Source organism: Reinekea marinisedimentorum (genome assembly GCF_004341165.1).
Taxonomy (GTDB): Bacteria; Pseudomonadota; Gammaproteobacteria; order Pseudomonadales; family Natronospirillaceae; genus Reinekea; species Reinekea marinisedimentorum.
On record NZ_SLZR01000009.1, the window covers coordinates 115,344 to 171,576 of the forward strand.

A 56,233-nucleotide genomic window follows, 5' to 3' on the forward strand; every position below is an offset into this window, starting at 1 on the left:
ACATCAAACTGGGTCAGCAGCATGTCGGCGGTGTGATCGCGGAAGAACTCAAACGAGCGCTCGCCGCTGTCATCCAGAAATACAAACGCCAGTGCTGTTTTGGCGCTGTCGTGTTGTTTTACCAGTGAGGTATCGACGTTATAGGTATCCAGAGCGGATATTAAAAAGTCACCAAAGCGATCTTTGCCAACCTGACCGGCAAAGCGTGCCGCGCCGCCAAGCTTGGCAATGGCGACCGCCACATTGGCCGGTGCGCCACCGGGAAACTGACGGAAATTCTGTATTGCAATGGGGCCTTCCATACGGTGGTTGTCGTTGAGGAAGTCGATGAGCGCTTCGCCGAAGCAAGTGATGTAAGCCATGTTTAACCTGCGTTTTAGTTGTGATTCTGATAGGTGCACAGTGTACCGGCAGACCCGCAAGCTGTACAAAAAATGAATGTGTCGACATAGCCGCTTGTTATGTGCAGGGCGGGCGTCTAAATTTTAGTGACTAATTGATCCGAATCAGTGCTGAGTGCATACAGAGAACAAGGTGGTATGTTCGTCGCGCCGTCTATTGGGCTACATTCGGGAGGTTGCTTCCCGCACCGTGAATATAATCTGGAGAATAACAATGAAGAAAATTGCTCTTACCCTTGCCTGCAGCCTGTTAACGGTTGCGGCCTATGCCGGTGATGCTGCCGCAGGTAAAGCGAGGTCGGCCGTCTGTGTTGCCTGCCATACGGAATCGGGCATTTCCGTGGTACCTATCTACCCGAATCTGGCTGGCCAGAAAGAGGCCTATCTGGTGTCGTCTATGAAGGCTTATAAGTCGCAGGAGCGAAAAGGCGGTAACGCGGCCATTATGTGGGCCATTGCCGGAGCGCTTTCTGATGAGGATATCAACAACCTGGCGGCCTATTACGCCAGCCTGCCAGCGGGCGGAAACTGATCCCCTACTAAATTGAATAGAAAAGCGCGTTACAGCGCTTTTTTATTGCCGTTTTTTCTTCAATTATCCCCATCGCTGTTGATCCACAGAATCTGTGGATAACTTTGGGTGTAACCTTTGAGTACTCTCCGCCAAAGCCCGTAGTTACTCGCTTCCCGGTAGTTGTCTGTTTTCTGATCTCTGTGAGAAAGGCTATATAAATCAATAGTTTAAGAGATGTCTTCGGAACGACCGCCATTTCAGATTGCAAGCGTTTTGTGAACGTGATCATAAAAAAATCAGTGTGTATAACTGATGCCGCTGAAGGCTCGATTCTGGCTGGGCTGGTGGAAAGTCAATAGCTTAATAATTCAATTTTTAAAATAATGTCCGTGTTCAGGCTATAGGAACTGCAACGCTCAGCTATTACACTGCACTCAAGCTATTTTTACCTCTGGAGACCCCTATGCATTGTCCTTTCTGCAACGCTCAGGATACAAAAGTGATCGACTCGCGCCTTGTCGCAGAAGGTGAGCAGGTTCGCCGCAGACGGGAGTGCATCAGTTGTGGTGAGCGCTATACCACTTACGAAACCGCAGAGCTGGTGATGCCGAGAATTATCAAGCAGAACGGTAACCGCGAGCCCTTTAACGAAGATAAGCTGCGTGCAGGTCTGTTACGCGCGCTGGAAAAACGCCCGGTTTCCGTAGAAGCCATCGAAACCGCCATTACCCGTATTAAGCAGTCACTGCGCGCCACCGGTGAGCGCGAGCTGCCTTCGCGTCATTTGGGCGAATGTGTGATGAGCGAATTGAAAGACCTCGATCAGGTTGCCTACGTGCGCTTTGCCTCGGTATACCGCAGCTTCCAGGACATCAGCGAATTTATTAACGAGATTGGTCGTCTGGAAAAAGCCGATGATTAACCCTCAGACCGATGCTGTTTGGATGTCTCGCGCCATTGCCCTGGCCGAAAAAGGCCGGCTGACAACCACGCCCAACCCGAACGTGGGCTGCGTTCTGGTGAAAGATAATCAGCTGATCGGTGAGGGTTACCATATAAAGGCGGGGACCGCGCATGCTGAAGTTCATGCCCTGGCCAACGCCGGTGCCGAAGCCCGGGGGGCCACGGCCTATGTCACGCTGGAGCCCTGCAGTCATTTCGGCCGCACCCCGCCCTGTGCGGAAGCCTTAATAAAGGCCGGCGTTGCCCGCGTGGTTTGCGCCGGGCTCGACCCGAACCCGCAGGTGGCAGGCAAGGGTGTCGAAATGCTCAGGCAAGCGGGCATTGATGTCACCGTGGGTGTGCTGGCAGAGCAGGCCAAACTGCTGAACCTGGGTTTTTTAAAGCGTATGCGCACCGGCCGGCCTTATGTCACGGTGAAAATGGCCGCCAGCCTGGATGGCGCGACCGCGATGAAAAGCGGCGAAAGCCAGTGGATAACCGGGCCGCAGGCACGGGAAGATGTGCAGCAGGGGCGAGCCATCAGCTGTGCAGTCGTCACCGGTGTGGGCACGGTGCTGGCCGATGACCCTTCGCTGAATGTGCGCCTGCCGGAATGCAGCCGGCAGCCGGTGCGCATTATTCTGGATACCCACGCCAGCACCCCCGCGAGCGCCACCATTGTGCAAAACCCCGGCGAAACCTTTGTTATACACAGCGATCAGGCTGCGCCGGAAAGGCTTGCCGCGCTTAAGCAGGCGGGCTTTCGGTGTGTGTCCCTGCCGGTGAGCGGTGGGCAGATTGATTTGTCTGCGTTTCTGGCATGGGCCGGTGAGCAGCAGTTTAACCAGCTTTGGGTTGAGGCCGGTGCCACTCTGGCCGGTGCCTTGCTGACGCAGGGGCTGGCGGATGAGGTCATTCTGTATCAGGCGTTGATGATGATGGGCAGCCAAACACGGCCGCTGCTGAGCACAACGTTCACAGAACTGAAAGATTCCATTGCCTTCGATTGTCTCGATTTCGGTATGATTGGCGCAGACACCCGATGGCGCCTGAAGCCGCGTAACTATGGCGAAACAGAATAAAGCGCCTTTTTCTTTGCACAAAGACTACTAAACTTCATAATTCGGCCCAATAATAGGCCCCGAAACTGACAAGCGAAAAGAGAAGAGAGAATACAGTGGCCCTGAACAGCACTGAGGAAATAATTGCGGATATCCGTGCCGGTAAAATGGTGATTTTGCTGGATGATGAAGATCGTGAAAACGAAGGCGATCTGATTGTTGCAGCAGAAAAGGTCACGCCGGAGATTATCAATTTCATGGCCTCTAAGGCGCGGGGCTTAATTTGTTTAACTCTGACCGGCGAGCGCTGTGATTTTCTTGGCTTGCCGCCGATGGTGCAGAGCAATCAGGCAGCGCATGGTACGCCCTTTACCGTCTCTATTGAGGCCAGTGAAGGCGTAACCACCGGTATTTCAGCGGCAGACCGTGCCCGTACCATCCGGGTTGCGGTAGATCCTGAATCCAAGGCAGAAGATATTTGCCAGCCCGGCCATATCTTCCCGCTGCGCGCACAGCCCGGTGGTGTACTGAGCCGTGCCGGCCACACCGAAGCCGGTTGTGACCTGGCGCGTATGGCAGGCCTGCTGCCGGCCGCGGCGATCGTTGAGATTATGAACGAAGACGGCACCATGGCGCGTCTGCCCGATCTGCAGAAGTTTGCCAAAGAGCATGACCTGAAGATTGGCACCATTGCCGATCTGATCCATTACCGCATCCTTAACGAGCGCACGGTCAAAGAAGTGGATACCCAACTGCTGCCGACCAAAGCCGGTGAGTTTGAGGTAAAGGTCTACCACGACCGGATTACCAACGGCACACACCTGGCCCTGATTAAGGGTGGCGAGTTCAGTGAAGACGACCCGGTGATGGTGCGTGTGCACGTTACCTCAACCCTGAAAGATCTGCTCGGCGTGCAGCCGGAGCGCCCAAGCTGGACGCTGGAAAACGCCATGCAAGCGGTTGCCGATGAAGGCGCCGGCGTGGTGGTACTGCTCGATGTTCAGCAATCGCTGGAGGTTGAAACCGAACTGGCGATGCTCAGCGGTAAAGGTAAGCGCGCGCAAAACCCGAATCTCGATAAGCACGGCAGCTACAACACCATCGGCACCGGCTCGCAAATACTGCGGGCGCTGGGCGTGCGTAAAATGCGCCTGCTGAGTTCGCCTATCCGCTTTGGCGGCATTTCCGGCTTCGACCTGGAAGTGGTTGAGTTTGTAGAGCCTTAAAACCTAACCGAAAACCCGAATAACTCAGCCGCCGGTGCGCCGGCGGCACAGAATTTAAACAGGAAATAACATGACGATTAGAACGATAGAAGGCGATTTCTCCGCCAATGACGCCCAATACGCGATTGTAGTAACCCGCTGGAACAGCTTTGTAGTTGATCACCTGCAGGAAGGTGCCATTGATGCGCTGAAGCGCCACGGAATTAAAGACGAACAGATCACGGTGATTAAAGCACCGGGTGCTTACGAGTTGCCGTTGGTATGTCAGCGTCTGGCAGAATCGGGCGCTTATGATGCTGTGGTTGCGCTGGGTGCGGTCATTCGTGGTGGCACGCCACACTTTGATTACGTGGCCGGTGAAGCTGCCGGTGGCCTGAATGGCGTTGCCTTAAACACCGATACCCCAGTGGTTTTCGGTGTACTCACGGTGGATTCCATTGAGCAGGCTATTGAGCGCAGTGGCACCAAGGCCGGTAACAAAGGCAGCGAAGCCGCACTGGTTGCACTGGAAATGGTAAACTTACTGGCGCAGATCCCGTCCGGAGTAGAAGACCTATGAGCAGTATGAAAAAACCCAACCCGGCTCAGCGCAAAAAGGCGCGTAAGCTGGCATTGCAGGCACTGTACCAGTGGCATGTCGCTGAACAGCCTGTCACTCAGATTGAAGCTGAGTTTCTGGCGGATAACAACATGGAGAAGGTCGATCAGGAGTACTTCTCTGAGGTGCTGCGTGGCGTGCCGCGTTCCAAGTCTGAGCTGGACGGCTACATCGGCAAGCATACCGACCGCAAGGTTGAAGAGATGACGCCAATTGAACTGGCCATTCTGCGTATGGGGACTTATGAGTTTATCCACCGCATTGATGTGCCTTATAAGGTGATCATCAACGAAGGTGTGGAGCTTTCTAAAACCTTCGGTGCCAACGAAGCTCACCGCTTTGTGAATGGCGTGCTTGATAAGCTGGCGCAGGAGCTGCGCATTACTGAGGTGAAGAGTTAGTAGTTTGTCGGGCTAAAGCCCGACCTACGAAGCCTCGCATTACTGTAGGTTGGTCTTCAGGCCAACAAAGATGGGTGCTGATGACCAGTGCCTTGTCGGGCTAAAGCCCGACCTACAAACCCTCGTATTACTGTAGGTTGGCCTTCAGGCCAACAAAGATGGGTGCTGATGACCAGTGTCTTGTCGGGCTAAAGCCCGACCTACAAACCCTCGCTTTACTGTAGTTTGGCCTTCAGGCCAACACCGCCTGCAGATAATCCAGCCGGTCTTCCTCAACCCCATAACAGCGTGCCAGCGTGCCGTTTGGCGTTTCCAGCAGTTGCGGCCGTTCGCCTTTGCAGCGCTCATTGGCATAAGGGCAGCGCCCGTGGAATGCGCAGCCGGAGGGCGGGTTCAGCGGCGATGGCAGCTCACCTTCCAGGCGAATCTTTTCGATGCGGTGCTCCGGGTCGATACGCGGCGTGGAAGAAAGCAGCGCCCGGGTATAGGGATGCTGTGGGTTGGCAAAGATTTTCTCCGCCGGGCCCTGTTCCACCACCAGCCCCAGGTACATCACCATAACCTCGTCGGCAATGTGTTCCACCACACTTAAATCGTGCGAGATAAACACGTAGGCGAGGTCGAGCTCCTGCTGTAAATCCATCATCAGGTTCAGTACCTGCGCCTGAACCGATACATCCAATGCCGACACTGGCTCATCGGCCACCACCACTTTCGGGTTCATCATCAAACCACGGGCAATGGCAATACGCTGGCGCTGACCGCCAGAGAACATGTGCGGGTAGCGGTCGTAGTGCTCGGTTTTCAGGCCAACCTTTTCCAGCAGATACAGCGCGCGTTCCTTGCGTTCGGCGGCGCTCATATCGGAATTGATCTTCAGCGGCTCTTCCAGAATATGGCCGATCTTTTTACGCGGGTTCAGCGAGCCATAAGGGTTCTGGAAAATAATCTGAATGCGCTGGCGGGCCTTGCGTTTTTCTTCCGCGCTCAATGTCAGCAGGTTGCTGCCTTCAAAGCTGAGTTCGCCCTCGGTCGGGGTTTCAATCATGGTCAGCTGGCGCGCCAGTGTTGATTTGCCGCAGCCGGATTCGCCGACAATGGCCAGCGTTTTACCGGCCTGCACCGTGAAGCTGACACCATCGACAGCCTTCACCAGGCCCTTGGGTTTAAAGAAACCCTGGCTCACCTCATAGTGCTGCTTTAGGTGGGTGCCCTGCATGATGGTCTTGGATTCTTGTACGCTCATCAGGCAGCGTCCTCACGGTTAGTCAGCGGAAAAAAGCAGCGCACAGAGCGATTGCCCTGTTCGGTTAGCTCTGGCTCCTGCGCGCGACACTGGTCGGTCGCGTAGGGGCAGCGCGGGTTGAGCAGGCAGCCGTTGGGGCGGTCGTTGGCGCCGGGTACCACACCGGGCAGGGCATCGAGCCGGTCTTTGCCTTCAGAGGATTCCGGCAGCGATTTCATCAGCGCCTCGGTATAGGGGTGGCTCGGGTTGTGGAACACTTCTTCGGCCGGGCCGGATTCGACCACCTGACCGGCATACATGACCACAACGCGGTCAGCGGCTTCGGCGACCAGGGCGAGATCGTGAGTAATCAGGATCAGCCCCATGTTTTTCTTGCGCTGCAGCTCCAGTAGCAGGTCGATAATTTGCGCCTGAATGGTGACATCCAGCGCGGTCGTCGGCTCGTCGGCAATCAGCAGTTTTGGATCACAGGCAATGGCCATCGCGATCATCACGCGCTGGCTCATACCGCCGGAAAGCTGATGCGGGTAAGCGCTGATGCGGGTTTCCGGCGCCGGGATGCCCACCTGACGCAGCAGCTCAATGGCCTTGGCTTTGCGCTCTTTTTTGCTGCCGCCCTGATGCACGGCGATGGCTTCCATAATCTGGTTGCCTACCGTGAAGCAGGGGTTCAGTGCGGTCATCGGGTCCTGAAAGATCATGGCGATTTCATCACCGGTGATCTTGCGGCGTTCTTTTTCTTTCATCGCCAGCAGTTTTTTGCCTTCAAAGGCCAGCTCGTCGGCGCTGACCTTGCCGGGAAAATCAATCAGGCCCATCAGGGCCAGCGAACTGACCGATTTACCGGAACCGGATTCGCCGACAATACCCAGTACTTCACCGGCGTTGACGTCGTAGCTTAAACGGTCGACGGCGCGAAACGGGTTTTCCCCGGTGCCGAAGGTGACCGACAGATTTTTAATGGATAACAAGCTCATTAGCGGCCTCCTATTGCTTCAGTTTCGGGTCAAGAGCATCGCGCAAGCCATCACCCATCAGGTTAAAGGCCAGTACGGTGGTCAGAATGGCCAGGCCGGGGAAGGTCACCACCCACCAGGCGCTCTGAATAAATTCACGCGCGGTGGCCAGCATGGTGCCCCATTCCGGCGACGGTGGCTGTGCGCCCAAGCCTAAGAAGCCCAGTGCCGCCATATCCAGAATGGCGTTAGAAAAGCCCAGAGTGGCCTGCACGATCAGCGGTGCCAGGCAGTTCGGCAGAATGGTGATGAACATTAAGCGGAATGAATTAGCCCCGGCGACGCGTGAAGACACCACGTAATCGCGGTTCTTTTCCGCCAGTACCGAGGCCCGGGTTAAGCGAATGTAGTGCGGCAGATACACCAGCGACAGCGCAAAACAGGCATTCATCAGGCTGGGGCCCAAAACCGCCACCAGGGCAATGGCCAGCAGCAGAGCCGGCAGCGATTGCAAAATATCGCTGATGCGCATGATGGAGGTATCGATCAGGCCGCCAAAGTAACCGGCGAACAGGCCCAGGCAAATGCCCATAGCCAGCGAGATCAACACGATGATCAGGCCGATCAGCAGCGACAGCCGCGCGCCATACATCAACCGGGACAGAATATCGCGGCCGACACCGTCGGTTCCCAACAGAAAGCCCTCGGTACCCGGTGGTACCAGAATAAACTCGCGGAACTGCTCGGTGGGCGAATAGGGTGCCAGCACGTTGGCCAGCAGCGCCAGCACGACAATGAAGGTGACATAACAAAGGCCGATGACCGCACCCTTGTTCTGCTTAAAATAAAACCAGAATTCGGCCAGTGGTGACGGGCTGGCAGACGTTACTTTTGCTTCAGTCATAAAGCCTCCTTACCGGTGACGAACGCGTGGATTAATCACACCGTAGGTGAGATCAACCAGCAGGTTAGTAATGATAATGATCACCGCGATCATCAGCAGACCGCCCTGAACCACCGGGTAGTCGCGGCGGCCAATGGCTTCGATCAGCCACTTGCCAATGCCCGGCCAGGCAAAGATGGTCTCGGTAAGAATGGCACCGGAAAGCAAGGTGCCAATTTGCAGGCCGATCACGGTAATCACCGGGATCAGCGCATTGCGCAACGCGTGCTTCATAACCACACGGATGGGCGAAAGCCCCTTGGCGCGCGCGGTACGAATGTAATCTTCGCCCAGCACTTCCAGCATGGAGGAACGGGTCATGCGGGCAATCACCGCCATAGGAATGGTGCCGAGCACCACAGATGGCAGAATTAAATGATGCAGCGCTGAGGCCACTGCGCCTTCTTCGCCGGAAAGCCAGGCGTCGATAATCATAAAGCCGGTCACTTCATCAACCCAGAACATCACGTCGATACGCCCGGAAACCGGGGTGAGATCGAGCTGGATCGACATAAACAGAATGAGCAGTAAGCCCCACCAGAAGATGGGCATCGAATAGCCGGTGAGTGAAATCGTCATCACCGTGTGGTCGAGCACGCTGCCGCGTTTTACGGCCGCCAGAATGCCCAGTGGCAGACCTACCAGAGCCGCAAAAACAGCGGCAAAAAACGCCAGCTCAATGGTCGCCGGGAATAGGGTTAAAAATTCGTCCATGACCGGTTCGCGGGTGACGAACGAGGTACCTAAGTCGCCTTTCAGTACGTTGCCGGTATAGACCAGATATTGCTGGATGATGGGTTTATCCAACCCCAGTGTCTTTTCCATCTCGGCGCGTTGTTCTGCCGATACGCCACGTTCGCCGCCCATAATGGTGACCGGGTCGCCGGGGATCAGGTGAATCAGGGAAAAGGTCAGAATTGAGACGCCAATGAAGGTCGGTATCACCATACCCAGGCGTTTTAGAATGTATTGGATCATGTCAGGGCCTAATAAAAATTCGGCGCAACCATTAAGGTTGCGCCGCTTATTACATCGTTTTATTTCGCCTGGTTAGTCGGCAAGGGTTACTTCGTAGAAGTCGTGCTTACCGAACGGGCTCATCTTGTAGCCAGACACTTCTTTACGCATCGGTTCAAACACAACGGAGTGGGCCACAGTAATCCACGGCGCCTGATCTTTGAAGATCACCTGAGCTTCTTCATAGAGCTTGGTGCGCTCGCTGATATCCGCAGTCACCTTCGCCGTTTCGAGCAGGCTGTTAAACTCGTTGTCACACCAGAACGCACGGTTACCGCCCGATTCAGCCGCAGGGCAACCCAGCAATACGTACAGGAAGTTATCCGGATCGCCATTGTCGCCGGTCCAGCCTAACAGTACGGTATCGTGTTCGCCTTCTTTTGAACGCTGCAGGTATTCACCCCACTCGTAGGAAACGATTTCCGCTTCAACGCCCACTTTCGCCCAGTCTGCCTGCATCAGCTCAGCCATGCGCTTTGCATTCGGGTTGTACGGGCGCTGTACCGGCATGGCCCAGATGTTGGTTTTAAAACCATCCGGATAGCCTGCGTCGGCCAGCATTTTCTTGGCGATTTCAGGGTTGTAGTCGTAGTCGATTACATTCTCGTTGTAAGACCACATTGTGGGTGGGATCGGGTTCTTAGCCACTTCACCGGCACCCTGGAAGACGGCATCCAAGATGGCATTTTTATCGGTTGCCATGTTCAGCGCCTGACGCACCAGCTGGTTATCGAACGGAGCTTTCTGAGTGTTGAATGCCAGGTAACCGACGTTCAAACCGTTAGACTGCATGACGTTGATGTCGTCATCGGCTTTCATCTGTTCAATATCGGCCGGGTTCGGGTAAGGCATGTGGTGACACTCGCCCTTCTTCAGCTTGGCATAACGTACGGAGGCGTCCGGAGTGATGGAGAATACCAGACGGTCGATGTCTGCCCTGCCTTCCCAGTAAGCGTTGTGCGCCTCATAGCGAACAACCGAGTCTTTCTGATAGTAAGCCAGAATGAACGGACCGGTACCGATAGGGGTTTTATCAACCTGTTCCGGCGTACCGGCATCCATCATGGCATCGCCGTATTCGGCCGACATGATGGACGCGAAATCCATCGCCATATTGGCCAGGAAGGTAGCATCGGCCTTGGTCAGGTTAAAGCGAACGGTCATGTCATCCACTTTTTCGATGCTGTCGATGATGTTGGCCATATCCATGTAACCGAAGTATTTGTACTCCTGATTACTGACGCTATGGTACGGGTGGTCTTCCAGTAGCTGACGGTTAATGCTGAATAGTACGTCATCGGCATTGAAGTTACGGCTCGGGCGGAAGTCTGTGCGCTGGTGGAACTTAACGCCTTCACGCAAGTGGAACGTGTAGGTTTTGCCGTCTTCAGAAACATCCCAGCTTTCAGCCAGACCCGGAACAATATTGGTTCCGCCGCGTTCAAACTCGACTAACCGGTTGAACATGGTAACGGAGGACGCATCGAAACTGGTCCCAGAGGTGTAAAACGACGGGTTAAAACCTTCCGGGCTTGCTTCAGAGCAATACACGAAAGTTTTGGTTGCCGCAGCTGCGCCCGTTGCCAGGCCAAAGGCCATGGTCGCGGCCGCTAATAAATTAAGACGTTTTTTCATTCTAGATGGCTCCTGTTGTTCGCTCTTTTTGCAGGGCGATACACTTGAGTTTAAGACTTGCGATTACAGCGAGTTAACCGTTCTTTTTATGCGGTCAGGCGCCGTTTTTTTGGTTAGAAAAACAGACAGCCTGTCAAAATTGCGAACTTACCTTAATGCAGCCTTGTGAATAGAGCAACAAAATTGGAAAGACTGTATTGCACAAAACTTGAAAGCTGACTTTGCGCCCGCCGTGAAAATGCATCCTCATGGTACAACTGTGAATTTTTTAGGTTTTTTGTTGCACCTATGTAGTGCGATAATTTCAAGTTCCTCTGTAGCTCTTGAATCCTCTGAGGTCTTGCGCTAGACTCCATGCCTGCTTAAGCACCATTTTGGTAGCGCCGAGTGCGGTTCCCGGAAATAATTAGCGGTGTTTACGAGTTTTTGACGTTGCAGTCAGAATATTGGATCATTTCTTGTTCAGAAAAAAGCCCTGAACCAATCGGCTGGCGACAAAAAAGAAAAAGCCGCCACTCAATAATCAGTAATTAAAGGTAGTCTCATGTCTGAAAACGCGGCTCTGGTCGTTAGCGACATCCACAAGAAATTTGGCGATCACGAGGTGCTTAAAGGCATTTCTCTCACAGCCTCGAAAGGCGATGTTATTTCCCTGATTGGTTCCTCCGGCTCCGGTAAGTCGACCTTTCTGCGTTGCATTAATCTGTTGGAAGTTCCGACTTCAGGTGAGATTCAGGTTCATGGTGAGAATATTGCCTTCAAAACCGATAAGCGTGGTGAACGCATTCCGGCTAATTCGCGTCAGGTAGAGCAAATGCGCTCCCGGCTTTCCATGGTGTTCCAGGGCTTTAACCTGTGGTCGCACATGACGGTGATGGAAAACATTATTGAAGCGCCTATTCATGTACTGGGTGTTTCTAAAGCCGAAGCCATTGAGCGTGCCGAAGAGCACCTGAACCGTGTGGGCCTGTATGAACGCAAAGATTATTACCCGGCGCATATGTCTGGTGGTCAGCAGCAGCGAGCCGCCATTGCCCGTGCGCTGGCGATGAACCCGGATGTGATGCTGTTCGACGAACCCACCTCCGCACTCGACCCAGAACTGGTCGGCGAGGTTTTAAAGGTGATGCGTGGTTTGGCTGAAGAGGGCCGCACCATGATTGTGGTCACGCATGAAATGAGCTTCGCGCGGGATGTATCCAATCATGTGGTGTATTTGCATCAGGGCGTCATTGAAGAGCAGGGTGACCCGCAGGAAGTATTCACCAACCCGAAATCGGAGCGGATGAAGCAGTTTTTATCACCGAAATACTAGTTTTGACACCTAAGTACGAGCCTGAACAAACAGGGGAAAGCGGTTACTTTTGTGAAGAAAGCAGCCACTGCCACAACCGGCAGCGGCGCGAATAAGTAAAAAATTGGGCAAAAGACCCACAATAAATGCACTAGGAGCAAACAAATGAAAAAAGTACTTTTAGCGTTGGCAGGTGCCTTAGCGGTTGCAAGTGCCGTTGAAGCAAAAGATTACGACCTGATCCGTGTGGGTGTTGATGCACCTTACCCGCCGTTTGAATACAAAGCACCGGATGGCACACTGACCGGCTTTGAAATTGAGCTGGGTAACGAAGTTTGTAAAGAAGTGACCGGTAAAGAATGTGAGTGGGTTATCCAGGCGTGGGACGGCATTATCCCTTCTCTGCTGGCGCGTAAGTACGACATGATCTTCTCTTCTATGTCGATCAACGCAGAGCGCATGGAAACGGTTCTGTTCTCTGACCCTTACTACACCACACCATCGGCTTTCTTCTCGGCAACCGGCTTTGACCCTGCTATGTCTAAAGGCAAGCGTGTTGGCGCACAGCGCGGCACCACTCAGGACACTTACATCACTGAGTTCCTGACGGACGCTGAAATTGTACGTTACACCACGGCAGACGACATGGTTGTTGACCTGAAAGGCGGCCGTTTAGACGCGATGTTCGTCGACGCTCCGGTTGGTCTGGAACTGCTGGGTGACGATACTGAAGTGAAGCAGGTTGGCGATTTCGTGAAAGAGCCGGCTCGTATCTTCGGTGAAGGTGTGGGTGCGGCGTTCCGTAAGCGCGATACCGACCTGGAAGATCAGGTTTCTGCAGCACTGAAAAAGCTGAAAGAAAACGGCACCTACGATGCCATCATGAAGAAATACTTCGATTTCGATATCAAAATCTAATCGGGTTTGAATTGAAGCAGCGGTGGCAGGCCTGTGCCTGCTGCCGCTTTGTTTTTTCGGCTTATCTATGCGTTCTGGCGGTACTTGCTTAGCAGAACCCATTGATCAGCCGAGTGCTAACCTTAACTGAACCCTGTACGTTAAAGAGCAATTGAATGTTTGATTTTCAAGGTTACGGCCCGTCTATTTTTGGTGGCGGAATCCTCACGCTGGAGCTGGCACTGTTGTCATTGTTGCTGGCCTTTACCCTGGGTTTGCTGGGCGCGCTGGGTAAGATGTCTCCCAGCCCGGTGCTGCGCGGTATTTCGTCCTTTTACACCACGCTGATTCGTGGCGTGCCGGATCTGGTCTGGATGATGCTGCTGTTCTTTGGCGGTCAGATTCTGGTGAATACCTTCTTTGACTTTTTATACGACGTTTCCGACGGTGAAATTGATATTTTTGTACCATTCAACGAGTTTACCGCCGGTGTGCTGACCATTGGTTTTATCTTTGGAGCCTACATGGCCGAAACCTTCCGCGGCGCCATCATGGCGGTGGACCAGGGCCAGATAGAAGCCGGTAAGGCATACGGCATGAAGCCGATGCAGGTCTTTAAACGCATTTTGTTCCCGCAGATGATGCGCCATGCTATCCCCGGTATTGCCAACAACTGGCAGGTACTGCTGAAAACCACCGCGCTGGTTTCTGTGATTGGCCTGACCGATATGGTGCGGCTGGCCACCGAGGCGGCAAAATCGACCGGCGACCCGTTTAAGTTTTTCATACCGGTGGCCATTGTTTACCTGGGCATTTCTGCCATTTCTGATGTGATATTTAAGCGCTTGACCACGGTATACAGCGTTGGTGTAGAAAAGGGATAAGTTATGTTTGATGCGGCAATTAAGATCTTTTCTAACAGCTACACCTGGGCGCACTACTGGGAAGGCCTGGTAACGACGGTACAGTTGACTCTGCTTTCGTTGCTGGTGGGTGGCTTGCTGGCGGTACCGCTGGCTATTATGCGTACCTCTAAAAATAAACTGATCAACTGGCCGGTGTGGGTCTTTACTTACGTCTTTCGTGGCACACCGCTGCTGATTCAGTTGTACATGATCTACTACGGCGTAACGCTGATTGAGGGGATTCAGGAATCGTTCTGGTGGGAGATTTTCAAACACGCCCTGTACCCAACGCTGATCGCCTTTTCGCTGAATACCGCGGCGTACACCACCGAGATTTTCCGTGGCGCTATTGAAGCCACCCCGCGTGGCGAAATAGAAGCGGCCAAGGCTTACGGCATGGGCTGGGGCTTGCGTATGCGCCGCATCATTTTACCGAGCGCCTTCCGCCGTGCTATTCCGGCCTACAGCAACGAAGTGATCTTTATGATGCATGCCACCTCGATTGCCTCGCTGGTCACCATCATTGATCTGCTCGGTGCCGCGCGGGATATTTACGCCAAATACTACGCACCCTTTGAAGCCTTTATCTTCGTTGGGCTTATCTACCTCTGCCTAACCTTTGGCATTCTGGCCATCTTTAAGCGCATTGAGAAGAAAATGCTGGCGCACCTGGCGCCGCGTTAACCTTACGCGGCGGCTGAATCTGCCGCACCTGCCGGCCGTTGGGCTTTCTCTGCAGTACCCTTCGGTCGTTCTTTAGTGAGCATCAGGCTTGCTATCCACGCGGTCGTTGGAGCGACGATGATCAGCGCGATACTGCCGATCAGCGTTCTGGTGATTTCCGATGCAATGAGCTTCATATTCAGAATTTGCATCAGGCTATTGCCGCGGCTGGCAAACAGCATAAGTAGCGTTAAAAAGCCGCCTGCATAGGCCAGTAGCAGCGTTGTGGTCATGGTGCCTATTACCGCATTGCCGACGCGTAACCCGGATTTCATCAGGTTGCTGCGGCTGATATCCGGGCTGTTGAATTTAATTTCTTCCATGGTTGCCGCCATTTCCATGGCAACATCCATCGCTGCGCCGCTGGCGCCAATCAGAATGGCTGCATAGAGAATGCCCACCATATTCAGGCGCATACCGTTTTCGAACAGCAGTGCCTGGGCAACCGGCTGGGTCATGCCATCCAGGTGCAGCAGCTTACCAACAGCGACACACAGCAGCAGGGTAAAGATAAGGCCAATAACCGTACCAGAGAGTGCGGCCTTGCCTTTGTATGTCCAGCCGGCAACGGAAAGAATAATCATGCTGCTGAGCACAACCACGGTAAGGCCAGTGATCAGCAGCGGTGCAAAGCCGGCCAGCAGACCGGGGATCAACAGCCCAAAAATAATGCCGATAGAGCCAATAAACGAAAGCAGTGCGTACAGACCAACCTTGCGGGCATAGGCGAGCAAGCCAATGGCAAACGCCAGTGTCAGTGCAATAAGCATGGGCAGACGGTAGCGGGCAACCAGTGTGTAGCGGCCATTCATCTGCGCTACCACAACGTGATCGCCCGGTTGATAAAACTCATCAAATTCCAGCGCGCCGGTGAGCAGGTTCTGTAACTGCACCTGTGTGCCGTTTTTCAGCGCTACGGTTAATTGCTGATCGCCCAGGCGACCGGTGCCGATTATTGTAACTCGCTCGTTATTGACCGAGATTACGGTGGCTATGTTGTGGGAAGGCGTTTGCCCTGAGCTTGGTTGCCCAATAAAGGCGTAAAACCCAGCGGCAATAAGGACCAGCAAAAAGAGTGACATTCCGCGCATGTGGTGACCTGCTAATGTGGGTGAACGGCGATGTTTAAAGAGGAAAAGGCAGCGCATAACATGCCGCTGCCTCCGGGCTTTCTGATTTGCTTACCAGCCGGCGCTTACAGGCCGATTTTTACGTCCATGGCCTTCGCCATCTTCATAGCAACTTCTGTGTTATCGGCGAAGCCACCAAAGCTTTCTGCGCCAACACCCATTGCAGAAACGGGTAGCTGTGTGGCGGTGTGCGCGTAGGACGTCCAGTAAACCCCAGCGCGCTTAGACGTAATGTGCGCAACAGACATGGCCACCGGGTCGTAACCACCCCAGATGTGGGCTTCGTCTTTTTGACCGGCATCGGCAAAATCCATCGCCTGTTCAATGCTGGCTTTCTCTTCGGCGCTCAGGTCGTTCAGGGCGTAGGTTTCTGCGATGTGCGCGAAGAACGCTGCACGGTCACCCTGATAAACCTTTTGCAGCTTGTCTTCGATAGATTCTTTGAAGTTGGCAACACGATCCAGGTTCATAAAATACTGCTTGCCCAGGCCAAGGCCCATGCCGCCGGTTTCGTGATCGCCTACAACGACAATCAGCGTGTCTTTCGGGTGCTGGTGGTAGAATTCTATGGCTGCTTTCACGGCGTTATCAAACGCGATGGTATCGCCAATTACGCCGGCCACGTCATTTGCGTGAGCGGCGTGGTCAATACGGCCACCTTCAACCATCAGGAAGAAGCCATCTTTATCTTTTGCCAGCAGTTCGATGCCTTTTTCAGTCATTTGTGCCAGCGACGGCGTTTCGCCTTCAATACGGTCAATGGCATAGGGCAGGTGAGATTGACTGAACAGCGCCAAAACCTGTTCGCCATTTTTGGCCTTATGGCTCAGGAATGACCCGGTCGCATCAGCGCCGATGAAGGTTTGGTAGCCGTTGTTGGCAAATTCATCCACAAGGTTACGGTCATCGGTGCGTTTAGAGCCTTCACCATTAATGAAGTTGCGGTAGCCGCCGCCTGCCAGGAAATCGACTCCGGAATCCAGGTAATCGACTGCGATTTCATTTTCCGCATTGCGGTTGCTGTTTTTGGTGGCAAATACGGCCGGCGTTGCGTGTGTCAGCCGGGTGGTTGTAATCAGACCGGTGGCCTTGCCCTGCTTTTCAGCGCCTTCCAGCAGTGTGCTCAGCTCTTTACCGTCAGGCGTGAGTGAAATGACGCCGTTGTCTGTTTTCATACCGGTCGCCAGTGCTGTGCCGGCGGCGGCAGAATCTGTCACCAGTGAGTTGGACGATTGCGTGGTGATGATGCCGGTGACCGGCAGGGTATTGATCGCCAGGTGATAGTCTGGGTTGTTCTGCTGCCCCTGAGCGTAGTATTCGGCAACCTGACGCTGAGCAGAACTCAGGCCGTCACCGATCATATAGAAAACGTATTTAGGTGCGTCTGCTTGTGCAATCGCGCTGAGCGCAATTGAGGAAGCCAGCAATACTTTATTAAGTTTTAACATAGGTAGCCCTGCAAAATTTAGTGTGAGGTAAATGGCCTGGCGACGATGAGCGCGGCAGCCTTGCCGAGAGTCGTTATATATAGGTGGCTATTATGTCGGTATTATTTCAGCTACGACTAAATGAGGGTTTCTTTACATTTGTACCTGTGGAAGTTCAGTTTTGGCCGTTGAATTACGTATCGGCGGCGGCCGCAATTTATTATAAAGTGCGCATTCGCAAACCTATGCCAGCCCGACGGGCCTAGCGACTACATTATGACGAACACTCTTAAGGTCAATTTCATGTTCTCTCCGCACAAAGATTTTCTCGCGCACACGCTCGCCAACGCCGGTGCTGAGCACAGCGCCAGCCACTCTATTTTATCGGCCGGCACCGAAGTCACCTTTCTCGATACCGGCATCATCCGCTTTGAGCCCAACACCGCTGCCACCACGTCGCTGGTTATTTCCTGCGGTGTGCACGGTAATGAAACCGCACCCATCGAGATTGTGAATAAAATCATTTCCGATCTGCTGGATGAAGAGCAAAAGTGTACCCAGCGGGTGCTGTTCATTTTTGGCAACCCTCTGGCGATGGTCGCAGGCGAACGCTTTGTGGATATCAACATGAACCGTCTGTTTTGCGGTGACTGGCAACACAACGATTTAACCCTGCCGGAAGTCAAGCGTGCCGCCAAACTGGAAGCCTATGTGGCGAACTTTTTTGCTGAAGAGCCGGTTACCGTTACCCAACGCCTGCACTGCGATTGCCATACCGCCATTCGTGAAAGTGCCCGCCAGAAGTTTGCTGTGTACCCCTTTGTAGAGGGCCGTGAGCTACCGCAAAGCCAGCAGGATTTTCTCGCCCAGGCGCAGGTGAATACCGTGCTGCTGCAGCGCAAGCCAGCCAATACCTTCAGCTCGTTTACATCGCTGAAGCAGCAGGCTGAAAGCTTCACACTGGAACTGGGCAAGGCCCGGCCGTTTGGTGAAAACAATCTGCGCGAATTTACCGGCATTGATAATACCCTGCGTAAGTTGATTGCCGGCGAGCCCTTGCCCACCTGCATGGAAGGCGCTGTCGAGGCGTTTGAGGTGTGCCATGAAGTGAACCGCAGCAGTGAAGCCTGGCAGTTTTTTATCGCCGATGATGTGGCGAACTTCACCGAGTTTAAAACCGGCGCGCTCATCGAGCAGGATGGCGAACGTGAATACCGCGTCGGTGATGCGCCGGAATACATCGTCTTCCCCAACCCGAAAGTGCCGGTTGGGCATCGGGCGGGGTTGATGCTGAAAAAGGTTGGGCTCTGAGCCGTTCTGCGCTCAGCGCGTCAGCTGAACCACCCAATCGGCCAGCGGCATAACCGGCAATAAGAAAGCACTGATAATGCCGGTTAAGCTCATGGCCAGCCCGGCAAAGGCACCGGCCTGCACGCTGCGCTCAAATGCCTGTGCAGTGCCGAAGCCATGCGCGGTAACGCCAACGGCAAAGCCGTGAATGGCATCGTTTTTAACCCCTAACCGCTTGGTAGCATAAGGCACAAACAGGCTGCCGAGCATGCCGGCAAACATAATGATGCCCGCCGCAAGCGAAGGGCTGCCACCCACTACCCGGCTGATGTCCATACCAATGGGTGTGGTGACGGATTTGGAAATCATACTCAGACTGATAATCTCATCGCCGGTCCAGACAGCACTCAACAAGGCGGCACTGCCCGCAGCCACCACCGCCCCTACCAGGCACGCCACCATCAGCGGCAGGGCCATCTGTTTGATCAGGCTCATTTGCTCGTACAGCGGAATGGCCAGCGCCACCGTAGCCGGGCCCAGAAGAAAAGAGATTAGGTAGGTATCTTGCTGGTATCTGGCGTAATCCCAATCGAACAGCGCCAGTATGCCCATCAGCGAAAAGATGCTGATCACCACCGGGTGTACCAGCGCACTGCGCTTCAGGCGCACGTAGAGTTTTTCAGCCGCCAGATAGATGCCCATGGTCAGGCTGATGGCCAGCAGCATTTCAACACTGGTATTCATAGCTTCACCCGGAACAGTTTAAAAATCAGAATCATCAGTACCACGGTCAGCAATGTACTGGCGGTGATGATGACAACCATGGCAAGGCCGTGTTCGGTAAGCCTGTCCCAGTGGTTGATCAGACCCACACCGGCGGGCACAAACAGCAGCGTCATATTGCGGATGAGCAGGCTGGATGGCTTTTTCAGCCACTCTGGCACGCCACCGTTAATGACCAGCGCCACCCACAGACCCATCAGCCCCATAACCGAGCCGGGAATTGGCCAGTTTAAAAATTCGACCAGCGCCGAGCCGCCCAGCCAAAACAGAATTAAAACGAAGATGCCCGCCACAGAAACCACCCAAGAAAAACCAGCGCAGAGCATAGGCGAAGCGGGCAGGTAAAATGAACCCCCGCGGCCAAATGAATGGGCAAAAGCACTATCAATTTAAAGTTACAGGTGCGCTGCAAGCAAAAAGGCTTATAATCGCGGCCATGAATAAACCAAAGAAAAAGAGCCTGCCTGGCGGCGGCTCGATCGCCCAAAATAAAAAAGCCCGTCACGACTACAGCATTGTCGATAAGTACGAGGCTGGCTTGGCCCTGCAAGGCTGGGAAGTAAAAAGCATGCGTGCCGGCAAAATTCAGCTGGTCGATAGCTATGTGATCTTCCAGAACAGTGAAGCCTACCTGATTGGCGCGCACATCACCCCGCTAAAAACGGCTTCAACGCACGTGATTGCCGAGCCTGCCCGCGCCCGCAAACTGCTGATGCACCGCAAGCAGCTCGACGAAATTGAACGCGGCACCAATCAATCCGGCTATACCGCCGTGTGCCTGGGTATTTACTGGAAGGGCAACAAAATTAAAGCCGATGTTGCGCTGGTAAAAGGTAAGCAGCAGCACGATAAGCGCGCCGCCGAGAAAGAAAAAGACTGGGGCCGCGAGAAGCAGCGCGTACTGAAGGCCTACAACCGCTGACAGAACCCGGTTAAGCCGCTTAACCGGCCTGCGCCTGCACGCCGGTTATTTGGGGTAGTTGGCTTCTATGTGCCACAAATTGCCGTAGTACTTATCCATAATCCGATCAAACACGCCTTCCTGCCGCAGCTGGTCGGTGGCCTGCTTCAGCGCCGGCACCGCATCCAGTTGATCTGAGTTTCGGGACATCAGCAACCACTGGTCACGCAAGCCCAGGTTTAAACTACCGGCCAGGTTTACGCTTTCGATTGCACCCGCCGTTTCCAGCTCTACGGTTAAGGAATTCAGCGTACCGGCGATGGCATCCACATGCCCGGCGGCCATCATCTTCGCCAGTTGGCTGTAACTGTTAACCTCTACCCGATTCAGCGACTCATCGGCATCGAAACGATTGCTGAGCTGTGTGCCGCGGGTAACACCAATGTTCAGGCCGCTGAGATCTTCATAGCTGTGCAGGCTAAGGCCAGCCCTGGGGATGGCAACAATTTGGATTTCCAGCGTTTGCGCAACCGGCAGGGTGATTTGTTCACGCTGCGGCGAACGAAACACAATGCCGCCATCCACCGTACCCAGTTCAAGCGCAGACCAAAGCCGCGGAATGGGGAGCAGAACCTTCTCCATACAAATACCCGAGCGTTGCTCAATGGCAGACAAAAACTCCCAGTGAGCGCCGGTTGGCACCCCCTGTTCATCGACGTAGCCCATCAGGCTGTTTTCAATCACATGCATGCGCAGGCAATCGCTGGCCAGAGCCGGTGCCGCGGCAAGCGACACAGAAAACAGCAGGCTCAGCAGGAAGGAGCGCGCGTGGAGCGGTGTGATTTGCATGTATATCCTCTAACTGCAGCATGCATTGTTATTTTTAGGGCGCCTTTATAATAGACGAATGTCTAATTGATGGCCCGTACCGGTTGCTCACTGTAGTAACGTTGAGTTGGAGTTTTGTTACCCGTACGTTTACCTCGAAAAATCAGCAACCATCTGCCTTTGCTGGCGTTCGCCTTGGGTGCCATCCCCAAATTGACTACCAAAAAGGAATTAAAACGAGAAACTTAATAACTGAAGTGTAGGTTAGTCTGGCAGATGGGTAAAATCCGCCCGGCGATAGAATGACTCAGCTAATAATGGAAAGCTGTATTAAACCGTTTTAAGCCCTGATATACTGCGCAGCCCTTGAAAATCAGTCATTTAGACCGATAATCAAGGTATGGTGATTTGTATTCACCGAACCGGATTCCTTTAGTGTTTTATTAGTTTTCTTAAACAGATAAGGCATTACTTGAGCGTCATCGAGGAAATATCAGCGAGGCGCAACAAGTTAAAGGGGGCGACTTGGTTTCGACGCGGATTACAAAGCTCCAGGTGCATGTCGTGTTGGTAGCCAAACACGTAAAACCAAAGCTGCAAAACTATAGTTGCAAATGATGACAACTACGAAGGTTACGCACTAGCTGCATAATCCTTCTAAACTGGGCCAATAGTTGCCCGGCGGTCACTGAACTGAGCCTGATCGGTTCTACTGACTGTTACTAATTCAGGATAAGCGAAAAGGTTGCCAAGGCCGGATCGCCGACAACTTATATCCCTGGCTCCCCGAGTCGCACCTGTCCTTCGGTAACGGCAAGGGTAAACCAAAGAAGAGACTAAACATGTAGGACCGCGAGTGGCGGATTTGCGGACGGGGGTTCGATTCCCCCCGCCTCCACCATTACGAGGGCTGGTGAAAACCAGCCCTCACCCCTTCAAACCTCGCTTTCAGCGGGATTCTCAACGTATCGACAATTCTTAGAATCGGTCTCGAATAGTCTGATTTGGTCTCCAAATTGGCGCAATTTAGGCACAATGGTTCTGCGGGTTGAGAATACTAAGAAGCTGGCAGAGCTTTTTGCTACTCATGCCCGTCTTCGTATCAAGTCGCATCGAGACTCTGAAAAATCACTTCAATACCTCAAAGAGCTAGCCGAAACCTTGGCAATTGAGCCGTTAGAGCCCAAAGCGGGAAAAACGGTCTCTGGCTGCCTGCAGCGCTATTCATTGGCCAACTGGTGGCGCAGGCGACTCGAAAGCCTATCCAGTCAGGGGTTGGAGCAATATTTAAGGTCAAAGGGACAGGTTTCTGCTCAGACGGGCAAGCATGTTTCAAACAGCACCTTTGAGCGCTTCTTATGGGCGCAATCCGAAAGCCAAAAATATCTTCAGCGTACAAAATTAGAGAGCCAGGACGGGGAAGAGCTGTTCCTTTCTGAAGTCTTTGAGCATTCTGTGGCAAACCCAGCTGTGCGCCGCAGTGAAATGATGGCTCGCATCCGTGGTATGGAAGAGTATGCGAATGTTCATGACTATGAATCAGTTTTCCTGACTTTAACGCTCCCCTCAAGATTTCATGCAAGCCTGAAAGCCGGCTATCGAAACTCTAAATATGACGGCTCTACCCCAAAAGACGGCAACAACCACCTTCAAAAGCTATGGTCGCTGATTCGGTCTAAATATGGCCGAGACGGTATGCGGCCATTTGGCATAAGAGTGGTTGAGCCTCATCACGATGGCACCCCACATTGGCATTTATTGCTGTTCGTTAAGCCCGCGCATAAAGAACAAATTGTGAATGTGTTTAAAGGTTATGTCCGCAATGACAGCGCCAGTCAGGGGGAGTTGAAGCGAAGGCTGGACGTTACCTATATCGATTCCAGCAAAGGCTCTGCGGCCGGGTATGTTGCTAAATACGTTGCTAAGAACATCGATGGGGCACATTTAGAAACGGATAAAGAGGGCGCTCCCTGCTCGAATGCCTCCGCTCGTATCAGAGCTTGGGCAAGTACTTGGAAGGTTCGTCAGTTTCAATTCTTAGGTTCTCCCCCTGTCAGCGTTTGGCGCGAATTGCGTCGTTTGACCAATGGCTCAGGGCTAATCGAGGAAGCTCGCCAAGCAGCGGACAGCGGTAATTGGTCGGCCTTCATGGAAGCAATGGCTAAGCCCCAGTTAGTCGGTACGGGCGTGGGTGTTGAGCTGATGTTTGCCCATGCCGAGACAGTTAACAAGATAACCGGTGAGGTTGTAAGCACTGAGACTAATTCGTTCGGTGAGCCCGGGCAGCCCAAAGTCATTGGGGTTATGTCTGGAATCCTTCGGAACAGAACTCGAATCAAACATTGGCTGGGTAAACATTATGAGCCGTTGACGCTGTTAGGGCTTGTGCGCGGAGCGCACATCGCTAACTGCGGCAATGGTTCGATAGCTGCCGAAGGCAGCGCACTTGGACTTGTGTAAATAACTGTACGGGAGGGCAGAGAAATGATTCAGGCATTCGGATTGGTAGGCGCAGGATTTAACTTAGAAGAAGCGAGCAGTTATTTATTGAAGGAGGTAGTTAGAAAAGGTGAGGACAGGACGGGAAAATCAATCGTGGATACAAACGGGATCGTTATTGGCCTTTTAGTGCTGAACGATGAGATTGAACTGGTTGTGAAATGGTCTGAAGGCTTGAAGCAGTACGTTAAGGGCGAATTTCAAGAAAGTATTGAGGTGTTAGATGACTGATCGCAGGCCTGATTTCGACTCAGAAACTTTCACTCCGTATGAGCTCTACGAGCGTAACAGCTTCGAATTCGGCTTCTTAATGAAATCTTGGTCTCAGCCTTTTTATGGTGGGTCAATTGTTAAGGTGTACGGGTGGTCAAAGTATGAGGCTGTAAATTCTAAGCAAGGCCAAGTGCTTTATTTGCCTTTTCCATCGCTGACGCGTGAAGAGTACAAGCACCCAGAAACTGGCAACCTCACAATTCCGAATCAGTTCGTTTGCAGCAGAAACTTTGATGAAAATAGAAGTTTTATGATCATTGAAAATGTGGCGGGTAAGGGGTGGCTGCCACATGACGAGGCTTAGAGGCTCCTATTTGGGTAAATACATAGGGGTGTGAGCGGGCACCCCTCGTTCTTTAACGTGGTCAAATGTGTATAGATGTTCGCTGGTTGCGAGGCATTGGCCGACTAGGCGCCCTTTCATGTTGTTCTTGCCTTCTTTGATTCGAACGCTACTCCCGCAGATGGGGCAGGTTGCCTGATAGGACTTCAAAGTCAGCTTAAAGCATCCTTGTTTTTGGTCTTTGTCGACTAGTAGCAATGAGTCTGTAAGTGAAGGCCTTAGCCAGAATGGAGCTAGCGTAGCCCCATCTAAGGCTTTAAATATGGGGCTAATGACGGAATACCAGAAATAAGGAATGCCGGCGGTCGCTACGGTTTTAAAGAACCAAGAAGCATCACTCAGCCATACCCATAGCCAGGAAAAATACGAGCATACGAAGAAAGCAACAAAGGCGGTTAGAAGAATAAGGCCTGATCGTTTCGTGATATTAAAATTCAGCTCACCGAAGGGCGTTTTTTCTATCGTGGGTTCATATTGAATTAGGTCAACAGTGCTTTCACTAGCTACAGAGGACTGCTGCGCTTTAAGCGGTATCTTCTTGAGGATCAGCTTACTTGCACCATCTACTTTCACCAATTCAATGAACTCTCGGTGGTTGGCTTTGTGAAGGCGGTTTTCAAGGGCAGGGCGGTAATTGATCAGCTTGCCCGAGATGTATTTATGTAAGCGCCGAACCTCTCGTGTCAGCTCTTCCTTGTCGCCTTTCAGGTTTAGATGGTCAGCAAGGTCTATGAAGTTGATGGTTAGCTCGCTGTGCTCCGGCTCTTTCTCTTTACAAATTCTGACCATAGCTTCTAGCAACCGGAAACCTTTAGTGTCAGTTGGAAATGTGGGGGTGCCTTTGGCTGCAGATACAATTGATTCAATTACTTGCGTTAAGTTTGGTTCTTTTTCTACATTCATCGAAGTTTCGTAACCTATTGATAAATAAAGACTTTACCGGGAATTTTTCGGTAATTTCCGTTCCTAAAACACATAGACCAATCAAGACTAGCCATATCCAACGAATGGAGAGTCTAAATGAATCAATTAGTCACAATCAAAAAGTATTCGGAGCTTTCTGGGTACTCAGAAGAGGCTATACGCCAAAAGATTAAAAAGGGCGTGTGGCAGTTAAGTAAGCATGTTTTTAAAGGCCCTGATGGCCGGTTGATGATTAAGGTTAAGGAGGTTGAAGCATGGATTACCAGCTCCCCCGCGGCATAAGCCAGCGTAACGGTATTTTGTATCTGAGTTTCTCAGTTCAAGGTGAGCGTTATAGAGAGTCATTAGGGCTTCCAGCAACAAAGCCGAATATCAAACATGCTGAACTGAGACTTCAATCAATTAAATACGAGATTTCTGTTGGGACTTTCGATTATTTGAAGCATTTCCCTAATAGCCGTAAGGCTGAAAAGTTTCGCCGGAATTCAGGTTGTTCATTGTTGGTTGCCGACTTGCTGAACGATTGGCTTAAAAGAGCTAAAGACCATTGTGCATATAGCACTTTGAAAGGTTACGCCTCAGTTATAAACTTTCATTTGATACCAAGGTTCGGTGCGTTAACCATAGATGAGTTAACTTCTTTAATGGTGTCTGATTGGCTTTCAGATCTCAAAGTAAGTGGTAAGCGTAAAAGAAATATTCTGATACCTCTGAGACAGGCACTCTCAGAAGCAATGCATGATGGGCTAATAGACCGAAATCCGCTGCTCACAATTAAGTCGCCGAAACATAAAACTCGCGAACCTAAGCCTTTTAATAAGCAGGAAGTAAGGGCTTTACTGAGTGCGATGGAAGGTGTTGGACGAAATTTTTATTGGTTTGCATTTGAAACAGGTTTAAGAACATCAGAGTTGATTGGTTTACGGTGGGAAGACGTATTTATAGAGTCTAAGTATATTTATGTTTCTAGAGCCTGTGTGTCGGGTAGAATCAAGGAGACAAAGACAAGTTCTGGCACGCGAAATGTTCCGCTTTCCGAATCTGCACTGGAGTGTCTCGCTGATCAGAAAGAGCACGCAACTAATGAAGATGGATTTGTTTTCTTTGACCCGAAATCAAATAAGCGGTGGAAGACTGATCAGTTTCCAAGGAAAAGGATCTGGAAGCCTGCTGTTGAAAAGGCTGGTGTTGAATATAGGAACCCATATCAGACAAGGCATACATACGCCTCAAAATTGTTGTCGAAAGGGGAAAACCCTCTTAAAGTAGCTCACTATATGGGGCATTCTGATTGGGGAATGATTCGAAAAGTTTATGGAAGATGGATTGTTGATAGATGATTATTAGTTCATTGCAAGGTCTACAGAATCATAGATCAGATGAAGGATTGGTTTTTCATTACACCTCACTAGATTCGTTTATAAAAATTTTGGATTCAAATGAAATTCGAATGTCCCACCTCGGATATTTAAACGACTCAAGAGAGATCTCTCAAGGTCTAAGTATATTTCAAAGAGAAATAAGCAATTGTTTGGAGAATGAAGAACTGAGGATAACTAAACTGATGGAAGAGCTACTCGGATATTTTATTTCTGATCATAAGCCTGACATCTATGCCGCATCATTTTCTAGGCGAGGAGATTTACTAAGTCAGTGGCGCGGTTATGCTCCAAACGGTGGTCTATCATTTGGGATCGAGCTTGATAGATTAAAATCTATAGATGATGATAGGTTTTATCATGTTGAAGAGTGTATATATGATGATGTTAAAAGCCATCTAAAATCGAAAATCAAAGCAAGAGAGTTAGTTCAAGTTATTTTAGATAAGGCTACTTACCTAAAGACTGGGCAGATTCCAGATCATTCTGAAGGTGTTGAAATTAGTAATAACAAGATGGCTCGTTTAAGAGAGCTTGATAGTGAAATAGCTAAAAACATTTTTAAACTCTATGCATTATCTGCATCTATTAAAGACAATAGTTTTAGTGAAGAGCAGGAAGTTAGGATAATCTCTCATTTACTTGGAGAGAGAGAGGTTTGCTTTAGAGCTACTGACAAATTACTAATACCTTATACTTCATTTGGTATTGAAGACATAGAGATAAAGAAAATTTATGTTAGCCCAGGAATTGATTTCGAACTCAATTATAACTCTATAGTTAAATACTTTATGATTAATGGAAGACCTGTACCTGATATCTGCCCATCATCTTCAAGTTATAGGGGTTAATAAGGGTATGTGTTTTATAACTAATTGAAAGGTAAGGAAAAATGCAAGGTTCGATTCCCCCCGCCTCCACCAATAAATAACCCCAGGCAGAAATGCCTGGGGTTTTTTATTGGGCGAACGAAAGGGATCGTTCGCTTTTAACCCGTTCGGGTTCGACTGCACGTATGGAACGTGCAGCGCTAACCTCGCCTGCGAGGTTACCCGCAGGGGCCGGGCTATGGATGGCCCGGAGCATTCCCCCGCCGTGTATAGCCGCAGGTCTTAAGCCAAAAGTGTACCCCCCCCAATAACCTCTATTCTCATAAATCGAATCGACCATGCGCCAGCCCTTGCCAGCTTGAGTGCCTATAAATTCTACGCAAGCCATAAACTGGGCGCTGATTGAATTAAAAGGATCGCGATTACCCTTCTTTACTGACCAGAGAGAATAGATGGCACAGCGTTTAAAGGGCGGAGACTCAGGTGCAGAAATACAAACATTGACAATCTTTGTATCCGTACCTAGCATGATCTGTATAAATGTCTACTCTTGGAGGCCACCATGCATGTTTCCCTGACTGCCGAGCTAGAGTCTCGAGTTAAAGCCAAAGTTGAAAGTGGCCTGTACAACAATGCCAGCGAAGTGATCCGCGAAGCACTGCGCTTTATGGATACACACGAAGATTGGATCCACGAAGTGAAATTGGCTCACCTGCGCGAACAACTGAAAGTGGGTACTGATCAGTTAGATAAAGGCGAAGGTATTTCCATCGAATCAAAATCTGCCCTGGATTCGCTGTTCGACGACATTAAAGCTTAAGCCTCATGCCTGCACATCAACTTGTTATAGCGCCGGCCGCCAAAGCCGACTTGAAAGACATATACCAGTATGGGCTTCGGCAACGGGGGCAAGTCCAATCCGACAGTTACCTGGAAAACCTAAAAGACCATTTTTGGTCCCTTACTGAACAACCACTTATGGGCCCTGAGCGCCCCGAGCTGCTGCCCAGCGCCAGAAGCCTACCCATCGAAAGCCATACGCTGTTTTACAGAGTTACTGCAGATGCGGTAGAAATTATCCGTGTACTACATGGCCGCCAAGACCCGCAGCGACACTTAAAATAGCTCAAGAGGCTTTTCTTCTTGGCACCGACTGAGCAACCCTCGGACAATTTTTCATATTGATAATTGCCACCCGTTCGGGTTAGCACTGCACGTACGGAAAGTGCAGTGCTAACCTCGCTTGCGAGGTTACCCGCAGGGGGCGGGCCATGGATGGCCCGGAGCATTCCCCCCGCCGTGTATAGCTAAAGACCCCCTAGCCAAAAGGAGATGGGCTTTTTTATTGGTCAGCGAAACGCAGGAAACGTTTGCTTTCAACCTGTTCGGGCTCGGTGGCGCGTAGTGAGCGATCGGCCCCAATCAAGCATGTGCCGGTTGCCTAGCAGCGCTAGCGCTACCTTCACTCCACCTTTTAATGTCGCAGCGGTGCCGCAGAAAAGAAAACGGCTTTTTGTATTGCTCGAGTGTTAGAGGTCACATAGCCCGAAACTTGACTGTTTTTCGCTCACTTTTCAGGTAATACCCCAAGTCGTATACTGTTGCAGACGAGTAATACTCGGCCATTTTTAGCTAGGCCGCAGCAATGCTGTTGGGGTTAAAGTGAAAAATCATAAATCGAGACTGTGCATGATCGTAAAAGATAAAAAGGATATCGAAGCGTCAAACCAATTTGAAGCTGCCGGAAATAGGCAAGAAAAGTCTATCGCATTTTATTTGCGCAGAGCTTTTAAAATGCACGAGGAAGTATTCGTATTTCACGATCTTAATATCACCTATGGCGGCGAGTTTGCCCAGATCGACCACCTAATTCTTTATAGGTATGGGTTTATCATTATTGAATCCAAAAGCATTTCAGGTGAGGTTAAGGTTAATGCAGAAGGCGAGTGGAGCAGAAGCTACCAAGGCAAGTGGAAAGGAATTTCATCTCCTCTCAAGCAAGTAGAGCTTCAAGCAGATCTTCTCAAAAAATTATTAGATGCAAACGCAAAAAATATATTGGGAAAAATTCTGTTTAACACGCTTCAGTGTCGATTTGGTGGGCGCCGCTGGGATTTTCTATGTGCGATTTCAAGTAGTTCAATAATTAGCCGAGAAAATGCACCTAAAGACATAGCAGACAAAATGGTTAAGTCTGAGTTCGTTTCGGAAAAAGTTATCGAAATTATGAACTTGCCGAAGAACATTATCGAGAAAGCTAAGAGCGTAATGGATGAGCGCGCAGCCTTTCCGGCGGGTGAGTTGAGCAATATCTGTAAGTTTCTCTTGGCGGTTGACAAAAAAACATTAGAACTCAAAGCTGTAAAAGAACAAAACAACCAATCTATTCGAGAAGTGGCGCAAGTTGTGGACGTGCCGCTACAGCCAGAGCCAGTGGGTAGCGCAACTAGTCCTACTGCCAGTATTCGTTGTAAACAATGCGTTACCAAATCTCAGCTAGAGGGTAAGTGGGGTAAGTATGGCTACTATGTCCACTGTGAACAGTGTGGAACCAATACATCCATGAAAACTCATTGCTCATCTTGTGAATCTGGCAATGTTCGCATCAGGAAGTCGGGTGCAGAGTTCTTTGCCCGTTGTGAGGATTGTGGCGTAGAAGTACTGGTGCACAGAAATGTGTAGTCAGGAATCTATGTGTTATTTATTTTCGAATTTGACTTCTGAGTGCTATTTAGGAATGGGCTGAATCTATGTCCGAGATTAAACAAAGATTCACCGATTATCTGACGGTACGAAATAAGCCAGGAAGTAAAAAGGCTGCTTCATATATCAAGGCCTTGGAATGGCAAGAAGATATGATTAAGTCTTCGCCACAAGGCTTTAATGAGTTTAAATCAATCTGGCAATTGCATGACTTGGATCGTTTAGCTGAGCTGTATCAGTTTGTAATACAGGAGTCAAAAAGTTGCTCAACACCTTGGGATATTGATGGCATTCCTCGAAGCTATTTGAGAAATGGTTTTTGCTCGGCTGCGCTGGCCAAGTTTCATCAGTTTTTGATGGAATATTTAGTTGAACTTAACGCATTAAAACATTTAGATTTGAAAGGAGCGCGAGACCTAAAAATTAAAGCTAAGCCAGACTATAAGGTTTTGTCTGAAAATTTGGATGGCCTACATTTAGCTGAAGGGTTGGAAAATAAAGCACAAGTAAAGGTGCGGGTTAACCAAAGTGCTTTCCGAACCATGGTATTGAACAACTTTAATCAAGCATGCTGTATAACAGGGCTACGTATTCCTCAGTTGAATAGGGCAAGCCATATAGTTGGTTGGGCGGAACGGGCAGAGTCACGTTTAGACCCCAGAAATGGTCTGTGTTTATCGGCTACTTACGATGCTGCATTTGATCGGCATCTGATAGGGTTAGATGATGATTATCGTCTGATTTTGTCGAAAGACTTAAAAGACTATAGGGACGACAATTCGTTTAAAGAATGTTTTCTTTCAATTGAGGGTAAGCGTATTCAGCTTCCAACGCAATATATGCCGAGACTGGATTACATTGAGCATCATAGAGGTAAGGGGAGCTTTTAACTAAAAGCTCACCCTACAACCCCAACCAACCGTGCAAAAGTCGCCATCCCCTCATTTGCAATCAAATCCCCATACTCGGGGTTATTGGCAACAAGCCGATAGCTGCCATCAGAGTTCTTCTTTACAACCCGTAAAAGATATTGGTTGTCTCCACCCTCATCCTGGCGCTCAATCGCCATAGTCAGATTTGAAATGGAGCCTGCATTATTGCTGGTGATGCGTTCCAGTAGCAGTAGGTCACCATCCTGGATCGGATTTTTACCGCCATTCATTGAGTTGCCGCTGGCGCGTGCCAGAAACAGCCGGCTGTTGTCTTTACGATTATAGTCAGTGGGGATCTCCATGAGTTCTGCCTCATCGGCAGTACCGTTTTTAAAATGCCCGCACGCAATTTTCAGGTTTGGGAAGTAAGGCAGCTGAACAACATTGCTTTCTGGCTGCTTTGCTTCGACCTGAGGTTTGTCTTTCTCTTTTTTGCGTGAAATTCTGTCGCTGTACAGTGCGAGCAGAAGTTCAACCAGTTCCTGCATCATTCTTTCAAGCACATTAATGTGCGCAGCATCGATGTTGATGTTTGCTTTGAAAACACCATGTTCGACGGTAAACCATGCTTGCGAATGATTTTGGTCTTTCTTGCTCAGGAAATTGATCGGGTTACTCAACCAGTATTTATGCCAGCGGCTGTCGGTGCTGCTGCAGTTTTGCAGATCAGCCCTTATATCCGGTAGTAGCTCCGGGTGGCGGTCAAAAATTTCGCGGCTGCGCTGTGCCAGGGCTTCTGTTGTTGGTGGCGTACGCAGCCCATCCAGCTCAAGAAAGGCTTCGAGCAGAATCGGTTTAAAGCTCTTTGCCATTGAAGTAGTTTCAATGCCCTGCAGCAAAAAGTTCCGATAGACAGGGTTTCGGGTTATTTTCTGAATTTTTGCGTCATCTTCCTGGTTAGCGACCAGTTCAAACCAGCTGCCTTGTTGCTCTCGCATTTTGGTGAGCTTGAAACCATCGTAGAAAAATTCACTCGCGCTTGGCCGGCGGCCAAGGTATTCGCTTAAGCTTTGGTAGGCTTGTATTGCGGTTTTGCCCATTCGAACTAAGTCGGCCCAGAAGTCGATCAGCTCTGGTGCAATATTTACGAAGCAGCCGTCGGTTAATTCTGGTGTCTTTTTAAGTTTGTTAATTTCTGTCGCACTTGGGTGGTTTTTGCCAAGCAGCGCCATTGCCCGGTTTAAATAGCTTTTGTGGTTGCCAATAAAATCCAGAACGACCAGATGCGTTTTATCGGTTTCTGGCGACTGACGCAGGCCGCGTCCCAGTTGTTGCAGGAATAAAATTTTCGATTCTGTTGGGCGTAAAATCAGTACTGTGTCTATAGCAGGTAAGTCTGTACCTTCATTGAACAGATCGACAGAGAACAGAACGGAGAGCTTGCCTCTATTGAGTTGTTCCAGCGCTTCATTGCGATGAAGCGTTGAACCTGAATATACCGCAGCAGACGGAATTCCTTCCTTATTAAACCAGCTGGCCATAAAGTCTGCGTGCCGTTTGCTTATGCAAAAAGCGAGTGTTCTTTGCTGGTGGTGCTTATGCCAGTGCTCGGTAATATGAGTGGCGCGTTTGTTGGTGGCAAAAGCATTGGTGGCTTCGTTAGGGTCAAAGCGCCCATTGCGCCATGGCAGTGCCTGGTAATCGACCGTTTCATCATTGATGCCGTAATAGTGAAAGGGCACCAGGATTTTGTCTTCAATACCATTAATAAGGGTGCGTTCAAAAACCCGGTTGTTATCACACAGCTGAATAATGTCAGCCTGGTCTGTGCGTTCCGGGGTGGCGGTTAAGCCGAGCAGGAATTTTGGTTTGAAGTGATTCAGTAGCTGGCGGTAAGTATTGGCGGTGGCGTGGTGAAATTCATCAACAATTATGTAATCGAAGTGTTCCGCAGAGAACTGTTCCAGATGGCTTTGCTGGCCGATGGTTTGAACCGAGGCAAACAGAAAATCACTTTCCTGCTGTTTCTGTTTGCCATTGTAGAACCCAGTGGTTTGCTCCGGCATCAACTGTGTGAAGGTTCTTGCCGCCTGAGTCAGAATTTCTTCACGGTGCGCAACGAATAGCACGGTTTTAGCGCCTAGCTGCTGAACATCAAAGGCTGAAAGCCAGGTTTTCCCCATGCCGGTTGCCAGTACCACAAGGCCGCGTTTAAAGCCTTTGTCTCGTGAGCCTTGCAGGGCAGTGAGTGCCTCTAATTGTGCGTTATTGGGTACGGCTTTTGGTTCGTCAATGGCCCCTACTTGCTGTAGTGCTGGTTTAACCTCACTTCGGCGCTCTATATAATTGCTAATCCAATGATCAGTCAGTTCAACGGTTTGAGAGTGGTTAAATACAGCATCAAACTGATTAAGAATATTTTTAAACTCAGGTTCTTTGGTGTTTTGGTCGTAGCGCAGGCACCATTCAATTGCACTGGTTAGTGCCGCTTCACTGATGTTATTTGAACCCACGAAGGCACAGCCGTTGTACTCTGTGTCATCCTCATTCCTGACAAATATATAAGACTTCATGTGGAAGCTTTGGCGGCCCTTGCATACAAACATTTTTACCTGAGCACCACTTTGCTGTAATAGCTGTAGATCGCGCAGAGCAGTGGGGTCGGTGATGCACATATAGTCGGAACTGACCAGTTTAATGCTGGCATTACGCTGAAGGGCGTCTGATAACGCCTCAAAGAGCAGGCGAATACCAGATTTCTGAATGAACGAAACGCTAATGAAAATTTCGTTCGCTCTGTTGATGGCATGCACCAGCTTTTCCAGCAGTTGATCTTCACCGCCGGTTGTTAATTTTGATCCGTAGCTGAGTGGGTTACTTTTTTGGTTCATACGTTTATTGCTCAATAACTTCCTTTACAACAATGGCATTCAGCCACTTCTCTTGTTCTCGACCTGGTCTCTGGTCATTTGTTATCCACATGTTTTTCAGGGCTAAACCAGACCCGGAAATAAAATCCCTTAGTCGCACCTCTGTCGCATTGGTAAAATTGCGCCCATTTCGACTGACGTCTTCGTTCCCATATTTAAACGAGCAATAAATAATGCCGCTCTGTTTTAGTTGGTTTGCCAGGTGCTTGAACGTTGCTGGTAGTTCTGGAGCCGGGACATGCAGTAAGCTGGCACAGGCCCATATAGCATCCGCAGGATGCTCTGTTTTAAACTCCAGAAAGGTCGCAACCTGAACAGCTTGGCCAGATAATTTGCTTGCAGCATCGGCAAGTGGTTTGCTGGCATCGAAGGCGGTTACGTTGTAGCCAAGCTCTGTAAAGGCTTTGGTATCGCGCCCGCTGCCGCAACCTGCGTCTATTATGTGCGCGCCAGTAGTGAGCAGAGGCAGGAACTGATCGTACAGTGGCTGCATGTTGACGTTCACCGTGCTCTCTATAAAGGCTTGTGCGTTCAGGGTGTAGTATTTGTTAGACATGACTTCGCTATATTTCCTGTGCGAGGCTGTGAATTGTAATAGTTCTGGTGCTTGATTGGGACAGTTAGGAGGCCACCTGTTTATATCTAAGCCAACGTTAATATATAGGCTTGCTCAATCTTTTCGGCTGAAAACACCTGCGCTGGTGAGTCCTTAAACTCAACAACAAGCGCCACTCCTGATATGTACCAGCATTCATACTCTTTCTGCTGGGTTAGTAAATCAATATTGTTGCTCAGGTAGCTGTGTACTTCGAAGAACGCTTTTACTTTATCGATCTCAACCTCAAACACGCTGCTCATTTGTTCAACGCTGAGTGAGCGTTCTTCGTTATGTTGCTCTAGAATCAAGGTTTCGTCGTTGGTATCCCAGTAGGTGCTCTTCGGCAATTTCTGGTCGATTAGGTTGCACACCTCAAAGTAGCGATTAATCCTGTTGGTGTTCATAGTAGCCGTGCCTCATAGCGCCATTAAACGTGAGGTGGTATTTAAACCACCTCAGTAAACGCTTCTTCAAACAACGCATTGAGCGTTTCTTCCGAATACTCGCTCTCGGCATAAATTCTTTTAGCCCTAGCCTTACACCATGCCGCCACAGCATCAGATAGAATCTGCCAGTCTGCATCCATCCAAAGCAGAATCGCCGGCAGTAGCAGCGTCTTATCCAATTCTATCTGGCTCAGCTCAAATACAACTTCTTCATCCAGCCCGTTAGCCTCCAGCCAGAACAATTCTACATGGGTTTTGGCTGTGTATTTTTTGCGGTCAAAGTCGATATTGGCTTTTTCCAGTAGCTGCTCAATGATGCCTTCATAAGGCAAGTGCACGCTCTTGGTGATGTCTATTTTTGTATCCCCATAGGATGCTCTGCGCAGGAGCGCCGGGGTTTCCAAATGATCCGGTTCTGCTGTTGTTCTTCCGGTTCGCAAAGATGGGTGCAATTCTATTAATTCGGGTGCGGCTTCCATTGGGCTGCTTGGCGCGCTCGCGTAAAAGTCGTCGCAGGTGTCTGCCATAAAGCTTGGAGTCATCTGGCTGGCTTGTTTTAGTACCGGTAAGCCATCGCTGCCGGTTACGGTTTCACTATCCACAAACACAAAGCTGGTGTATTCACTGACAATCTGCAGCTCTGTGGCTAATGTTGTTGCTTGGCCATCGTTAAGGTTGGGTAGCTGCTTGAGTGTGGCGAGCTTGATCAGTGCATCTGCACTTTCATCGCTGGCAGCCTGCATTGGTAAGGTGAATAGTGGTTCGTTGTCAGGCACCGTTTGGACTTTCCCGGGTCTCAGTTCATGCCCGGTGAAGTAGGCGGGTACTGTAGAGTTTTCAAATAGCGTTGCAGGAAGGTAATGCCAGTCTGAAATTTCATCTTTAAGTTCAGCTCGCACTGGCGTGCTGCGCACCTGGTCAATCAGGTTGCCGATCTGTGCATCCATATTGCTGCGCGGGTTGAGCATGAGTGCATTCCCGGCGCTACCTCGGGATAGGGTTTCCAGCAGCTGCGCATCCACGCCGGTGCCTACGCCGATGCAGAAAATCCGGCAACCCGCTGTAATGGCTTTGGCTGCAAGTGTGTTAACGGCGTTGTTTGGGTTCCAGACTTGAGCATCGGTAACCAGCAGTATGTCGCCACTGCCGTTTTCTTTGACTTGCTCTAATGCCTGCTCAAGCGCAGCAAAGAGTTCTGTACCGCCCATGTTGGCCTGAATGTTGTCGATGTATCTGTAGAGTTTTTTGCGGTTGGTGTCGGTCAGCTGCTGTAAGCCGGAAAACAGACTGTTGGTGGTGCTACCAAATTTTATGATGTTCAGTTTGTCTTCGGCTTCGAAGTGCTCAATGGCCTCGCTGATCCCCAGCTTTGCTTCGTTGATTGCTGCGCCTGTCATGGAGCCGGAGCAGTCGATAACCAGCTGTACACTGGTTCTTCTTCTGGCTTGCCCGGTGGCCGGCGCTTCTAATAAGGCAATGCCGTAGTGTTTTTGGTTTGCTTCGGAACGGGCGGTGAACAACTGGTTGGTGGGCATGCTTGAGGCCCAGCTGAACATGAAGGTACGGTCCAGTTTTGCCTGGAAGCGCCAGCCATCGTCTTGTGCTTTTATGGCGGTGTTGGCCTGCAGCTTTGCTTCGGGGTGGTTAGCCAGCCGAATGGTGCCGCTCAGGTTGTAGTCGGCGAAGATGGAGCTGCGCGGCTGGTTGTGTAAGGGTAATGGCGAGTGGCCGTATTTTTCCCCGATCACCGTGGGCAGGTAGTAGTGCCATAGCCCCTGTTTCATGAATATCAGTGATGCGACTTCCAGTTCCAGTATGGCTTTCTCGCCCGGGGGCAGGTTACCGGCATTGACCTGGTACAGGCCGTCACCCAACAGCTCCAGCAGGAAGCTACGCTTGCCACTGGCAATGCCTTCTTCATAGCTTGCAGAGGCCTGCTGGCTTGCCTGTACCTTGCCGGTAAAGCGTTTGTCGTTGATTAGAATGTTAAAACTGGTGACAACCGCATCGCTCGGTAATGGGAATTGATAGACCGCCTCTATGATGTCGTCGGTGTCGTTGGTAAAGCTTTGTTTAATGGTGGTACGCGCAACAATGCCGTCGATGGTGATGTTCACTTCTGCCGATTTCAGTGGCGATTCCATAAATACTTCAGTCATCTGTGTTGTCCTTTTCTGCTGCTGCAATGAGCGCCACGATCTGTTTGCTGAGTGTGCGTAGCTGCTCCGAGTTCATGCCGGCCTTTTGCGGGTCTATGGTGAGCTCTACACCGGCGGCCAGGTGAATGTGCGTGAGTACGCGCAGGCTGCCGGGCTCTGCTTCAATGGCCGGCGCTGCCGCTTCACCTTTCAATATCCGCTGAATGGCATCCAGCGAAAGCCCGGAACTTTGCCACTTCTTAATCGTCAGCAACTGCTCTACGTGGGTCTCGCTGTAGCGTGCGGTTTTGCGGCTGCCTGTGGGGCGGTCGACCAGGCCCTGCTGTATGTAGTAGCGCACGGTGCGGGCGGGTATGTCCGTTAGGGTGCTCAGTTGTTCCAGTGTGTGTTCCATGGTCGGTCCGGGTGTGGGGCTTGGGGTATTTATAGTAAATGACAGTATAGGTGTCAAATAGGGGTGTCACTTAAAAGTGTGCTGGGTATCGGCGAGGGGCTTCTGTTTACATGGATTATTCGAAATAGGTTTGAGTTTTTGATGCTTAAGGCTTACCGGTGCGGTGAGCCTTAAGCATCAGTACTTTCTTGGCCAGTGATTAACTAACCATCAGCAATCAATAAACCCCCGTCAGCATGTTCCGTTTAATCGTCACCGAATAAGCATCTGATTTAGAAATAGAAAAATTCAGTAGCTCGGCTGATTTATCAATGTAGTCTGAGTTTTGATTAGCAAGCCCAACAATATATTGCTTACGCGGGGATGACCACTTTACCTTCAGCTCTTTCTTAAGGGCCTGGTAATTACCACCGTAGTAAGCACTGGCCACAACGTTTTCATTGCCTTGAACGGCCAACCAAACCATTAGAAAATCATCTTGGCTGCCATACCAGCCGCTTATTTCATTATTGTGGGTGAAACTACCCTGGTCTATAAGCGCAACGACATGGGTAATGGGGCCTGTATGCTGTTTAAATGGAATGTCGGGTTGTTGGAAGCTTGCACGAAAGTTACGTTCGGAGCCCTCAATAAAGATTACCCGCCAGGCGCTATCTATCGGGTCTACCGTGGCTGGCAGGGTGGCGCGTAATAGATTGGGCAGATTGTTTACAGAATGTAGGGCCTCCATATTATATTGAAGTATCTTTAAGCGATCGTTTTCCGATCGATAGAACGACTTCACGCAGCTGGTCGTATTACAGGATGCGCGCTCATCAAGTAATTCTCTGCTTTCGGTAACACCCAAAAACTGTGGGTACTTATAGGCCCAGCGCTCGTTGCTGCTATGCAGCAATTCATCGTACAGATCAGCAAAGCTAGCGTGGTAGCTGTTTAGTAGAGTGTCATCGCAAAACTGGCTCGGTATGGGCCGGGTGCCGCTTTGGCATAAGCTGGCCGTGGTTGATTTCACTTCACCCGTACCCATGACCAACGTGCCTGTAGCTACCGATGGGCAGGGTGTGCTCTGGAATGCTATTTGTCCCTGAGCGTTTTTGCACTGGTAGATATTGCCTGCTAAGGCACTACCGGATATCAAAGCAGTAGCAAGTAATAAACCCTTTTTCATTTCGTTTTAATCTCCTTTCGCAATGTCCCTTAATGGCGTCCGAAATGCGCCCCAGTTTTATTAAAAGCAGCCAATATGATTTGCTGGCATTTATTTGTAAAGTAATTGTGGTAAAAATGAGCAGAATCATAAGGACAGCAAGGGAGTTAATCGTGTTTTCAATAATTAAGGACATTCTTTCACTAAAATTTATTGCCAATCGCCCACTGAGCTGGCTGATCCGTATAGGCCTTCTTTGGTTGGTGGTTGATCATCTGGCCTCGATAAAGTTCGTGGGTACGCAAATGCAGGAGCAGGCAGAAAGCATTAATGGCGGCGCAGCTGCACAATCTGCTGTGTTGATATCTGAAGTAAATGTTCCGGAATTAATTGCGGATGAGCAGCTGCGGCAATGCATTAGTCGCAGCTCGGGTTTTATCGTCAATCGCGAAAAAACAACCGATGCTCTCACCTATCTGGATTGTGCTGGCCTGGGTATCACCAATCTTTCCGGGGTAGAGTTGTTTCCTCAGATTCATTCTGTTTCTCTGCAGCAGGCAGAGGTGCTCAGTCTTGAGCCACTGCACTCCTTAGCACAGTTGAACAGTGTGGATTTAACTGACGTCACTACCGTGACCATTGAACAGGTTTATGCCTTGGCTCCGCTGAAGAAAATACGCTGGCCGGTGTTGGCAGAAATACCCTGTACCCGGCTACGTGAATTAGCCGGTGCAGATAAAGATAAGTTAATGCTTTTAAAGCAAGCCGATAACCGGTCGTGTTGGGGCGCAAATTCAAATGCAACCCGTAATGAACTGGTGAGCTTCAGAATGAAGGATAGCCGTGGCGAATACATCAGTAATGAAGATTGGTTTTATTTTCAGAAGCTGGAAAAAGAATACAACGCCAATAAAAGCTATGACGATGCAAAAGGGAGTTTCTAATGAAGCAGTGGTTGTCTCTGATATTATTTACCTTGCCGCTTAGCGGTTATGCCGCAGGTATAAATCAGTGCGTTAAACCTGATGGCAGTATGTACTTTTCAAACCTTCCGTGCCCTGAAAAAGCTGAACTTGTGAATACCATTAAGCCGGCTTCATCATCGGGAATCCGCGGTTCCATGTGTGCCGAACGTAATCAAGCAATCCGTGAAATTATCTGTGATAACAAATCGATCGAGCCTTATTTTACAGAACATAAGGAACTCTATAACGCACTATTGAGTTATGTTGGGAGCAAGAAAAATTACCGACTGGTGTCGTCTGCTGGCGTAGATGATAGTGGCGAAAAATGGAATGAAGAAAGGGATAAATGTAAAACGGAATCATGCGTAATCGGCTTTTACACTAGCCGCATCGATATACTGAAAAACCTGAAGAGGCAAAGCGTGGATCTGGATGCTGTTGCTGATTTGCCCGGCGTTTTAGCTCGTGCTTTACAGCACAGGTATGGTGTTAGCAGCAGCGCCTGGCAGGTTCGCTATGCCAAGCGAATTCCAACCCGTATTAATGTGGTTGGCGATGCGCAATACAGCGAGATCACCAGCCTAACAATACCTGGCCCGGTAACCGTGATTGTGGCTCTGGTTGAAGATTCGTTAATTACCGTTGACGGCCGGCAATCGGCACTGACGGGCACCATCAACGACTACCTGGGAGTGTATGCGGCATTAGATGATGCGGGTAACCTGATCGATAGCCATTACTTTGTTGGTAACCGCCTGAATGGCAATGGATTTCGACCCTATGTGGATATCTCTTACGGCATGAGCGATTCGGTCTACGCCGGCCAGATGTACACCACCACGAGTGGTAAAGAACGGGCCGATACTCCCATTCGTTTGTCTTTGAATGAGCGTGGATTCAGCCATGTTTGGAAGCGTAAGGGAAGGTAAATAACGGCATTGAAAAAGTCTGCGGCCTTCTGTGCTTCGCTGTTAAACTGATGCTATCTCATTCAACATTTGGATCACAGCATGTCTGATTTTCTGGTTTACCAATGGGATTTTTCTGCGACAGCACCGCAGCCGTGCGCTGTGCAGAGCGTGCCGCCATCTGTCACCGCCGGCCACTGGTACCACTGCCACCGCGAAGCCGAGGGCCTGTACGAGTGGCTGCTGGCCAACCGTGTTTCGCATGCGGCGATCAACAGTTTGCTGGATAAAGATACCCGCCCTAACTTTGAGTTGATCAACGATGATCAGTGGGTGTTGATTCTGCGCGGCCTGAACCTGAACGAAAATGCCAACCCGGAAGATATGCTCAGCTTGCGTATTTTGTATCTCAACGGGGCGCTGATTTCGGTGCGCAAAACGCCGTCCAGTACCATCGAGGCGCTGCAGCGCTCGCTACAGGATAAAACCGGGCCGGCGGATATCAAGTCGTTGCTGCTGGCGATGGTGAATGGCCTGAACCGCAACATCGATAACTTCCTGCAAAGTCAGGAAGAGCTGATTGAAACCTTTGACGATGAAAGCGAGCTGACGCAGGAGATGATGCAAACCCATAAGGCGCTGCTGAAGATTAAGCGTTTTATTAAGCCGCAGCAGTATGCGCTGTCAGATCTGTACGAGGCCGAGGTGCCTTCGCTGGCGCAAGCCAGTATTCACCTTCGGCAGTCGCTGAATACCATTACCCGCATCAACGAAACGCTCGATTTCTACCTAACGCATCTGGATATCATCAAGGGCGAGTTACGCCAGTTTCATGCTGAAAAGATGAACCAGAACACCTACCTGTTTTCGGTGATCGCGGCCATCTTTTTGCCGACCAGTTTTTTAACCGGCTTGCTGGGGGTGAATGTGGGCGGTATTCCGGGCGCCGATTCGCCCATTGCATTTGGCCTGTTTTGCCTGGGGCTGGTGTTCATTTTTGGTTTCGAAATCTGGTTTTTGCGTAAGCTGCGCATGTTCGATAAGGAGTAAAATAAGAGTCCGTATAAGCGGGCTGACACTGTCAAATGCGGTAAAAGAGCGGCTCAGCATCCGGTAAGGTGTGAACGGCTTCACGGGCATTACTGTGCAGCCGGTTAGGATGCCTGCAACCTAACGCCAAAAGGACACACCCATGACTCAATCGACTCCGTTACCGCTGTCGCAACCCAACGAAGCCGAGCAGCCATTCAGTATTTCCAGTCTCTTTGCCAATGCCTTTACGCTGATCTTTTTTGCCATGTCGGCCATTGTGATGTGCTCGTCCATTATCACTGCCTTGATCAGTTTTATTAGCACGCAGGATTTCACCCAGCTCACCATTCAGGTGGTGAACGGCGGCATTATTGGCATGGCGCTGTTTGAACTGGCCACGGTTATTGCGGCGGAGTATGGCCGCGAACGCAGCCACGATGTTATCACCATGATGAAGCGCACCATGCCGCGTTTTATTGGTACGGTGGTTATTGCGTTATCGCTGGAAGGCCTGATGATGGTCATTAAATACAGCCAGTTGGATCTGGCCGGCAACCTCTATTATCCGGTGGCCATTATTATCAGCGCGGCCTGTTTGCTGGTGGCGCTGGGCCTGTTTATCCGCTTTGCGCAAAGCCCGAAAACCGCTGTCCACTCTGCGTAACACCCGGCCTGAAAATTTCTGAAAATAAATTTCAAAAGCCTATTTTAAATAGCGCGCCAAGCCCCATAATGCTGGGGCTTTCCTTCTGCTTAGGCATTCCTGCCTAACTGATGTTTTAACGGTATTTTTTGAATAACCCGTCGCCATTTTTGGTTCCGGGTTTTCATGCTGCGCGGTTAAAAAAGCAGCCGGCTGCGTTCAGCAGTTTTGCGACGTCTGGCTTAAGGGCACCTCTAATAACTCTGATATGTCTCTGCGGAGTCTAAAAAGCTCAGCGGCAAGGCGACGATGAAAAATCATAGTTATTCTATCTTTTGAAATCGTCAACGCAGTCGGTGGGCTTTTTAGGCCCGCCCTTTGGGGCCTTCAGGAAAAACATCTGTCGTTGTTGCGATTCTTGCGAAGGTCTCGACATTCGCTGCGAACCGCGCCTAGTCAGCTGTTTTTCCTGAAGGCCAGAGATATATCAGAGTTATTAGAGGTGCCCTTAAATGTTTGTAACAATATTTTGCAAGGGCATTATGCAGATGTGCCCAGGAGCCTTATTTATGTCAGTTCAATCTTCGGCGGCGACGAAACCGATCACCATCGCTTTGCTGGGTGCCCGTTTAAACCCTGAATGCGGCGCCGAGTTTTTAGTGCCGCAATTGCAGGCAACCCGCAACCGGGATGCCTTTTTAATTACCCTGGAAAGCGGCCTGGTATGGCTGTTTGATTACGGCGTGCTGGTGGGGTGGGGCGTTAGCGAAGCCGATCGTCAGGCGCTTTGTGCCAAGCTGGAGCCGTGGGTGAAAGACCCGGTCAACCGCCCGCTGATGGAGCAGTATTCCTACAGCGTGGATATCGCTCAGCCGGTACGTGTTCACCACGATATGCTGATGGTGCCCGATGAGCAGCCGCTGCGGCTGTTGGGCTTAAGCCATGCCTTTGCGCAATCGGCCAAGCTGATCTTCTTTGAAGAAAAGGCACTGTCGGTTATTGAAAGCAACGCCTACATCTCTAAAGAGCTGGCGCGAACCGGCAAGGTGGTGCTGAAGCGTCGTCAGCTTTCCAAGTTGCGCGGTGTACTGTTTGATACCAGCAGTGATATTTCTCTGAACTTCAACCTGCTGGATACGCCGGAGTTCTTCTGGGATTACCCAGAGCTGGAAGAAGACTATTTGAAGCTGGCCCGTTATCTGGATTTACACCCCAGAATTGAAATTCTGAACCGCAAGATCAGCACCATTCACGAGCTGCTGGAAATGCTGGTGGCCGAGGGTTATCACAAGCACTCGGCGTTTCTGGAATGGATTATTATCTGGCTGATTGCGGTCGATATCCTGATCTATTTCATCCCTAAATAACGCAAAAAGGTCCGGTTTTTACGCCGGGCTTAGACTGCTGACAAAGTCACCACAGTCCTCAAGACGATGAAAAGGTAGCTCCTAAATAGACGTCGAAAACATGGATGTTTTCGTCGAGCGTATCAGGACGATACTTGCAGCGGTCTATTTAGGAGCTACCTTTTCATCTTCTCTGAGTTTACTCAGTCAATCAGCGCACGTAGCGCTGCTCAACAAACGGCATCTTGCTGACGGTCATCGCAATCTTTTTACCACGCACTTCAGCAAACACCTCAGTGCCAACTTCGTGCTCGCCAAAATTCACATAAGCCATTGAGATGCTCTTTTCACAGCTGGGGCCAAAGGTACCACTGGTCACTACACCAATGGGCTTATCGCTGGCATCGAACAGCTGAGTGCCTTCACGCACCGGCGCGCGCGTGCTGCCAATCAGGCCAACGCGTTTTTTCGCCGGGCGCTTTTCGGCCAGCGCCTTCAGCACCGGCTCTGCACCCATGAAGCCGCCGGCACGCTCACCGTCGGCACGGCGCGCTTTGGATATCGCCCAAATCAGGCTGGCACTCACCGGGTCGGTTTCGGCATTCATATCGTGACCATACAGGCACAGGCCGCTTTCCAGGCGCAGTGAATCGCGCGCACCCAGGCCAATCAATTCGCACTGTTCATGGCTGAGCAGTTCACTTGCCAGTGCTACGGCCTTGGCAGCGGGTACGGAAATTTCGTAACCATCTTCACCGGTATAGCCGGAGCGGGAAACACGGCAGGTTTCGCCCAGCAACGTCAGCTCGACGTTATCCATAAACTTCAGTTCGGCCACGGCAGGGTTCAGCGTTGCCAGTACATCAACAGCGGCCGGGCCCTGTAAGGCCAACAGGGCATGGTCGGCCATTTCCTGCAGTTCCAGGCCTTCCGGCAGGTGCGCGCGAATGTGTGCGGCATCTTCAACCTTGCAGGCTGCGTTCACCACCAGGTAGTGGTAGCTGCCGGCGTTGGTGACCATTAGGTCGTCGAGAATGCCGCCCTGTTCGTTCAGCAGCAGTGCATAGCGTTGCTTGCCTTCGGGCAGGTCGATAACGTCGATCGGCAGTAACTGTTCCAGTGCCTGCGCACCGTTGCTGCCGACCAGCTTAAACTGGCCCATGTGGCTGACATCAAACAACCCAGCCTTGGCGCGGGTGTGCAGGTGTTCCTGTTTAACGCCCAGCGGGTATTGCACCGGCATGTCGTAACCGGCGAACGGTACCATGCGCGCGCCGTTTTCAATGTGGAAGCTGTGCAGCGGGGTTTTCAGCAGATGGGTATCGGTCATGTTGAGCAATCCTGTAAGCATGGGCGAAAAAGTTGCGACAATATTGCATAAGGTGACGGAAGTTTCCAATAGGAAACTTGGGTAATGGCTAAATTGCCGCTTGTTAGGCCGTTACCCACAGTACTTCGGCATCCTGCTCGCTCAGGCTCACCAGCGCGTGGCCCATGGTGCAGTCGTAATACGCCGAGTCGCCGGTGCTCAGCGCCACCGGTTCGTAAAACTCGGTATACAGCATCACCTCGCCGCTGAGCACGTACAGAAATTCCTCACCGCCATGCCGCACCCACTGGCCAAACTCATCAATCGAGCGGGCATGAACGCGGGTTTTAAAGGGGATCATCTTCTTCTGCGAAAGCTGCGTGGCATGCAGCTCGTGGTCGTAGGTTTTGGTGGGGTGCGGCTCGGCCTGGCCGGCCCGGGTAATGTCGCGGCGGCCGCCACCGGTCTGCTCCGGCTCTGGTTGGGTGAACAGTTGGGGAATATTAATGCCCAGCCCGGCCACCAGTTTCGAAACCACGGCAAAGGTCGGTGAAACCTGTTCGTTTTCTATCTTGGAAAGGGTAGAGCGTGCCAGCCCTGCGCGTTGGGCGGCTTCTTCCAGCGTCAGGTTCTGGCTAAGGCGCAATGCCTTCACCCGCTCACCCAGCTTCAATGGTTCAACTAGGGCTTCGCTGCCGGCCTTTTTATTGATTTGCAGCGTTTGTTTCTGGTCGTTTAAAAAACTCGGTGAATCTGCCATAGAGCTCGTCAGTTCTGATTATTAGACGCCGGAGTATTGCACAGTTCTTTTAAGTCATAAAAGATCGCTTATGAATATATGTTTCCTATAGGAAACTTTTGCTTGCATAGGCAACTTTTGGTTGCTAATTTCTCGACCAATTTCGAATGAGGGTGAGTTATGTCTGAAGTAATCGAAAAATTGCTGTATTCCGAAAGCCACGAATGGGTTCGCCGCGAAGCCGATGGCACCGTTACCGTGGGCCTTTCCGATCACGCGCAAAAGGCGCTGGGTGATGTTGTTTATGTAGAGCTGCCGGAAGTTGGCAGCGAAGTGAATATGCAGGATGAAGTCGCCCTGGTGGAATCCGTTAAGGCGGCTTCCGATGTGTACACGCCCATCAGCGGTGAAGTACTGGCCATTAATGATGTACTGGCAGACGAGCCACAAATTATCAACGAAAGCTGCTACGACAATGGCTGGCTGTTCAAGCTGAAGCCGGCCGATGAAGCCGAGCTGGATTCACTGCTGAGCGCGGCCGCCTACGCTGAGCAAACAGAGGAATAAACCCATGAATGCCAAGGCTGATCTGTTAAGCGCAGTGCGCAAACACAACTCGCAATTCAGTCAACGTCACATCGGTTTGGCCGATGCGGATGTACAGTCCATGCTGCAAACCATTGGTTGCGCCAGCGTGGATGCGTTGATTGAACAGACCATTCCCGAGTCTATTCGACTTGCCGAAGCGCCCGATATTGGCGTTGGGCTTTCCGAGGTCGATGCGCTGGATCAGCTGCGCACGCTTGCCAGCCACAATAAGGTGCTGACATCACTGATCGGCCAGGGCTATTACAATACCCATGTGCCTAATGTGATTGCCCGCAATGTGCTGGAAAACCCCGGCTGGTACACCGCCTACACGCCTTATCAGCCTGAAATCTCGCAGGGTCGGCTGGAGGCGTTGCTGAACTATCAGCAGATGGTGATGGATTTAACCGGCATGAGCATTGCCAACGCCTCGCTGCTCGATGAAGCCACCGCCGCTGCCGAAGCCATGATGCTCTGCAAGCGCGGCAATCGTAAGAATAAATCGTCGGTATTTTTTGTTGCCGACGATGTGCACCCGCAAACACTGGCGGTGTTAACCACGCGCGCCAAAACGCTGGGCATCACTCTGGCGGTGCAGCCGCTGCAGGCGTTTGACCAGCACCCATACTTCGGTGCATTGCTGCAATACCCCAATACTCAGGGCGAAGTTGTGGATATCGCCAGCCTGATCAGCCGCGCGCACGAAAAAGATTGCCTGGTGGCGGTCGGTGCCGATCTGCTGGCATTAACGCTGCTGGAAGCGCCCGGTGAGTTCGGTGCCGACATCGTCTTCGGCAGCGCACAACGCTTTGGTGTGCCGATGGGCTTTGGTGGCCCGCACGCGGCCTTCTTTGCCTGCCGTGATGATTTAAAACGGCAGATGCCCGGCCGGGTGATCGGGGTTTCCAAAGATACCAACAACCGCCCGGCGCTGCGCATGGCCATGCAAACGCGTGAACAGCACATCCGCCGCGAGAAGGCGACCTCGAACATCTGTACCGCGCAGGCACTGCTGGCCAACATGGCCGGCTTTTATGCGGTGTATCACGGCCCCGATGGCCTGCAGGAAATCGCCCGCCGCGTGCATCGCTTCACCGGCATCTTCGCCGGCGCGCTGGCCGAACAGGGCATCGCCTGCAACAGCAGCTACTTTGATACGCTGCGCTTTGCCAACGCCCAGGGCTTTGCTGAGGCGCTGCTGGCCGCCGGTTACAACGTGCGCCGCTACGATAACGGCGATGTTGGCGTCAGCTTCGATGAAACCACCACCGAGCAGGATGTCGCCACGCTGCTGTTTGCCCTTGGCTGCAGCGAGCAGGCGGTCGAAGCCGCACTGGCGGCACAACCGGTTTCCGCTATTCCGCAGCCGTATCAGCGCCAAACCCCCTTCCTGCAAAATGAGGTTTTCCACAACTACCGCAGCGAAACGCAAATGCTGCGCTACCTGAAGCAGCTGGAAAACAAAGATTACTCGTTGACGCACGGCATGATTCCACTCGGCTCCTGCACCATGAAGCTGAACGCCACGGCAGAGATGATTCCGGTTTCCTGGCCGGAATTTGCCAATATGCACCCGTTTGCGCCGCAGGATCAGACGCTGGGTTATCAGCAGATCTTCCGCGATTTAACCGCGCAGCTGGCCGGGGTAACCGGCTACGATGCGGTTTCTCTGCAACCGAACTCCGGTGCGCAGGGGGAGTACGCCGGCCTGCTGGCCATTGCCCGCTACCATGAAGCGCGTGGCGAGGGCGATCGCAACATCTGTTTGATCCCGGCTTCTGCACATGGCACCAACCCGGCCTCGGCGGCGTTGCTGAACATGAAGATTGTGGTGGTGAAGTGCGACGACAGCGGCAATGTCGATATGACCGATTTCCGCGCCAAGGCCGAAAAAGCCGGTGCGCAACTGGCGGCCTGCATGATTACCTACCCGTCAACGCATGGCGTGTTTGAAACGCAGGTGCGTGAGCTGTGTAACATCGTGCATGAGTTTGGCGGCCAGGTGTATCTGGATGGCGCCAACATGAACGCGCAGGTGGGCTTCACCAGCCCCGGCTTTATCGGGGCCGATGTTTCGCACCTGAACCTGCACAAAACCTTTGCCATTCCGCATGGCGGCGGTGGCCCGGGTATGGGCCCGATCGGCGTGAAGGCGCATTTGGCCGAGTTTTTACCGGGCGACAGCCAAAGCAGCGAGGGCGCGCCGGTTTCGGCAGCCAGCTTCGGCAGTGCCAGCATTCTGCCGATCTCGTGGATGTATCTGCGCATGCTCGGCAGCGAGGGCATTCGCCAGTCCACCGCGGCGGCGATTCTCAGCGCCAACTATCTGGCCGATGCCCTGGCAGACGATTTTGAAGTGCTCTACCGCGGCGAACATGGCCGTGTGGCGCACGAATGCATCATTGATCTGCGGCCGTTCAAAGCCAGCTGTGGCATCAGTGAAGAAGACGTGGCCAAACGCCTGATGGATTACGGCTTCCATGCGCCGACCATGAGCTTCCCGGTACCGGGCACGCTGATGATCGAGCCGACGGAATCGGAAGATTTAGCCGAGCTGAACCGCTTTGTGGCCGCGATGAAATCGATTCGCAAAGAAATTGCCGATGTCGAAAGTGGTCTGCTCAGTGCGGAAGCCAGCCCGTTGCGCCATGCACCCCATACCACGCTGGATCTGACCGGAGCATGGAACCGGGCCTACAGCCGCGAGCAGGGTGTCTTCCCGCTGCCGTCGCTGGTGGCCAATAAGTTCTGGCCGGCGATGAACCGCATCGATAACGTCTATGGCGACCGCAATCTGATCTGTTCGTGCGTGCCGCTCAGTGAGTACCTGAGCGACTAAACATTTAAACGGAGTTAGAAACTCAGCGATTGCACCACCTGAAATGAAAATCCGCGCCAATTCCGTTAGGCTGTGCGCGAATTTTTTACCAGATGGACAATTAATGAGTACAGATACCGATAAATACAGTATCGAAAACACCGACTACACCGTTGGTCAGGACAACATCCAGAAGTGGGGTTTTGATATTCACAACCCCGTTTTTGGCAGCTGTGCGGCGCTGGTGTTGGTGTTTTTGATCGCTACACTGATCAGTGACCCGGCGGTTGCCAAGGCGACCCTCGATGGCCTGAAGTGGAAGATCATTGGCAACTTTGACGCCCTCTTTATGTGGGCCGGCAATATTTTTGTCGTGTTCTGTATCGTTATCGCATTCTCGCCGTTCGGAAAGATCCGCCTGGGCGGTGTTAACGCCAAACCGGCGCATTCGCGTCTTTCCTGGTTTGCCATGCTGTTTGCTGCCGGTATGGGCATTGGCCTGATGTTCTGGGGTGTGGCCGAGCCGGTCGCCTATTTAACGGGCTGGTATGAAACACCGCTGGGTGTCGAGCCTTACACCGATGAAGCTGCCCGTATGGCGCTGGGTGCCACCATGTATCACTGGGGTTTACACCCGTGGGCCATCTACTGCGTGGTTGCGCTTTCGCTGGCGTTCTTCACCTACAACAAGGGCCTGCCGCTTTCAATCCGCTCTATCTTTTACCCGCTGCTGGGGGATCGCGCCTGGGGCTGGGCCGGTCATGTTGTTGATGTGATCGCGGTTCTGGCAACGCTGTTTGGTCTGGCCACATCGTTGGGCCTGGGCGCACAACAGGCGGCCAGTGGTATTAACCATGTGTTCGGCACCAGCGGTGGCATTGGCCTGCAGTTGCTGATCATCCTTGGCGTTACCGCGCTGGCGATTGTTTCGGTGGTACGCGGCTTGGATGGCGGCGTGAAGGTGCTCAGTAATATCAATATGGTGGTGGCGCTGGTGCTCATCCTGTTCGTTGCTTTAACCAGCCTTGCTCTGGTAATGGGGACCATTCCGGAAACACTGGGTGCCTATGTTGAGAACATCATTCCCTTGAGTAACCCGCACGGCCGTGAAGACGAAGCCTGGCTCCAGGGCTGGACAGTCTTCTACTGGGCCTGGTGGATTTCCTGGTCACCATTTGTCGGTATGTTTATCGCGCGCATCTCGGAAGGCCGCAGCATTCGTGAGTTTATTCTCGCCGTTCTGGTGATCCCAACGCTGGTGACCGTTATCTGGATGTCCATCTACGGTGGCATTGCCATTGAACAGGTGATGGATGGCATTGGGGAGTTGGGCGCTAACGGTTTAACCGATGTGCCACTGGCAATGTTCCAGATGTTCGATGCCATGCCGCTGGGCAATGTGCTTTCTATTATTGCCGTGGTACTGGTGCTGGTGTTCTTTATCACCTCGTCCGACTCCGGTTCGCTGGTGATCGACAGCATTACGGCCGGTGGCAAGATTGATGCGCCGGTTCCGCAGCGCATCTTCTGGGCATCTGTCGAGGGTGCGATTGCCGCAGCGTTGCTGTGGATTGGCGGAACCGAGGCCATTCAGGCGCTGCAGGCCGGTGCTATTTCTACCGGGCTGCCGTTCACCTTTGTATTGCTGCTGATGTGCGTAAGCCTTGTTCTGGGGCTTTCCACCGAGAAGCGCTAAACCGCGTTTGTCTTTTCAGGCCAGCGCTCGCTGGCCTGTTAAACCCACAAATCCCTGACCGGTGTATCCGGCCGATAATGGTACGCCAGCTGAGCCTGCAACAGTTCGGCCGTGGCGATGGCATCGGTCAGGGCGTGGTGCGCCTGGTAAGCCGGCAGCGAATAGCGCTTGCGCGCATCGGCCAGCCGGAGTGAGCCCAGCGGGCGGCGCAGTAGCTTATCCAACGCGCCACGGCGGCCTTCCAGGGCCCGTCGTTCTATCTCCATGGTATCGATGATGGGCAGTTTAAGCGTCTCGCCGGTTATTTGCAGGCAGCGGCGGTTAAGGAATTCCTGCTCGATGCTGCGGCAATGCACCACCACTATTTTGCTGGCCAGCGCGCCCAGCAGCTGTTCAAAAACAGCGTCAAAGCTCGGTGCCGATTCGACATCGGAATGGGTAATGCCATGAATCAGGATGGAGTCTTCCGACATCGGTTTGCGTGGCTTTACCACCCAGTGACGATAATCCCGAAGATAAACCCGTTGAGTGGAAAAGGGCACCAGGCCAATGCTGACAATCTCGCTCTGATCCGGATCCAGCCCGGTGGTTTCCAGATCCAGTGCGACCAGCGGTGCATCGGCCAGCGGCGTGGTCTGCTCGGGCAGCTCTTCGCTGTAGTAGCTGCGCAGCCGGGCATCTTCTGCCTGAGCCTGAAGTATCTGGAACTGCTGTTGCCAGTCGACAGACTGGTTTCGTTGCGAACGCATAGTTTACTGACGCCGGTTGTTTGCCTGACCGGGTCGGTGACCACCGGTATAGCGGAATTTTAAAAAGTTCTGGGCATTGCTGAGCACCTGAAAGGCTTCTTTCAGGTTGCGCTTTTCGAACGAGGAGAGGCTTTCCGGCTCAATGTTGTTATCCGGCTTGCGGCCCGCTTCTATATCCTCCGCCTGATGAATAATGCGCACCATGGCGATGTATTCCAGTGCGTCGCTCAAATCGCGTGCCTTACCGGGCGGCAGAATATCGGCGGCGATGATGTCGTCGATGCGCTCAAAGGAATTCAGCGAGCGCGAGCCAATGGCCAGTGCATGCACTCGAATCACATCGGTCAGCGGGGCGGTGCCGCGGCGCTTCAGGTTGATCGAATTTTTATGCTCACCATCCTTTTCCACCACAAAGCCTTTAAAGAAGGCCAGCGGCGGGGTTCGGTTCAGGGCATTGCGCGCCATGGCCGCGAGAAAGCGCGGGTTATCCTTTGCCTTGCGGGCGATGTGGCGCTTCAGCTCATCGGCCCAGCGGGTATGGCCGGCAACACCATCCAGATCAAAAAAGATGGAGCTGTGCAGCAGCGCCTTCGGTGACGGCTGTTCAAACCAGCTGTCGAACAGGGCCTTCCATTCGCTCAGGGTTTTGCGCCACTGCCCGTTGCTGGCCATGATGTCGCCGCTGCAGTAGCTGTAGCCGCAGGCGTTGAGGCCATCCGTTAAAAACGTCGCCAGCTTAATAAAGTAGTCTTCGTGCTGCTCCGGGTTGTAGGCCTCATCGAGAATCAGCGCGTTATCCTGATCGGTAATAATCAGTTGCTCATTGCGCGCCATAGAACCCAGCGCCAGCAGGCAGTATTTGACTGGCGGCGGGCCCAGCTCGTTCTCGGCCAGCTCCAGCAGGCGCTGTTTAAAGCAGCGGCCAATCACTGACATGGCACTGCCGATCATATGGGAGTTGGCATCCTCTTTTACTTGACGCAAAAACACGGCCGGCAGCTGTTCGGCGTAGGTGATCAGTTCATCAACGCTTTGCTGACTGAAGATGCCGCGTACAAACAGAATGCTGCTCTGGGATTCGTGCAGCAGAATATCGGAAAGCGAAACCACGCCGACCGGTTTACGGCGATGCACAATGGGCAGGTGGTGCACGTTCTGCCGCAGCATCTTGAGCACCACCTCGAAGACATAGGTATTTTCATCGATCACGATCAGGTCGGTGGTCATTACGTCTTTTACCGCTGTGGTGGCCGGCAGATCGGCGGCCAGCAGGCGGGTGCGTAAATCCTGATCGGTGATGATGCCGACCACCTGGCCGTCGTCGTCCTCCGGGTCATCCGGTACGGGCAGATCGGGGTCGGTTACCAGCACTGAGGAGATCATTTCCTCGGTCATCACCACGGCGGCATCGCGCACGCTGGTGTTTTTGGATACGGTCACCACGTCACGCAGCTGAAGGTTTTTAACCTTGACGGTGGAAAGATCATTGCTGTCGGTGTTGGCGGAAATAGCCTGACGCAGTTGTGCACCGCCATCGAGATCGAAAAAATCGGCGAAGTAATCGTTTTCGTCAAACAGCTTGTGGAACAGCTGCGCCGGAATGCAGTACAGCAGGGTGTCTTCCAGCGCAACGGCGGGCAGGCGAACGCGCCGGTTCATCAACAGGCCGGAATGACCGAACACTTCGCCCTGCGTCAGCCGGTTATACAGCTCGCCATCGCGCTTATACATTTCCACGGCGCCGCTGCGGATAACGTATAAATCCTGAATTGGGTCTGAAAGCTTCAGTATCTCTGCGCCGGCTCGGTAATAGGCGACCTCAACCTGCTGGCTCAGCCCGGCCAATTGTTCAGGTTCCAGTTCGTCAAAGGGTGGGTGTTTAATCAGAAAGTTGCTGATTTCATTCAGCTCAGAGTTTTCCATGTGAATAACCCGCCGTGGTCATGCAATTCATAAGGTAAGCCGGAATCGGTTGTGGACTGGGCGGTAATTTAACACAGCTGAACAGGCTCAGCGCGGCTTTCAGCGGCGGCCGGCAGCGACCGGGCGACCGAACACATAGCGCATCAGGCTGGGAATAATTTCCGGATAGGTGAGGGCGGGTGGCAGCGCATGGAACAGCTCAACGCGCTCCATTTCAAAATCCGGCAGCTCTGCAAAGGCGGTGATTTCAGCCCGGTACATCATGCCGCCGCTGAGCCTGCCATCGTGCAGTCGGATGCTGTAAGCGGCGATGGGCGTAAGTTGATACTCACTTGCACCGGTTTCTTCGTACAGCTCGCGGTGCGCACATTGATCTATGCTTTCACCCGGTTCACGGGTGCCGCCCGGGCATTCATAGGTGTTGCGTTGTTTGTGTTTCACCAATACCAGCTTACGCTGATGTTGGGCGATAATGATGGCCCATTCGAGCTGGGCATCTGTCAGGCTGGTATCGGGCAGGGCATGGATTTTGGCCAGAGCAGGTTGTTGCATGAGTGACTCGTTAGTTGGATACGGCCTGGCTGCTGAGCCGGGCATTGGCGGTTAGCGGTGCAATAATATCGCGGCTGACCATCTCGAGCAGCAAATCGCGGTAGCCGGTTCGGCCCGAGGGCAGGGTTTCCTGCGAGGTAATGGCAATGGTGAGTTCCTGGTCGGGGAATACATAGATCATCTGCCCGCCGTAGCCCCAGCCATAGTAGCCTTGCACCCCGGCAAAGCTTTGAATAAACCAGCCGTAGCCGTACTGGCCACGATGAAAGCGCGATTGAGTGCGTGGTTGCCAGCTTTCGTTGATCCATTGCTGCGGAATAATACGCTGGCCGTCTGCGCTGACGCCGCCACGCCGGTAAAGCTCACCAAAGGCGAGCAGCGAGGCAGGCTTCATGCCTACCTGATTGCCACCCATGGGGATGCCTTGTGGGTCGGTCTCCCAACTTTCAATGCGCACGCCGCTGCCGGCGAGCCATTGGTTGGCCAGCCGGTAGGTGTGCTCACCGGTTTCGCGCATGATTATGGCTGAAAGCAGATGCGTGCTGCCGGTGGAATATTGCATGTTGCCACCCACCTGTTCCACGAAGGGCCAGGAAAGTGCGGTTTTTACCCAGTTGCTGCTGGTCACCCAGCGGCCGTAGTTGCGGCCGGAGGTGCGCTCTAAGCCGGCCTGCATGGAGAGCAAGTGGCCGATGGTAATCTGGTTCAGTTGCGGGTCGGGGTTTTCTGGCAGTTGATCCTGCAGCAGTGCGGCAATGGGCTGATCGACGCCGCTAAGAATGCCTTTATCAATGGCGATACCGACCACGGCAGACATTATGGATTTCGACGCAGATTTAATATTGGCCACGGCATTCAGATCGGCGTTGTTGTAGGCCTTGGCCCACACCTGTTCACCCTTGTAGGCGATGTGAATGGTTTTGATGTTTTCAAAACTGCGGGCGGTTTTGTCCATGGCCGATAAATCCAACGCGTAGGCTGACAGGCTTAGTAGAAGCGTCAAAAGAGTGAAGATGCTTTGGGTGATGGGGAGACGTAAGATTGATGTCTGTATCAAAGCGTATGAGCCCTTTTCGTGCAGTGTTCGTTTGTACGTGGGGTTTGACCGGCAAGATCACAATAAGTGCCGTAGATGCCAGTTTTATCGGGCTTCAGTCCGACAAGCAAACCCCGAATGATGAACGGAGCCACGCTTTGTTGGCCTGAAGACCAACCTACAGCAGCGGCTCATCTGTAGGTCGGGCTTCAGCCCGACAATTAAACTCGTATCTCTAAGCTGATTACCTGCCAATAACAATTGCCGTGCGCAGCTTCTCTTTGCCAAAAGCCGTCATTTTGTCGAAATCTTCCAGTGCAATAGGCACATGCTGGGAATCAACCGGAAGTAAGTCATCACTCACATCGGGATCGTGCACAAAAATACAGCGGTCGTTTACGTGCGTCACCACTACCCAGTGCGGCGTTTTCTTTTTATCCATGCGATAGGTGCTGATCAATACCAGCACGGTTTCACCGCGGTTCATGGCTTCGGTAATTCCGGCCAGCGTTGGCGTTTCGTATTGGATGTTTACGCCTTCGGCCTGTGCGGTTTCCAGAAAGCGTTCATGCACCGATTGGATAATTTCCTTCTTATGCGCCGAGCGCACGCCATCGACAAACAACGGCTTTTCGGTATTCACCAGCACGTTGACGTTAAAGCCGCGCCGTCGTGCGGAAATAGCCAGACCAAAGGGGTGGGTGCCGCCGTGACCAGAGGTCATAAAAATGGTGGTGGCCTCGCGCCAGATATCCAGCTCCAGTTCCTGGCTGGCTTTCGGCGCACCCTCGTAGCCATTCATGGCCATCATCAGTGACGCCGGGCCGCAGGTGAATTCGGTGGTCTGTTGATACCACGGCAGTGCGCGCGCTATTTCGTTCGCCGGGGCGGTGTAAATAGTCTTCTGCATACGAATGGCGTCTTCGTGGTTTTCGTAGTAGTCGTGGTACTCACCAAAAACCCGGTAACCCATTTTTAAATACAGCTGGTAGGCGGCGCTGTTGGAGCGCGCCACTTCCAGGCGCATAAACAGCCGCTGCTGGTCCAGTGCCAGCTGTTCCAGATGTTCAATCAGGCGCGCGCCAATACCTCGGCCCTGCACCTGTGGTGAAACGGCAATGGAATACAGCCGTGCCAGCTTGGTGCCCCGGTTGCACAGCACCAGCCCGTAGCCGACCAGTTGTTCATCGGCGAGCACCACCTGAAAGAGGGTGTCGTGCGATTTCAACCAGCGCTTAAAGCTGCGGCGGTGAATGCGGTCGACGGTGAACAGGGCGTTCTCCAGCTCAACCAGTGCATCCAGGTGGGCTTCGG

At 51.9% G+C, this 56,233-nt stretch carries 55 protein-coding genes and 1 other RNA gene (2 of these 56 only partly in view); 31 read left to right on the forward strand and 25 right to left on the reverse strand.

Translation table 11 applies throughout. The annotated features are described in order from the left end of the window. On the reverse strand, window positions 1-362 hold the 5' end (the start) of the coding sequence (locus BCF53_RS11575; protein WP_132701896.1) for a carbohydrate kinase family protein. The gene continues 592 nt to the left of window position 1, outside the view; 362 of the gene's 954 nt are visible here — the first part of the coding sequence; its start codon is at window positions 360-362; its stop codon lies off the left edge, out of view. 253 nt (window positions 363-615) lie between these two features. Between BCF53_RS11575 and BCF53_RS11580 the strand changes: the two genes are divergently transcribed. The 6 genes from BCF53_RS11580 (at window position 616) to nusB (ending at window position 5,143) form a co-directional block, all read left to right on the forward strand. Then, complete coding sequence (locus BCF53_RS11580) at window positions 616-933, forward strand: c-type cytochrome (RefSeq protein ID WP_132701897.1); 318 nt, start codon at window positions 616-618, stop codon at window positions 931-933. Between the two features lie 445 nt (window positions 934-1,378). Then, window positions 1,379-1,837: a transcriptional regulator NrdR gene (nrdR, locus tag BCF53_RS11585; protein WP_132701898.1), complete on the forward strand. Its 459-nt coding sequence runs from the start codon at window positions 1,379-1,381 to the stop codon at window positions 1,835-1,837. Further along, on the forward strand, window positions 1,830-2,939 hold the full coding sequence (gene ribD, locus BCF53_RS11590) for a bifunctional diaminohydroxyphosphoribosylaminopyrimidine deaminase/5-amino-6-(5-phosphoribosylamino)uracil reductase RibD (RefSeq protein ID WP_132701899.1): 1,110 nt from the start codon (window positions 1,830-1,832) through the stop codon (window positions 2,937-2,939). Before nrdR ends, ribD begins: the two co-directional genes overlap by 8 nt. 95 nt (window positions 2,940-3,034) lie before the next feature. Beyond that, on the forward strand, window positions 3,035-4,144 hold the full coding sequence (gene ribBA, locus BCF53_RS11595; protein WP_132701900.1) for a bifunctional 3,4-dihydroxy-2-butanone-4-phosphate synthase/GTP cyclohydrolase II: 1,110 nt from the start codon (window positions 3,035-3,037) through the stop codon (window positions 4,142-4,144). 70 nt (window positions 4,145-4,214) lie between these two features. Beyond that, window positions 4,215-4,703, forward strand: coding sequence for a 6,7-dimethyl-8-ribityllumazine synthase (gene ribH / locus BCF53_RS11600; RefSeq protein ID WP_132701901.1), 489 nt, complete (start codon window positions 4,215-4,217; stop codon window positions 4,701-4,703). After that, the gene (gene nusB / locus BCF53_RS11605) at window positions 4,700-5,143 is read left to right on the forward strand and encodes a transcription antitermination factor NusB (protein WP_132701902.1); all 444 of its coding nucleotides are present in this window, start codon (window positions 4,700-4,702) and stop codon (window positions 5,141-5,143) included. The genes ribH and nusB overlap by 4 nt, the downstream gene beginning before the upstream one ends. 232 nt (window positions 5,144-5,375) lie before the next feature. Here the strand turns inward: nusB and BCF53_RS11610 are convergent, their stop codons facing one another. From BCF53_RS11610 to BCF53_RS11630, 5 genes are all read right to left on the reverse strand, one after another. Beyond that, on the reverse strand, window positions 5,376-6,389 hold the full coding sequence (locus tag BCF53_RS11610) for a peptide ABC transporter ATP-binding protein (RefSeq protein ID WP_132701903.1): 1,014 nt from the start codon (window positions 6,387-6,389) through the stop codon (window positions 5,376-5,378). Further along, window positions 6,389-7,366, reverse strand: a complete 978-nt coding sequence (gene dppD, locus BCF53_RS11615) for a dipeptide ABC transporter ATP-binding protein (protein WP_132701904.1) — start codon at window positions 7,364-7,366, stop codon at window positions 6,389-6,391. The genes BCF53_RS11610 and dppD overlap by 1 nt, the downstream gene beginning before the upstream one ends. 10 nt (window positions 7,367-7,376) lie before the next feature. Next, window positions 7,377-8,249, reverse strand: a complete 873-nt coding sequence (locus BCF53_RS11620; protein WP_132701905.1) for an ABC transporter permease subunit — start codon at window positions 8,247-8,249, stop codon at window positions 7,377-7,379. A 9-nt stretch (window positions 8,250-8,258) separates the two neighbouring features. Continuing rightward, a complete protein-coding gene (locus BCF53_RS11625; protein WP_132701906.1) occupies window positions 8,259-9,266 on the reverse strand; it encodes an ABC transporter permease subunit in 1,008 nt (335 codons plus the stop codon). Window positions 9,267-9,338: 72 nt separating this feature from the next. Continuing rightward, a complete protein-coding gene (locus tag BCF53_RS11630) occupies window positions 9,339-10,940 on the reverse strand; it encodes an ABC transporter substrate-binding protein (protein ID WP_132701907.1) in 1,602 nt (533 codons plus the stop codon). Between the two features lie 544 nt (window positions 10,941-11,484). Between BCF53_RS11630 and BCF53_RS11635 the strand changes: the two genes are divergently transcribed. The 4 genes from BCF53_RS11635 (at window position 11,485) to BCF53_RS11650 (ending at window position 14,720) form a co-directional block, all read left to right on the forward strand. Next, a complete protein-coding gene (locus BCF53_RS11635; protein WP_132701908.1) occupies window positions 11,485-12,255 on the forward strand; it encodes an ABC transporter ATP-binding protein in 771 nt (256 codons plus the stop codon). Window positions 12,256-12,399: 144 nt separating this feature from the next. Further along, window positions 12,400-13,152 (forward strand): transporter substrate-binding domain-containing protein, encoded by a 753-nt coding sequence (locus BCF53_RS11640; RefSeq protein WP_132701909.1) that lies wholly within the window; start codon window positions 12,400-12,402, stop codon window positions 13,150-13,152. Window positions 13,153-13,307: 155 nt separating this feature from the next. Beyond that, complete coding sequence (locus BCF53_RS11645; protein ID WP_132701910.1) at window positions 13,308-14,015, forward strand: ABC transporter permease; 708 nt, start codon at window positions 13,308-13,310, stop codon at window positions 14,013-14,015. 3 nt (window positions 14,016-14,018) lie between these two features. Then, window positions 14,019-14,720 carry an ABC transporter permease gene (locus tag BCF53_RS11650; protein WP_132701911.1) on the forward strand — a complete coding sequence of 234 codons (702 nt, stop codon included), beginning with the start codon at window positions 14,019-14,021 and terminating at the stop codon, window positions 14,718-14,720. A gap of 2 nt (window positions 14,721-14,722) precedes the next feature. Here BCF53_RS11650 and BCF53_RS11655 read toward each other — a convergent pair whose 3' ends face one another. Together BCF53_RS11655 and BCF53_RS11660 are read right to left on the reverse strand one after the other, a co-directional pair. Continuing rightward, window positions 14,723-15,850 (reverse strand): YibE/F family protein, encoded by a 1,128-nt coding sequence (locus BCF53_RS11655; RefSeq protein WP_132701912.1) that lies wholly within the window; start codon window positions 15,848-15,850, stop codon window positions 14,723-14,725. Window positions 15,851-15,954: 104 nt separating this feature from the next. Next, complete coding sequence (locus tag BCF53_RS11660; protein WP_132701913.1) at window positions 15,955-17,337, reverse strand: alkaline phosphatase; 1,383 nt, start codon at window positions 17,335-17,337, stop codon at window positions 15,955-15,957. 255 nt (window positions 17,338-17,592) lie between these two features. On the opposite strand from BCF53_RS11660, the gene astE reads away from it, so the two are divergent. Beyond that, window positions 17,593-18,627 carry a succinylglutamate desuccinylase gene (gene astE / locus BCF53_RS11665; RefSeq protein WP_132701914.1) on the forward strand — a complete coding sequence of 345 codons (1,035 nt, stop codon included), beginning with the start codon at window positions 17,593-17,595 and terminating at the stop codon, window positions 18,625-18,627. A 12-nt stretch (window positions 18,628-18,639) separates the two neighbouring features. Here the strand turns inward: astE and BCF53_RS11670 are convergent, their stop codons facing one another. Next, complete coding sequence (locus tag BCF53_RS11670; RefSeq protein WP_132701915.1) at window positions 18,640-19,350, reverse strand: LrgB family protein; 711 nt, start codon at window positions 19,348-19,350, stop codon at window positions 18,640-18,642. Then, window positions 19,347-19,682 carry a CidA/LrgA family protein gene (locus BCF53_RS11675; RefSeq protein WP_165901902.1) on the reverse strand — a complete coding sequence of 112 codons (336 nt, stop codon included), beginning with the start codon at window positions 19,680-19,682 and terminating at the stop codon, window positions 19,347-19,349. Before BCF53_RS11675 ends, BCF53_RS11670 begins: the two co-directional genes overlap by 4 nt. A gap of 143 nt (window positions 19,683-19,825) precedes the next feature. Here BCF53_RS11675 and smpB point away from each other — a divergent pair, with 143 nt between their 5' ends. Further along, a complete protein-coding gene (gene smpB / locus BCF53_RS11680; protein ID WP_132701917.1) occupies window positions 19,826-20,311 on the forward strand; it encodes an SsrA-binding protein SmpB in 486 nt (161 codons plus the stop codon). A gap of 45 nt (window positions 20,312-20,356) precedes the next feature. On the opposite strand, the gene BCF53_RS11685 is transcribed toward smpB, so the two are convergent. Continuing rightward, window positions 20,357-21,139 carry a substrate-binding periplasmic protein gene (locus BCF53_RS11685; protein WP_132701918.1) on the reverse strand — a complete coding sequence of 261 codons (783 nt, stop codon included), beginning with the start codon at window positions 21,137-21,139 and terminating at the stop codon, window positions 20,357-20,359. 495 nt (window positions 21,140-21,634) lie between these two features. On the opposite strand from BCF53_RS11685, the gene ssrA reads away from it, so the two are divergent. The 4 genes from ssrA (at window position 21,635) to BCF53_RS11705 (ending at window position 24,194) form a co-directional block, all read left to right on the forward strand. Next, window positions 21,635-22,019: a transfer-messenger RNA gene (gene ssrA / locus BCF53_RS11690) on the forward strand. 134 nt (window positions 22,020-22,153) lie between these two features. Beyond that, window positions 22,154-23,578 (forward strand): replication endonuclease, encoded by a 1,425-nt coding sequence (locus BCF53_RS11695; RefSeq protein WP_132701919.1) that lies wholly within the window; start codon window positions 22,154-22,156, stop codon window positions 23,576-23,578. Window positions 23,579-23,602: 24 nt separating this feature from the next. Continuing rightward, entirely contained in the window at window positions 23,603-23,848 is a 246-nt protein-coding gene (locus BCF53_RS11700; protein WP_132701920.1) for a hypothetical protein, read from the forward strand. Beyond that, window positions 23,841-24,194, forward strand: a complete 354-nt coding sequence (locus BCF53_RS11705; RefSeq protein WP_132701921.1) for a hypothetical protein — start codon at window positions 23,841-23,843, stop codon at window positions 24,192-24,194. The genes BCF53_RS11700 and BCF53_RS11705 overlap by 8 nt, the downstream gene beginning before the upstream one ends. Before the next feature lie 6 nt (window positions 24,195-24,200). Here the strand turns inward: BCF53_RS11705 and BCF53_RS11710 are convergent, their stop codons facing one another. Continuing rightward, window positions 24,201-25,136 (reverse strand): hypothetical protein, encoded by a 936-nt coding sequence (locus BCF53_RS11710; RefSeq protein ID WP_132701922.1) that lies wholly within the window; start codon window positions 25,134-25,136, stop codon window positions 24,201-24,203. A 117-nt stretch (window positions 25,137-25,253) separates the two neighbouring features. Here BCF53_RS11710 and BCF53_RS11715 point away from each other — a divergent pair, with 117 nt between their 5' ends. The 7 genes from BCF53_RS11715 (at window position 25,254) to BCF53_RS11745 (ending at window position 30,959) form a co-directional block, all read left to right on the forward strand. Further along, on the forward strand, window positions 25,254-25,439 hold the full coding sequence (locus tag BCF53_RS11715; RefSeq protein ID WP_132701923.1) for an excisionase: 186 nt from the start codon (window positions 25,254-25,256) through the stop codon (window positions 25,437-25,439). Continuing rightward, window positions 25,412-26,497, forward strand: coding sequence for a tyrosine-type recombinase/integrase (locus BCF53_RS11720; RefSeq protein WP_132701924.1), 1,086 nt, complete (start codon window positions 25,412-25,414; stop codon window positions 26,495-26,497). Before BCF53_RS11715 ends, BCF53_RS11720 begins: the two co-directional genes overlap by 28 nt. Window positions 26,498-26,721: 224 nt before the next feature. Next, window positions 26,722-27,387, forward strand: a complete 666-nt coding sequence (locus tag BCF53_RS11725) for a DUF2971 domain-containing protein (protein ID WP_165901903.1) — start codon at window positions 26,722-26,724, stop codon at window positions 27,385-27,387. 541 nt (window positions 27,388-27,928) lie between these two features. Then, window positions 27,929-28,186, forward strand: a complete 258-nt coding sequence (locus tag BCF53_RS11730) for a type II toxin-antitoxin system ParD family antitoxin (protein ID WP_132701926.1) — start codon at window positions 27,929-27,931, stop codon at window positions 28,184-28,186. Window positions 28,187-28,191: 5 nt separating this feature from the next. Beyond that, a complete protein-coding gene (locus tag BCF53_RS11735) occupies window positions 28,192-28,491 on the forward strand; it encodes a type II toxin-antitoxin system RelE/ParE family toxin (protein WP_132701927.1) in 300 nt (99 codons plus the stop codon). Window positions 28,492-29,055: 564 nt separating this feature from the next. Continuing rightward, window positions 29,056-30,048, forward strand: coding sequence for an NERD domain-containing protein (locus BCF53_RS11740; protein WP_132701928.1), 993 nt, complete (start codon window positions 29,056-29,058; stop codon window positions 30,046-30,048). A 68-nt stretch (window positions 30,049-30,116) separates the two neighbouring features. Then, window positions 30,117-30,959 carry an HNH endonuclease gene (locus tag BCF53_RS11745; RefSeq protein ID WP_132701929.1) on the forward strand — a complete coding sequence of 281 codons (843 nt, stop codon included), beginning with the start codon at window positions 30,117-30,119 and terminating at the stop codon, window positions 30,957-30,959. Window positions 30,960-30,967: 8 nt separating this feature from the next. On the opposite strand, the gene BCF53_RS11750 is transcribed toward BCF53_RS11745, so the two are convergent. From BCF53_RS11750 to BCF53_RS11775, 6 genes are all read right to left on the reverse strand, one after another. Further along, window positions 30,968-33,832 carry a DEAD/DEAH box helicase family protein gene (locus tag BCF53_RS11750; protein ID WP_132701930.1) on the reverse strand — a complete coding sequence of 955 codons (2,865 nt, stop codon included), beginning with the start codon at window positions 33,830-33,832 and terminating at the stop codon, window positions 30,968-30,970. Window positions 33,833-33,836: 4 nt separating this feature from the next. Continuing rightward, window positions 33,837-34,427, reverse strand: coding sequence for a class I SAM-dependent methyltransferase (locus BCF53_RS11755; protein ID WP_132701931.1), 591 nt, complete (start codon window positions 34,425-34,427; stop codon window positions 33,837-33,839). Between the two features lie 86 nt (window positions 34,428-34,513). Beyond that, complete coding sequence (locus tag BCF53_RS11760; protein WP_132701932.1) at window positions 34,514-34,873, reverse strand: hypothetical protein; 360 nt, start codon at window positions 34,871-34,873, stop codon at window positions 34,514-34,516. A 41-nt stretch (window positions 34,874-34,914) separates the two neighbouring features. Beyond that, window positions 34,915-37,074, reverse strand: a complete 2,160-nt coding sequence (locus tag BCF53_RS11765) for a VIT and vWA domain-containing protein (protein ID WP_132701933.1) — start codon at window positions 37,072-37,074, stop codon at window positions 34,915-34,917. Further along, entirely contained in the window at window positions 37,067-37,468 is a 402-nt protein-coding gene (locus BCF53_RS11770) for a helix-turn-helix domain-containing protein (protein ID WP_132701934.1), read from the reverse strand. The genes BCF53_RS11765 and BCF53_RS11770 overlap by 8 nt, the downstream gene beginning before the upstream one ends. Before the next feature lie 217 nt (window positions 37,469-37,685). Beyond that, complete coding sequence (locus BCF53_RS11775) at window positions 37,686-38,636, reverse strand: DUF4124 domain-containing protein (RefSeq protein ID WP_132701935.1); 951 nt, start codon at window positions 38,634-38,636, stop codon at window positions 37,686-37,688. A gap of 152 nt (window positions 38,637-38,788) precedes the next feature. On the opposite strand from BCF53_RS11775, the gene BCF53_RS11780 reads away from it, so the two are divergent. The 5 genes from BCF53_RS11780 to BCF53_RS11800 all read left to right on the forward strand — a co-directional run bounded on the left by BCF53_RS11780 (window position 38,789) and on the right by BCF53_RS11800 (window position 43,530). Then, window positions 38,789-39,559, forward strand: coding sequence for a hypothetical protein (locus BCF53_RS11780; RefSeq protein ID WP_132701936.1), 771 nt, complete (start codon window positions 38,789-38,791; stop codon window positions 39,557-39,559). Continuing rightward, the gene (locus BCF53_RS11785) at window positions 39,559-40,509 is read left to right on the forward strand and encodes a DUF4124 domain-containing protein (protein WP_132701937.1); all 951 of its coding nucleotides are present in this window, start codon (window positions 39,559-39,561) and stop codon (window positions 40,507-40,509) included. The genes BCF53_RS11780 and BCF53_RS11785 overlap by 1 nt, the downstream gene beginning before the upstream one ends. A gap of 81 nt (window positions 40,510-40,590) precedes the next feature. Next, on the forward strand, window positions 40,591-41,538 hold the full coding sequence (locus tag BCF53_RS11790) for a CorA family divalent cation transporter (protein ID WP_132701938.1): 948 nt from the start codon (window positions 40,591-40,593) through the stop codon (window positions 41,536-41,538). 142 nt (window positions 41,539-41,680) lie between these two features. Beyond that, window positions 41,681-42,184 carry a hypothetical protein gene (locus BCF53_RS11795; RefSeq protein ID WP_132701939.1) on the forward strand — a complete coding sequence of 168 codons (504 nt, stop codon included), beginning with the start codon at window positions 41,681-41,683 and terminating at the stop codon, window positions 42,182-42,184. A 548-nt stretch (window positions 42,185-42,732) separates the two neighbouring features. Next, on the forward strand, window positions 42,733-43,530 hold the full coding sequence (locus BCF53_RS11800; protein ID WP_132701940.1) for an RMD1 family protein: 798 nt from the start codon (window positions 42,733-42,735) through the stop codon (window positions 43,528-43,530). Window positions 43,531-43,720: 190 nt separating this feature from the next. Here the strand turns inward: BCF53_RS11800 and gcvT are convergent, their stop codons facing one another. Further along, entirely contained in the window at window positions 43,721-44,839 is a 1,119-nt protein-coding gene (gene gcvT / locus BCF53_RS11810; RefSeq protein ID WP_132701941.1) for a glycine cleavage system aminomethyltransferase GcvT, read from the reverse strand. Window positions 44,840-44,942: 103 nt separating this feature from the next. Continuing rightward, the gene (locus BCF53_RS11815; protein ID WP_132701942.1) at window positions 44,943-45,578 is read right to left on the reverse strand and encodes a helix-turn-helix domain-containing protein; all 636 of its coding nucleotides are present in this window, start codon (window positions 45,576-45,578) and stop codon (window positions 44,943-44,945) included. A gap of 159 nt (window positions 45,579-45,737) precedes the next feature. Here BCF53_RS11815 and gcvH point away from each other — a divergent pair, with 159 nt between their 5' ends. The 3 genes from gcvH (at window position 45,738) to BCF53_RS11830 (ending at window position 50,659) form a co-directional block, all read left to right on the forward strand. Continuing rightward, window positions 45,738-46,124, forward strand: a complete 387-nt coding sequence (gene gcvH / locus BCF53_RS11820) for a glycine cleavage system protein GcvH (RefSeq protein WP_132701943.1) — start codon at window positions 45,738-45,740, stop codon at window positions 46,122-46,124. A 4-nt stretch (window positions 46,125-46,128) separates the two neighbouring features. Then, window positions 46,129-48,984, forward strand: coding sequence for an aminomethyl-transferring glycine dehydrogenase (gene gcvP / locus BCF53_RS11825; protein ID WP_132701944.1), 2,856 nt, complete (start codon window positions 46,129-46,131; stop codon window positions 48,982-48,984). A gap of 103 nt (window positions 48,985-49,087) precedes the next feature. Beyond that, window positions 49,088-50,659: a BCCT family transporter gene (locus BCF53_RS11830; protein WP_132701945.1), complete on the forward strand. Its 1,572-nt coding sequence runs from the start codon at window positions 49,088-49,090 to the stop codon at window positions 50,657-50,659. 38 nt (window positions 50,660-50,697) lie between these two features. On the opposite strand, the gene BCF53_RS11835 is transcribed toward BCF53_RS11830, so the two are convergent. The 5 genes from BCF53_RS11835 to rimI form a co-directional block, all read right to left on the reverse strand. Further along, a complete protein-coding gene (locus BCF53_RS11835) occupies window positions 50,698-51,408 on the reverse strand; it encodes a 3'-5' exonuclease (RefSeq protein ID WP_132701946.1) in 711 nt (236 codons plus the stop codon). 3 nt (window positions 51,409-51,411) lie between these two features. Then, window positions 51,412-53,331: a putative nucleotidyltransferase substrate binding domain-containing protein gene (locus BCF53_RS11840; protein ID WP_132701947.1), complete on the reverse strand. Its 1,920-nt coding sequence runs from the start codon at window positions 53,329-53,331 to the stop codon at window positions 51,412-51,414. A 99-nt stretch (window positions 53,332-53,430) separates the two neighbouring features. Further along, the gene (locus BCF53_RS11845) at window positions 53,431-53,883 is read right to left on the reverse strand and encodes an NUDIX hydrolase (RefSeq protein WP_132701948.1); all 453 of its coding nucleotides are present in this window, start codon (window positions 53,881-53,883) and stop codon (window positions 53,431-53,433) included. Window positions 53,884-53,893: 10 nt separating this feature from the next. After that, window positions 53,894-54,838 carry a serine hydrolase domain-containing protein gene (locus BCF53_RS11850; RefSeq protein ID WP_132701949.1) on the reverse strand — a complete coding sequence of 315 codons (945 nt, stop codon included), beginning with the start codon at window positions 54,836-54,838 and terminating at the stop codon, window positions 53,894-53,896. Window positions 54,839-55,163: 325 nt separating this feature from the next. Then, window positions 55,164-56,233: the 3' portion of a ribosomal protein S18-alanine N-acetyltransferase gene (gene rimI, locus BCF53_RS11855; protein ID WP_132701950.1), read on the reverse strand. It continues 55 nt past the right edge of the window; only the last 1,070 of its 1,125 coding nucleotides appear in the window; its start codon lies off the right edge, out of view — the gene reads right to left on this strand; its stop codon occupies window positions 55,164-55,166.

What these genes read in the sequence shown, in the direction of transcription:
- BCF53_RS11620 (WP_132701905.1), bottom strand. Translation starts at nt 8,249, where the DNA reads ATGACTGAAGCAAAAGTAACGTCTGCCAGCCCGTCACCACTGGCCGAA.
- BCF53_RS11740 (WP_132701928.1), top strand. Translation starts at nt 29,056, where the DNA reads ATGATCGTAAAAGATAAAAAGGATATCGAAGCGTCAAACCAATTTGAA.
- gcvT (WP_132701941.1), bottom strand. Translation starts at nt 44,839, where the DNA reads ATGACCGATACCCATCTGCTGAAAACCCCGCTGCACAGCTTCCACATT.
- dppD (WP_132701904.1), bottom strand. Translation starts at nt 7,366, where the DNA reads ATGAGCTTGTTATCCATTAAAAATCTGTCGGTCACCTTCGGCACCGGG.
- BCF53_RS11670 (WP_132701915.1), bottom strand. Translation starts at nt 19,350, where the DNA reads ATGAATACCAGTGTTGAAATGCTGCTGGCCATCAGCCTGACCATGGGC.
- BCF53_RS11815 (WP_132701942.1), bottom strand. Translation starts at nt 45,578, where the DNA reads ATGGCAGATTCACCGAGTTTTTTAAACGACCAGAAACAAACGCTGCAA.
- BCF53_RS11640 (WP_132701909.1), top strand. Translation starts at nt 12,400, where the DNA reads ATGAAAAAAGTACTTTTAGCGTTGGCAGGTGCCTTAGCGGTTGCAAGT.
- BCF53_RS11725 (WP_165901903.1), top strand. Translation starts at nt 26,722, where the DNA reads ATGGAAGAGCTACTCGGATATTTTATTTCTGATCATAAGCCTGACATC.
- BCF53_RS11835 (WP_132701946.1), bottom strand. Translation starts at nt 51,408, where the DNA reads ATGCGTTCGCAACGAAACCAGTCTGTCGACTGGCAACAGCAGTTCCAG.
- BCF53_RS11610 (WP_132701903.1), bottom strand. Translation starts at nt 6,389, where the DNA reads ATGAGCGTACAAGAATCCAAGACCATCATGCAGGGCACCCACCTAAAG.
- BCF53_RS11685 (WP_132701918.1), bottom strand. Translation starts at nt 21,139, where the DNA reads ATGCAAATCACACCGCTCCACGCGCGCTCCTTCCTGCTGAGCCTGCTG.
- BCF53_RS11630 (WP_132701907.1), bottom strand. Translation starts at nt 10,940, where the DNA reads ATGAAAAAACGTCTTAATTTATTAGCGGCCGCGACCATGGCCTTTGGC.
- BCF53_RS11765 (WP_132701933.1), bottom strand. Translation starts at nt 37,074, where the DNA reads ATGACTGAAGTATTTATGGAATCGCCACTGAAATCGGCAGAAGTGAAC.
- BCF53_RS11760 (WP_132701932.1), bottom strand. Translation starts at nt 34,873, where the DNA reads ATGAACACCAACAGGATTAATCGCTACTTTGAGGTGTGCAACCTAATC.
- BCF53_RS11720 (WP_132701924.1), top strand. Translation starts at nt 25,412, where the DNA reads ATGGATTACCAGCTCCCCCGCGGCATAAGCCAGCGTAACGGTATTTTG.
- BCF53_RS11775 (WP_132701935.1), bottom strand. Translation starts at nt 38,636, where the DNA reads ATGAAAAAGGGTTTATTACTTGCTACTGCTTTGATATCCGGTAGTGCC.
- BCF53_RS11770 (WP_132701934.1), bottom strand. Translation starts at nt 37,468, where the DNA reads ATGGAACACACACTGGAACAACTGAGCACCCTAACGGACATACCCGCC.
- BCF53_RS11700 (WP_132701920.1), top strand. Translation starts at nt 23,603, where the DNA reads ATGATTCAGGCATTCGGATTGGTAGGCGCAGGATTTAACTTAGAAGAA.
- nusB (WP_132701902.1), top strand. Translation starts at nt 4,700, where the DNA reads ATGAGCAGTATGAAAAAACCCAACCCGGCTCAGCGCAAAAAGGCGCGT.
- BCF53_RS11695 (WP_132701919.1), top strand. Translation starts at nt 22,154, where the DNA reads ATGGTTCTGCGGGTTGAGAATACTAAGAAGCTGGCAGAGCTTTTTGCT.
- BCF53_RS11660 (WP_132701913.1), bottom strand. Translation starts at nt 17,337, where the DNA reads ATGTTAAAACTTAATAAAGTATTGCTGGCTTCCTCAATTGCGCTCAGC.
- gcvP (WP_132701944.1), top strand. Translation starts at nt 46,129, where the DNA reads ATGAATGCCAAGGCTGATCTGTTAAGCGCAGTGCGCAAACACAACTCG.
- BCF53_RS11830 (WP_132701945.1), top strand. Translation starts at nt 49,088, where the DNA reads ATGAGTACAGATACCGATAAATACAGTATCGAAAACACCGACTACACC.
- BCF53_RS11580 (WP_132701897.1), top strand. Translation starts at nt 616, where the DNA reads ATGAAGAAAATTGCTCTTACCCTTGCCTGCAGCCTGTTAACGGTTGCG.
- nrdR (WP_132701898.1), top strand. Translation starts at nt 1,379, where the DNA reads ATGCATTGTCCTTTCTGCAACGCTCAGGATACAAAAGTGATCGACTCG.
- astE (WP_132701914.1), top strand. Translation starts at nt 17,593, where the DNA reads ATGACGAACACTCTTAAGGTCAATTTCATGTTCTCTCCGCACAAAGAT.
- BCF53_RS11750 (WP_132701930.1), bottom strand. Translation starts at nt 33,832, where the DNA reads ATGAACCAAAAAAGTAACCCACTCAGCTACGGATCAAAATTAACAACC.
- BCF53_RS11755 (WP_132701931.1), bottom strand. Translation starts at nt 34,427, where the DNA reads ATGTCTAACAAATACTACACCCTGAACGCACAAGCCTTTATAGAGAGC.
- BCF53_RS11710 (WP_132701922.1), bottom strand. Translation starts at nt 25,136, where the DNA reads ATGAATGTAGAAAAAGAACCAAACTTAACGCAAGTAATTGAATCAATT.
- ribH (WP_132701901.1), top strand. Translation starts at nt 4,215, where the DNA reads ATGACGATTAGAACGATAGAAGGCGATTTCTCCGCCAATGACGCCCAA.
- BCF53_RS11800 (WP_132701940.1), top strand. Translation starts at nt 42,733, where the DNA reads ATGTCAGTTCAATCTTCGGCGGCGACGAAACCGATCACCATCGCTTTG.
- BCF53_RS11845 (WP_132701948.1), bottom strand. Translation starts at nt 53,883, where the DNA reads ATGCAACAACCTGCTCTGGCCAAAATCCATGCCCTGCCCGATACCAGC.
- BCF53_RS11790 (WP_132701938.1), top strand. Translation starts at nt 40,591, where the DNA reads ATGTCTGATTTTCTGGTTTACCAATGGGATTTTTCTGCGACAGCACCG.
- BCF53_RS11840 (WP_132701947.1), bottom strand. Translation starts at nt 53,331, where the DNA reads ATGGAAAACTCTGAGCTGAATGAAATCAGCAACTTTCTGATTAAACAC.
- BCF53_RS11745 (WP_132701929.1), top strand. Translation starts at nt 30,117, where the DNA reads ATGTCCGAGATTAAACAAAGATTCACCGATTATCTGACGGTACGAAAT.
- BCF53_RS11730 (WP_132701926.1), top strand. Translation starts at nt 27,929, where the DNA reads ATGCATGTTTCCCTGACTGCCGAGCTAGAGTCTCGAGTTAAAGCCAAA.
- BCF53_RS11795 (WP_132701939.1), top strand. Translation starts at nt 41,681, where the DNA reads ATGACTCAATCGACTCCGTTACCGCTGTCGCAACCCAACGAAGCCGAG.
- BCF53_RS11705 (WP_132701921.1), top strand. Translation starts at nt 23,841, where the DNA reads ATGACTGATCGCAGGCCTGATTTCGACTCAGAAACTTTCACTCCGTAT.
- BCF53_RS11735 (WP_132701927.1), top strand. Translation starts at nt 28,192, where the DNA reads ATGCCTGCACATCAACTTGTTATAGCGCCGGCCGCCAAAGCCGACTTG.
- BCF53_RS11850 (WP_132701949.1), bottom strand. Translation starts at nt 54,838, where the DNA reads ATGGACAAAACCGCCCGCAGTTTTGAAAACATCAAAACCATTCACATC.
- BCF53_RS11645 (WP_132701910.1), top strand. Translation starts at nt 13,308, where the DNA reads ATGTTTGATTTTCAAGGTTACGGCCCGTCTATTTTTGGTGGCGGAATC.
- gcvH (WP_132701943.1), top strand. Translation starts at nt 45,738, where the DNA reads ATGTCTGAAGTAATCGAAAAATTGCTGTATTCCGAAAGCCACGAATGG.
- BCF53_RS11650 (WP_132701911.1), top strand. Translation starts at nt 14,019, where the DNA reads ATGTTTGATGCGGCAATTAAGATCTTTTCTAACAGCTACACCTGGGCG.
- BCF53_RS11655 (WP_132701912.1), bottom strand. Translation starts at nt 15,850, where the DNA reads ATGCGCGGAATGTCACTCTTTTTGCTGGTCCTTATTGCCGCTGGGTTT.
- ribD (WP_132701899.1), top strand. Translation starts at nt 1,830, where the DNA reads ATGATTAACCCTCAGACCGATGCTGTTTGGATGTCTCGCGCCATTGCC.
- BCF53_RS11625 (WP_132701906.1), bottom strand. Translation starts at nt 9,266, where the DNA reads ATGATCCAATACATTCTAAAACGCCTGGGTATGGTGATACCGACCTTC.
- BCF53_RS11635 (WP_132701908.1), top strand. Translation starts at nt 11,485, where the DNA reads ATGTCTGAAAACGCGGCTCTGGTCGTTAGCGACATCCACAAGAAATTT.
- smpB (WP_132701917.1), top strand. Translation starts at nt 19,826, where the DNA reads ATGAATAAACCAAAGAAAAAGAGCCTGCCTGGCGGCGGCTCGATCGCC.
- BCF53_RS11715 (WP_132701923.1), top strand. Translation starts at nt 25,254, where the DNA reads ATGAATCAATTAGTCACAATCAAAAAGTATTCGGAGCTTTCTGGGTAC.
- BCF53_RS11785 (WP_132701937.1), top strand. Translation starts at nt 39,559, where the DNA reads ATGAAGCAGTGGTTGTCTCTGATATTATTTACCTTGCCGCTTAGCGGT.